This window comes from Photobacterium kagoshimensis (assembly GCF_050337045.1).
In the GTDB taxonomy this organism is placed as follows: domain Bacteria; phylum Pseudomonadota; class Gammaproteobacteria; order Enterobacterales; family Vibrionaceae; genus Photobacterium; species Photobacterium kagoshimensis.
In genome coordinates, this window is sequence record NZ_JAKJSO010000008.1 from 576714 (window position 1) to 622826 (window position 46113).

Here is a 46113-nt window from a genome sequence, read left to right on the forward strand (position 1 = left end):
CAGGCGTGTATGCAGCTTAGTCAACTGGCCGTTAATATGCAGGATGTGATTAGACAGTTTAAGATTGTTTAACCCATAACCTGAACGTAACAATGATGCTGAGGCGATAGTTTTAGCCTCAAGTTCATTAAATGCCCACCTTATACCTGAAGGTGGGCTAACTAGTGACCGTCAACAGCCATTTATCATCTTGTTATCTATAGCTTCAAATTAGCTATGTCGCTTTACCTTTTCTAACTACAAAGCAGAAAAAGCATCTCGATACCATGCCTGTCGAAAGTTTGTTCTTGCCGCTTGATATTGTACCTCTCCTTGCCCAATCACAACGGAAACTTGGCCTAATTCTGCGGTACTCAACCATGGAATATTACGCTGCAGATAACGCGCTTTCACAGAGGGTGCTGGAAGTTGCCAAGGGTTATAGCGTCCGACCGAGACTAATGCTAACTGCGGCGTTATCCGCTCTAACCAAGTTACGCTCGATGACGTCTTGCTGCCGTGGTGAGGGACAAAAAACACATCAGGAGATAGTTGCGGGTATGCTCTGGCGATTAATAACTCAGAGATCGCGTCGATATCACCAGTCAGCAAAACTTCAGTTGCTTGGAAGCCATATTGACGTGCTAGCAATTTATCACTGATTGTAATCACGCAAGAATGTGGATTAGCAGCGCGTTTTACCCGTTTAGGCGGCCAAATCACGGTAAACGTTAACGACTGCCATTGCCATGATTGACCTTTTATACAGGGTAAATACCCCATACGATAATCACTACTCCTTTTCCAGCTAGGCGCATACCGCGCACTTAAATAACTTGCGCCACCTGCATGATCACTATCTGCATGGCTCAGGATCAAACCATCTAATGTATAAATGCCTTGGTCTTTCAACACGGGTTCAACAACTGACGAAGCGATGCTACCTTGCAGCCAAACGTTTCCTGTGTCGTACAATACAGCGCGTCCATTACGTGTCACGATAACTGACAAACCGTGGCCGACATCTAGCATTTCTACCCCCCATGAGTGTGAGACTGCCCCATGTGTGGCTTCTCTCTCCTCTCTCTTTATCTCGCCCTGCTCACTCGGCATTGCGATACTATCTATTGCCAGTGCCGGTTCTAAATAAGCCTTAAAGACAGGAGCATGCTGTTGCCATTGCCAGCTACAGAAAATAACCGTAAGGCTAAGGTATAACGCAGGAAAATGACGAAGTGGTAGTAGCCGCACGCTCAATAACCCAGCAGCGAATACCACAATAAGAGGTAGCCACTGAGCCGAAAACTCAAGCCAAGCACCGACAGAGCGTTTCCCGAGCCAGACCACAGGCTGCAAACTCCAATCGGCTAATTGCCACAAAAAGAAGGCAACATCAGGGACTTTCATCACCAACAGTGCGGCAAAAATCAGAGGGACAGTAATAAAACTAATAAGAGGTAAAGCAACAAAATTAATGGCTGGTGCGAATACAGAAAATCCACCGAAAAAATACCACTGTAATGGCAACATTAAAGCCAATAAATAGAACTGTAAAATCAACAGCTGCTTCGCGCCTTGATAAACGCGCACGGATATCACGCTTGCCGTTGTGAGTAGTGACGATAAAGCAGCAACCCAACCACTATCAGCACCAAGCGCAGCGGGGTGGTTTGAGTCTGGTTCGAATTGACTGTCCGTATCATCTTGACTGCTTGTTATCCGCTGACTTGAGCGTAAAACCAACAATACCAACACCGCTGTGAATGAGAACCAAAAACCCATGGTGTAGCTTGCTAGGGGATCAATCATTAAGCAAAGCACGAACGTTAGCAGCAAAATAAACCATGCCGGCGACACCACCAAAAAACGTACCAACAGCATCACAATACTTGCCATTAATAACGCACGCTGTGTCGGCACACTAAAACCAGCTAACCATGCATAGCAAAGTGCCACTAACAAGCCAATCCACATCGGCAACCACGTAAAGTATGGCGTTTCAGGCAAGACGCCACGTAATCGCAGCCCTCCCCACCAGCCCAAAGCCACGGCGAGACCAATATGTAAACCCGAAATAGCCATTAAGTGCGCCAAGCCACTATCACGCAGCCACACCCAATCGTCTGCGGTGAGTGCGTCTTTTACACCAAAACTTAATGCTAATAATAGGCCATGGTTCGGCAAATCAATTACTTGTTCAACAACAGTGTCAAATAACCTTTGTCGAAGAGAAAGCGTGCCCTGCTGGATAAGATATGGGGGTAGTGTTACTTGTTCAGTGACAGGAGTAAGTGCTGTTGAAATCACATTTCCTCGGCCATGAAAGCCGTGGCCTACATACCACTTTTCAGCATCGTAACCCGCCTGATTGACTCGACCATAAGGCCGTCGCAACACAACCTGAAGCTGATGAGCCTCGCCTTGTTTAAGGGTATTCGCCTTATCCCAATAAAGACGGACTTTCATCTCCCTTATGGATGTTTCAGGCTGCGCTTGCCAACCCTTGATAATGAAATCAAAGTTATCAGACGGAATATTCACATTTTGTATGCTATCAACTATGCCAACTATGGTAATATTCGCTCCCATCGGAGGGATCTGTTTCACTGTATAGATATAATTACTGGTTGAAATATAGACAAACAAACCACCAGCAAGGAGCCATATCAATACATTTGCCAAGGCATAGTGGCATAAATAGTAGCGTAGGAATAAAGCAACACCCCCACCAAGCAGGGTAATAATGGTCATCTCATGATCTGCGAGCACATAGGGCCAGCAGTGAAGAGACAATAATCCGATAGAAAAACCAATAGCTGCTTGGATAACCATTTTAGTTACTTGATTAGTATGAAATAAAGATGCCTAAACAACTTATAAAACGTTTCTTGCCAAGCCATGAGGTCATCAAGCGCCAAAAGGCTTTAAAAATTTTCGGAAACACTCTCTATAACCCGAATTTATGGTGTCTAAACCGCCGTTCTGCTTCGGGTGCATTCGCTGTTGGCCTTTTTATGGCTTTTGTTCCGCTACCCAGTCAGATGATCATGGCGGCGGGTTTGGCTGTTTGTTTCGGTGTTAATTTACCGCTTTCTGTTGCGTTAGTTTGGATAAGTAACCCGATTACCATGCCTGTACTTTTCTACGGCGCGTATAAAATCGGGGCTTGGCTGATGCACACTCCGCATCAAGCTTTCCACTTTGAACTGTCGTGGGATTTCTTGCTGCATCAGATGAGTCAGATTGGCCCTCCATTCTTACTTGGCTGCTTTATTTGCAGCGTAGCTTGTGGCCTTATTGGCTACTTCGGTATTCAAGGCTTGTGGCGATACTCTGTCGTAAGAAGCTGGAATAAGCGTCGATTTAGAAAGCCATTTAGCAAAGGGGTATAGCCCCTCTCGATTGCAAAAATACAAAAACCTCGTTATCCACCAAACAATGGCTAACGAGGTTTTTTAATATCAAAATTATACCAAATAAGCTCTTCATTCTGAGTCCAGCCAACAAAGCTGCGAACGACCACTAAGATAACTTCACTAACAAATCACTACAATTACATCCTATTACTACGAAACACGCGTTTCGATTCGCCATTTATAACCAATAAAAAAGCAGCGATAGATCGCTGCTTTCGAGACACTACAAGCATCACTCGTTACTTAATATTCAAGTTATTTGGCACTTAGCACCTGTGCAGGGTGTAGCGCACTTGCACGGCGAGCAGGATACCAGGTTGCTAGCAAGCTCAGAATAACCGCAGTAACCGTCACTAACGCGACATCTTGCATGGCTAATTCGGTCGGTAAAAAGTCAACAAAATAGATATCGCCAGATAAAAACTGGTGGCCGATTACATGCTCTAACCCTTTAATGATGGAAGTCAGATTTAATGCAACCAAGCAACCTATCGCAGACCCTACTAAGCTACCAAGTACGCCAGACAGCACGCCATGCCAGATAAAGATGGATTTAATTAAGCCATCACTGGCTCCCATAGTACGAAGAATCGCAATGTCAGGTGATCTGTCTTTTACTGACATCATCAGTGTAGAAACGATATTAAAACACGCGACCCCAATCACTAATACCATAACTAAGTACATGATAGTGCGAACCATCTGGATATCTCGGTATAAATAACCGTACTTTTGCGTCCAACTTTTCAAGTACACATAGACAGGTAGGGTGTAACCGACCTCACGTACAATCGACATCGCATCTAACACATTATCAACTTGCAAAGAGACCCCACTCACGCCCTCTCCCATTGATAAATAGTCTTGTGCATCCGCTAACGGCACCAAGGCAAAGTTATGATCTATCTGTCCACCGAGCGCTAATAAGCCAGAAACTTGCAAACGAACCCTATGCGGCGCACGTAGCTTCAGTGCAGGATCGGGGTTTGGAATCATAGCTGTGATCCAATCACCCACTTCAATACCCAGCTTATCCGCGACACCTTGCCCGAGGATCACCTGCTTATTACCTGCTTTAAACTGCTGCCACGCTCCATCTTTGATGAATTGTGGAATTGCGCTGACTTTCTCTTCTTGGCTAGGATCAACCCCACGTACTTCAACCGCTTTGAGGTTAGTGCCTTTTTCGAGCAAGGCCGTGAACATTATATATGGTGCAGCCCCCGTCACATGAGGATGTTTCTCTGCTGTCTCAATCACCGATTGCCAGTCGGTAAACGGCGGTTTTACTGCTTGTAGTTCGCCATGAGGAATAACCGATAACACGCGGTTTTGTAACTCGCGTTCAAAGCCATTCATCGCAGATAAACCAATAATGATCACAGCAACGCCGATAGCGATTCCTAGGGTTGACGACATCGAAATAAACGACACCATCTTGTTACGTTGTTTAGCACGGCTAAAACGGCTACCGATATACAGGGATAAAGGTCGAAACATTAAGCCACCTCAACCTGTACCAATTCGCCGTCTTGCATGTGCATACAGCGATCCAGCTTTGCCGCTAACTCTTTATCATGCGTGACAACCAAAAATGCTGTACCAAAATCTTTATTTAAACGACGCATTAGATCGTAAATATCCAATGCTGTTTTATGATCTAAGTTACCCGTTGGCTCATCAGCCAAAACCAAAGACGGTTTGTTCACTAATGCACGCGCAATTGCCACGCGCTGGCGCTCACCACCACTTAACTCTGATGGACGGTGCTCAACTCGATGGCTTAAACCCACCATTGCCAGCAACTCTTGCGCTCGCAACTTAGCCTCATCAATGGATACGCCACCGATCAACAAAGGCATAGCCACATTTTCTAACGCGCTAAAGTCAGCTAATAAGTGATGAAACTGATACACAAAACCAATCTCTTGGTTACGTAATTTCGCCTGCTTATTGGTACTCATGACACTCAGGTTATTGCCTTTGAAAAAGACTTCACCCGCCGTTGGTTCATCCAGCGCACCAAGTAGATGTAGCAAGGTGCTTTTACCTGAACCCGATGAACCGACAATACCCACGAGTTCACCGTTATCGATACTAAAACCAACGCCTTTTAATACCTCGGTTTCCATCTGAGCTTCGCGGTAAATTTTACGTAGACCATGACAAACTAATAACGAATTACTCATAACGAAGTGCCTCAGCAGGACGAACAGTAGCTGCACGATAAGAAGGAAAAACAGTGGCCAATAGGCTTAACGCTATCGCGCCGACAATCACAAACAAAATTTGAAGCGGTAAGATCACCACAGGTAATGAACCACCCACAGTAATCAGCTGCACACCCAATACTGTCATCACAGAATTAAGGTTAAGAGCCAACAAGACACCAAGCAATCCACCCGCTAAAGCACCAATTACACCGCTACTTGCACCCTGTACAATAAACACCATCAAGACTTGGAAGTTACTCATACCCTGCGTTTTTAAAATAGCAACTTCAGCTTGTTTCTCCATCACCACCATGATCAATGCTGAAATAATATTAAAAGCAGCGACACCGATGATAAGACCCAACATCAATCCCATCATGTTTTTTTCCATCTTCACGGCTTGGAACAGCTCGCCACGTTGCTCACGCCAATCAGACCATTGCCACGGTTCAGGCAGTGATAAATTTGCCAGTTCGGTCACAGCAAAAGGATCATCGAGGAATAAACGCCAACCAGATATCTCATCTCTCTTTAAACGTAGCAGCCTACCTGCATCATGAATATTCACGACAATCAGCTGTTTATCCACGTCAGAACCCGTATCAAACAAACCTGAAACCGTAAAATTACGCTGACTTGGGATGCGCCCTAACGGTGTGTATTGGCTCGCACTCGTCACCATTAAGCGAACTTTATCGCCGACTTGTACACTCAATTGTGCTGCCAATGCCTGGCCCAGTACTACGTGATAACTACCCGCAGTGAGATCAGAAAGGTTACCGAGGGTCATCTGCTGCGCAATAGGCTCTTGGGCTGAGGGGTCTACCCCCATTAACATACCCGCAGACAATGATTGCGCACTCTGTAAAATCGCCTCACCACGCACGATAGGGGTGACTTGTGTGGTATGCGGTAATTCAGCCAACCATGCTGGCGCTTGATCTTCTAGTAAAGTGACGTTTGCAGATTCACTAACTACAGCTTGCGGCATTACCCCTAAAATACGCTGCTTAAGTTGTTGCTCAAAACCGTTCATCACCGACAGCACTGTCACTAAAGAAAGCACACCTATCGTAATGCCAGCGGTCGACATATAAGAGACAAAACGGCTAAACCGATCGCCTGAACGGCCACGTAAGTAACGTAACCCTATAAAAAGTGAGACGGGATGAAACATAAACTCGCTCAAAAACCATCAATAAATAACTGCCTGCAAGCATAACCCTTGCCGTGAATGATTACCAATTAACGGCGTAAAAGTAATGAAAAAACAATGGCTAAAAATAGACAAATAATGAGCAGTTAACCCGCTTAACTTGCTCGATAGCCAAAGGTGCGTGATAATCCTTAAATTGAATTTAAAAACAGAGCACCCAATGATTCAGGATGAATATTTTTCAGTCCATGCAGGGCTGACCATCAATGTCGAGCCGCTAGACGACAGTGCTGCATGCCCTGATGACGAGGCCTTTCGTTTAGAAATTCCCCCACTATTTCGTGTTGCCAGTGAATGTAGCGAACTAGAAGAAAGTACTGAGCGTTTATTGTCTAATTTTGGCAGTGACGACAGTAAAGCGCTTATTGGTTATCTTGGCGCACAAAATACCAAGATAAACCTGCTGCTCTCTTATGTGCTATCACAGCAAGATGATCCTACAGTACGTTTTACTACCCGTACTTTTGGTGCCAGTCGCTTAAGTTTTATATCATCGACACCACTTGCCACTGGCCGCACTGTGCGGATGAAACTGTTCTTAAACGATCCACCAGCTGCGATATATTGCTATGGCGAAGTCATTGATTGTCAGCCATATAACAATCAAAGCGGAGATGATAGCGACAACAGCGGCGATAACAACAGCTACGAAATCCACCTACGTTATACCCAGCTACTTGAAAGTGATCGTGATTTACTGATCCGCGCCGCTTTGCATGTTCAACAAAAACTGCTGCGCGAACGCGCACAACAACGTTCAGATAGATAATTAGAGCCCCATGAAAACAGAATCTATTCTTGCTATACCTCATCCACAAAAAGCGGGTGACAAACGATTCGTAGGCAACCTTTCTGGGGCGGCACTTGCCCTCTCTATCGCTGAGCTTGCTAACGAACATCAAGGCCCACTATTGGTTGTAGTGGCAGACTCCCAATCTGCATTGCGCTTGCAACCCGAAGTCAGCCAATTCACCACACATGACGTCAGTGTTTTCCCCGATTGGGAAACCTTGCCATACGATAATTTCTCGCCACACCAAGATATTATTTCCGATCGTTTGGCATGCTTATATAAGTTACCGACTCAAAACTCAGGCGTGTTACTCATCCCTGTTAGCACACTGCTGCAGCGCTTAACGCCACAATCGTTTTTGCACCAGCATGCGCTATTAGTCAGCAATGGCGATCGCTTATCGCTTGAAAAGCTCCGTATTCAACTTGAAGCATCAGGCTATCGCCATGTCGATCAAGTAATGGAACATGGTGAATACGCTAGCCGAGGATCGCTGGTTGATTTATATCCTATGGGTAGCAACCACCCATACCGCATCGACTTCTTTGATGATGAAGTGGACTCCATTCGCCAGTTTGATCCTGAAAATCAGCGTTCAACCGGCGAAATTAACGAAATCCACCTACTGCCAGCACATGAATTCCCAACCGATGAAATTGCAGTCGAAAACTTTCGTATGCGCTGGCGTGAACGCTTTGAAGCCCGCCGCGAGCCAGAGTCCATCTACCAGCAAGTCAGTAAACGCACTTGGCCTGCAGGCATCGAATACTGGCAACCATTGTTTTTTGAGCAAACAGAAACCCTCTTCGATTACCTGCCAGACAGCAGCCTATTAGTGACAGTGGGCGAACTAGAATCGCCTGTCGACCAATTTTTAGCTGATGCTGAGTACCGTTACGATCAACGCCGAGTCGATCCGCTACGCCCTCTATTACCGCCTGCCGAATTATGGCTAGGCAAAGATGAAATGTTTGCGGGCTTTAAGCCTTTGCCACAAGTGCGCCTTCGCCATGAAGCCGAGCCCGAAAAAGCAGGCCGATACAATCCAGCATTAGAGGCTGTACCTGAACTTACAATCAACCATCAGCTCAAAGAACCGTTCGCTGAATTACGCCGTTTCATTGAGCAGTTCAACGGTAAAGTGATCTTTTCTGTTGCCTCTGAAGGCCGCCGCGAAGCCCTATTAGATTTACTGGCACGCATTAAGCTTCGCCCTATGGTGTGCCAAAACTTAACCGAAGCCCTGCAAGCTCCAAGCGAACACACGCTGATTATCGGTGCCGCTGAAAACGGTTTTATCTTGGCAGATGCCAACATCGCGCTTATTTGTGAAAGCGATCTGTTGGGTGAGCGCGTTATCCAACGTCGTCGCCGTGAAGAAAAGAAAACCATTAATGCTGATACCATCATCCGCAACTTGGCCGAGCTTCAAGTAGACCAACCTGTTGTACACATAGATCACGGTATTGGCCGCTTTAAAGGGCTGCAAACGCTTGAAGCGGGCGGGTTAAAAACAGAATACGTAACGTTAGAATATCAAGGCGGTGCCAAACTTTATGTGCCTGTTGCCTCTTTACACTTAATTGGTCGATATTCTGGTGGCGCTGAAGAAACAGCACCGCTGCATAAGCTAGGTGGTGAAGCTTGGACCAAAGCACGCAAACGTGCAGCAGAAAAAGTCCGAGATGTCGCCGCAGAATTGCTTGATGTCTATGCCAAACGAGAGCTAAAACCGGGTCATAAATTCATCCTAGACCGCGAAGGCTACGCTGATTTCAGTGCCGGTTTCCCGTTTGAAGAAACCCATGACCAAGCCTTAGCGATTAACGCTGTGCTATCTGATATGTGCCAAGCAAAAGCCATGGATCGTCTAGTCTGTGGTGACGTTGGTTTTGGTAAGACAGAAGTGGCCATGCGCGCAGCATTTGTCTCTGTTGATAACAATAAACAAGTGAGTGTCTTAGTTCCAACCACACTGCTTGCTCAACAACACTTTGAAAACTTCCGTGACCGCTTTGCCAATACGCCAATTCGAGTGGAAGTACTCTCTCGCTTTAAAACGGCGAAAGAACAAAAGCAAATCATGGCAGACGTAGAAGAAGGGAAAATCGATATCCTGATCGGTACCCACAAACTACTCAATGCCTCTATCAAATATCACGACCTTGGCTTATTGATCGTCGATGAGGAACACCGTTTTGGGGTGCGTCAGAAAGAGAAGATCAAATCGCTACGGGCCGATGTCGATATCTTAACGCTTACTGCAACTCCTATTCCGCGTACGCTAAATATGGCGATGAGCGGCATGCGTGATTTATCCATTATTGCGACCCCTCCAGCGCGTCGCCTTGCAATCAAAACCTTTGTACGTGAGCGAGATGATGTCGTGGTACGTGAGGCAATCTTGCGTGAGATCATGCGGGGTGGTCAGACATACTTCCTTCACAATGAAGTCGATAGCATCGAAAAAACAGTCGAAGAGCTCACCAAGCTAGTGCCAGAAGCGCGTATTACATTTGCCCATGGTCAGATGCCTGAGCGTGAGCTTGAACGCATCATGAGTGACTTCTATCACCAGCGTTTTAATGTCTTGGTTTGTACCACCATTATTGAAACAGGTATTGATGTACCGACCGCCAATACCATCATTATGAACCGTGCCGATAACCTTGGTTTGGCTCAGTTGCACCAATTGCGTGGTCGTGTGGGGCGTTCGCACCACCAAGCTTATGCTTATTTACTGACCCCACACCCTAAACGCATGACCAAAGATGCGGTGAAACGTTTAGAAGCTATCGCCTCATTAGAAGATCTCGGTGCAGGCTTTACCCTTGCCACTCACGATTTAGAAATTCGAGGTGCAGGAGAGTTACTCGGTGATGACCAAAGTGGTCAAATCCAATCGGTTGGCTTTACCCTCTTTATGGAAATGCTAGAGCAAGCTGTCGAAGCCTTAAAAGAAGGCAAAGAACCATCATTGGATGATTTATTAAAGCAACAAACTGAAGTTGAGCTGCGCGTACCCGCATTGATCCCTGATGATTTCATCCCAGATATCAATACCCGCTTGTCACTATACAAACGTATTGCAAGCACCAGTGATGAAAATGCGATCAATGAAATGAAAGTTGAGCTAATAGATCGCTTCGGCCTACTACCCGAAGCGACAACGAACCTGTTAGCATTGAACAAAATCAAACTGAAAGCGGCAGGTATTGGCATTAAGCGTATTGAAGCAGGTGAAAAAGGTGGGTATCTTGAATTTAATCCTGATGCCAATATTAACCCGACTTTCCTTGTTGGTCTGTTGCAATCACAGCCTCAAAAATACCGTATGGAAGGGCCAACAAAGTTGAAATTAGCTACACCGCTAAGCAATAACAAAGACCGCATCAAGTTTGTTGACGATGTCTTAACACAGTTTGTTGAAAACCGCTTATAATTGAATGCACTAACGTGCGGAGTATTATCTTGAAAAAGTTTATCTATTTACTGCTTTTAGTAGTAAGTTGGCCAAGTTTTGCGGCACGACAATTTGATATCGAAGTCATTTTGTTTAAACGCAACATAAACCCAGAACAAGTCAATGAGTCATGGCCTGATACCCAACAAGCCATCGACTTACGTGGCACGATTGCATTTAGTGATAAAGACCGCCTTTCAGCAAAAGGGGTGCGTGTTTTATCACCAAGTCAGTACCAACTAAACAGTGAATATAACAAGCTAAAAAATCATGCGGGGTTTACGCCTCTCGCGCATATTGCTTGGCGCCAGGGTGATCAAGGTAAAGGGGCTGCACCACGAATCCACCTAACGGCAGGTAAAGATTTCTCTGACCGTTACTTTGCTGACGGAACCTCTCGTGATGCTGTATCGTTATCAGCACCTCAAGATATAAGCACTGATGCTGCACCAAATACTGACAGCGGTATGGTTGTAACAACTGACAATGATGTAACAAGCGCTAGCATCAATAACATCAACCAACCAGCAATCAATAAACCATTGTTTGAACTTGATGGTAAGCTACAAGTCTATGTACAGCATTATCTGTTTGTTGACGCTGATTTAGATTTGCGTGAACCTGGGCGACGTGAAGTGATTGTTGGTACAGAGCCACTTGAGATAGACACCTTAGGGGGAGAAGCTAATGTTCAAGTTGGCCACCTCCAGGAAGTAAAAAAACGTGTTGAAGTTGAAGAGTTCCTTAAAGACTTTCGTTTCAAGCAAACACGAAGAATGAAGAGCAGCGAAACACACTACTTAGATCACCCATTGATGGGCATGATCATTCAAGTTCGCCGTGTTGGTGCTTAAGTTTTAAAACCTCGCTTTAGCGAGGTTTTTTCTATCCAAACCCGCATTAGACAACAATGAATTTAGATTATATCTACCATACTCCTCGTCTTACTCTACGCCCTTACAAAAGTGCGGATCTACTGCCTCATCTTGAGGCGGTGCATGAATCACTGCCTGAACTCACACCTTGGTTGGAATGGTGCGGTGACAGCTATAATCAGCACGATGCCAATGAGTGGATAGCCACCAGCCGAGTAAATTGGCGCTCTGACGTATGTTACGAACTCGCAATTTTTGACCGATGTAGCGACACCTTTGTTGGCAGCATTTCACTCTATGATGTGCTATGTAACTCTAATTCCGCAAATGTAGGCTACTGGATCCGCTCGAGTCAACACCGAAAAGGGATCGCGTCTGAAGCGCTGTATGTCATTTGTCGCTTAGCTTTTATTTCGCTTGGATTAACCCGCCTTGATATTGTCACCCACCCCGATAACATTGCGAGCCAGCGGACAGCGTTATCTTCTGGGGCAAAATTTGAAGGGTTACTACGAAATAAAATAATGATGTATGGGCAACCACTTGATGCCAACCTGTATTCAATCATACCGAGTGATACCAACTTGAATGAGTAAATGATCACAGCATTGCGCAGGAAAAATTGCTTAGCACTAAGCTAAGATTAGTATAACGTTACTCGCGTATTATAATTTTAACTCAAACACTTAAAGGACAGCATGTGTTCAAGATTATCGTAACCATTGCCATTATTGGCTTCGTGATTTTTTTCATGTATCGCTCTCAAAGCAACAAAAAAGCAGCCGCTGTAAATATCCAAGCTGGCGAAGTCTTTCTTAGCGAAAACAAACAAAATGAAGATGTGCATACCACTGCATCTGGTTTGCAATATCAGGTGCTTCAAGCAGGCACTGGTAATGTTCATCCGAAAGCATCAGACAAAGTAACAGTGCACTACCATGGCACTTTATTAGATGGTTCTGTCTTTGATAGCTCAGTCGATCGTGGTCAGCCAATTGATTTTGGGTTAAACCAGGTAATCGCAGGCTGGACGGAAGGTGTTCAACTCATGGTTGAAGGCGAAAAAACCCGCTTCTTTATTCCTGCCAATCTAGCTTATGGTAACCGAGCAATTGGTAGCATTCCTCCAGGCTCAGTGCTTATTTTTGATGTAGAGCTCATCAAAATTAACTAGTCGTATTCATTTGATTAGTGAGCTACCAAACAAAAAAAGACCGCCAAATTTGGCGGTCTTTTTTCATTAACTATCGATGGTGAAAAACAAGGTCGTCACTTATATGTTGAGCATGTTTTTTGATCAGCCCCCTGCTTATCCACTTAGCGTCATTAGTGCAATTTCAGGTTTGGTCGTAATACACGGTTAATTCGACCAACCAGCATCATCAAGCCCGTCTTGAATACACCATGCAAAGCAATCTGATGCATTCGGTAAAGTGAAATATACACGATGCGAGCAATACGACCTTCGACCATCATAGAACCTTTGGTCAGGTTACCCATCAAACTACCTACCGTCGAGAAGCGACTTAAAGAAACAAGTGAACCATGGTCACTGTATACATAAGGCTTTTGCTCTCGATCAGTGATCTTTGCAACAATATTCGAAAAACAACGACTCGCCATCTGGTGTGCAGCTTGTGCACGCGGTGGCACAAAGCTACCATCGGCTTGCACGCAAGAGGCTAAATCACCAATTGCGTAAATGTCATCATCACGCGTTGTTTGCAATGTAGGCTTAACAACCAATTGGTTAATGCGATTAGTTTCAAGCCCTGCAATGTCTTTCATGAAGTCTGGTGCTTTAATACCCGCCGCCCACACCATGATTTGCGCAGGAATGTGTTCACCGTCTTTGGTTGTTAAACCAGACGCATCTGCTTTAGTCACCATAGTTGCAGTACGTACATTCACACCCAGCTTGGTTAATTCGCTGTGCGCAGCAGATGAAATGCGTGGTGGTAAGGCAGGTAAAATACGCTCACCCGCTTCAACCAAATTCACATTCAAACGTGAGCTATCTAGATCGCCAAAACCGTAGTTTTGTAGCTCTTTAACCGCATTGTGTAATTCGGCAGAAAGCTCTACCCCCGTAGCGCCCGCCCCCACAATAGCAATATCAACGGTCTTCTGTTCTTTATTCGCATGAAGCTTTAAGAACTGATCGTTCATTTCGGTACGGAAACGGTGTGCCTGTTCAGGGCTATCAAGGAAAATACAGTTATCACGTACACCTTGAGTATTGAAGTCATTAGATGTTGAGCCAATTGCCATAACAAGGATGTCATACGCAAGCTCACGCTCAGGCATTAACAGTTCACCTTGATCATTGTGCAATTCAGATAAAATAATCGTTTTAGCGTCACGATTAATCTCTTGTAGACTTCCCATTTGGAAGTCGAAGTGATGGTTTTTTGCATGTGCGCGATAGCTGAGTGCATCGACACCTGCGTCCATCGAACCTGTTGCGACTTCATGTAAAAGCGGCTTCCATAAGTGGCTTGCTTTACGATCAACAAGCGTTACTTCTGCACGACCTTTACGGCCTAATGTGCGGCCTAATTTTGTAGCAAGCTCAAGCCCACCGGCACCACCGCCAACAACGATAATTCGTGTCACGATTACTTCCTCTTTGATTTATCGAATTTTTGTCTTGAATAGTTCGCCTTAGCTCTGGCTGACAACAGTAAACACTAAGACAAACTGACCATGAAATCTCACGATTTCAGAGGGCAAATAGATAGAAGGACCGATTTCAGATCAGTCCTTCAAGGGCGTAGGAGGCTTAGATTGTTTCTTTAAACGCTTTTATAGTTTGTAGATGCTGAGACAGTTTTTTAAATTTATGGGTTTGCGTCTCATCCCAGATGATCTTGTAATAATCACCGAGAACATCACTTGTGTGACGATTATCTAACACTTCATCCTGAGTTGAAAGTATGCACAGGCAATTACCTGCATTTTTTTCTCTAAATTCTGCAACACATTTCGTCGCTATGTCTAAATACTCTTCAGGTCGGTCAATTCTGCCTTCCATGTTATTTTCTGGCTGTAAGTTCGGGTTAAAAATAACCTGTCTTATGCCACATAAAAAACCGATTCTCTCAGACCAGAAACCACCGAGACCAACACCACATATGATCGGAGCTTTATCACTCGACTCATCAATCAGCTTATGCACTTCCTTTAGTAGGTGTTGCATATCGTGTTTAGGATGGCGCGTGCTGTAGTTAACAAACCGTACATCGGGATCGATAAACTGTAGTTGTAAAACCTTCTCGTGGTTACCTGGGCTTGTTGAATCAAAGCCATGCAGATAAATGATCATCCTTTTCTCCCTCGGTTTATATATCTTGCAAAATTAATCTAACACGTTTCTTGAGGTTTAAAAGTCAATTGTCGGAATTTGTATGCAAAACCGAGGAATACTCCACAGTTCTTTTCATGCATCATTTTTGTCTCCTATCATCAATACTCAATGACTTGGCGACAATACAGCCTAACGCCACCTCAATTAGAGCGAATTTCCCTCTTATAAATCACTTTTCGTTCGAAATCGAAGCGCGAAATAAAGTTCCTATCTAAAACAAACTGCTATGAAAAATAATTCGCACTATAACCTCATCATGTAATCATATAAAAATATAATGCTTTGCTAACAATAGTGCTTACTCCAAGCTACAGGGTAGTAAAGACTGCAGTTTATTGCTATTGTCCTTCCGAATTTAAAACAGTGCTCAATTGGCATTTCCAAGTATAGAGCCGCGAGTGCCTAGCTTAACTTACAACAGGAATTAAACCGCCGACACGTAATAGGTAGTAGCCCGTACTCAGTTACAAAAGGCTCAGGTGGAAAAGCCAAGAACGCAAAATGAAGGCAATACAATGAAAGTAAAACTTTTAGCAATTTCAGTTACAACAGCACTTCTTACGGCATGTGGTGGTGGCGATCAAGCACCTCCTCCATCCCAACCGAAAGTTGCTGTACCTCAACTAACTGTCTCTGCAATTAAAGGAAGCGTGGCAAACCCAGCAACGTCAACGACTGCAAAATACTCAGCAAGTCATGCAACGCGCAGTGCGACGACGTCATTTGATAAAATTAATACTGTCGACTGCACTGGAGCAATGAACCTTGCCAATATTTATAGTGTGGGCTGGGATGAGATGTTCAAAAAAGGGCTAACCTCAGATCAAATCCAAACGCTAACTGGCTTTTACGGTATCCATCTTGCTGAGGGACGGGTGGAATTCTCGCCTCATAGCGCCAAGCCTGTCGCAGCTAAAGACTGGATTAGCTACTTCTATTACACCGCAAACTTTCAAGAGTGTATAGCACGCGAACGTGGCCACGACAGTATCACCAAAGGTAATAACGGCATTACAGAATTGCGCCTTAAATACACGGTTGAAGCAAGTCAAAACACGCCATTGCAAACTCACGATAACTATACCGCGTGGCAAGAAGACACAGTTTCTAAGGATGTAACAGGCTTAGTGACTACCTTCACCACCGGCGACATTCAATCTAAAGATCGCCTTAAGAGCTACCGCTGGGATACTGGCCGCGCCGTTGATTTCGTCTCTGCCAACGATATGTTTAAACACAGCTACTTCTTCGAAGAATATGATAATAACGAAGTAACAGCACAAATTGTAGGCGGCAAACTTATCGATCATTACGGAAAAGCAAATGCGAGTGATCCTACAAAATTTTATGCTATTAACTTAATCTCTGCTCACTTCCCTGGTGTCGGCACCCAAGTCAGTTGGTGTATTCGAGGCAGTGAATATGCAGACAATAAAGAAACAGCTATTAGTGAAGCAAAATTCAAGCAAATCGTTAGCAGTGGTAACTTAGATACAGCCTACTGTGACCCATTTGACCCTAAGATTGGTAAAACGCGTTTCTACGATACGCACGGAGATGTGGTCGCTAAAGACTCAGCTATTGCTAACGAACTAAGCAATAAGCTCGCATCAGGTACTGTTGAAAAAGATAAGCTCGATAAATTGGTTAACAATAAAGCACTATACAGTGGCAAGAGCCAACAGGAATATTTCCAACAGACCTCCCTTGCCAATCAAGTTGATCAAATAAAGGCAGATCTTCAACCCTAATAATTAACACCAAGCTGACCAAAGGGCTCACCGATGTGAGCCCTATCGCTATCCAAGTTAGTATTAACTATTACTGATAAATCAATTTAGCAATATCTTTACGTAACCCAGTCAATAAGCCTTGTAAGTGATCCCGCTGATCATCCGTTAAACTATGATTCAAGCGACGCATCACATCAAAGCGTCTATTAAGGTAAAAAAGCAGCTCTTTCTCTGCGGCGGGGTTTTCAAAGGCTAACAGCTGATGCACTGTCACTGTCAATTGCTGCTGAAAAGCACCTGATTGTGGTTCTGCCATGAGCGTTTTCCAATCGGATAAAAAGTTCTCACGTACCGAGAAGAACGTTGGTTCCATTTCTACTTGATAACCTGCGAGCTCCGTTAACAGCGCGCGCTGTTTGTTCGTTAGCGTGCCTAACCATTGTTTTGCCGTTTTTTGTAGTCCTGTACTGCGCTTTTTGATCTTCTGCTTGGTCGTCAATACAGCCCGCTCTTGGCGTAACTTTTCAATATCACCTGCAATTTTTTTATTAAACTGCTGACGTTGCTGATCATTCAAAGACCGAAGCATGGAGGAAAATGTCGGCACGAAAATAGTTGCCGATTCTTGCCCTATCGCAGTAAATTTATCGTGATATTGGCTAATTTGATGAAAACTAAGAGGCTGTTCAAGATCGACTTGCAGTGATGAAATTAAGCGGTGGATTTTGGGGAGTTCTTTTTGACGATGCTCTTCAAGTGCCTTATCTAAATTAGCTTCAAAAGCGCGCTCTTGTGCCGAATCAAGACTGACATAATCCGACACATAATAAGGGATCCAAAAATTAAGCGTATTATAACCAAGACGAAGTACGCACCCAGTTAACAAAATGGCAGCGATACTCACACTTATACATCGTAGACACACACTTAATAAGGCGGTTTGCTTTGCTTTCTCTGCTGATTCAACAGCACTCGAGAATAAGGTCGATAAAATAGGCTTCAATACTAACCTCGCTAATCCTTGGCGTCAGTTTTTTACTCAATATTGAAGGTACGTATGTCGCACCTTTAATGATCAATATAGACCGCTAGCATCAATAGAAATTACATTCCTTGTAACTTCATTCATCTATGGTGCTTCTACCTTAATAAAAGCAATTGATTTAATAGCTTTTTACCTTGGCTACGGTAACTCTCATCTTGCCATACCTGCGCGCCTGCAAAGTACCACAGCATTGTCAGATAATCACACCAAGGCTGCCACGCAATAACGGCATTTTGCCATTGCTCGATATTTTCATCGCCACGCGCAAGACAATATGCCCTAACCGCTTCCTCACACTCATAGCCATTCGCTTGGATGGTCATCGCCAAATCTAACGACGGATCACCTGCTGCGGCATACTCCCAATCAATAACGGCATCCATCTGATCGTCACAACGAATAATGTTGTAATAGCCCAAATCAAAATGGCAGCAAGTGAGAGCAAAAGAATAAGGCAATGGCGTTTGTTGAAAACCATCAAATAGCATCGTTAAGTCAGCTTGCTTATCAACAGGGGCTATGGCGTTCCAGTACTGCAGTGCTTTGTCATGGATGTCCAAAGTATGCAAGGGCGCTGCACATTGGTGGATCTTCGCTTGTAATGCCATGATGGCATGAAGTTCAGCTGGTGTCTGGTGCACCTCACCCGCCAACCACTCAACAAGTAGCCCCTCATCAGAGAGTAACAGCACATTAGGTGCAAACGCTTGTTGCCTTAATTGTCTTAACACTTGCGACTCGTGTAGCCGAGAAACCGCAAATGCCTCTGATGCTTTTGCAACAGGGCGCCAAACTGCAGAAAAAGTCACAAACTCTAGCAACATACAACGGTTACTTAATCCACCTTGCAACGGCATTACACGGACTATTTTTTCACCTAGATGGTGCTCTATCATCTCTTGCGTTGTACTTGCTATTAGCGTGTCATATTTATTCATTATGTCGACTCATAACGACACTTCAGCCGTAATCAGAAACGTCATATTCAAGATGAACATAAATGACATCCCCCCTCTCGAGCGCAGTCTCGTCGTATATTTTTCAAAAAAAACGCCAATGAAAGTTCATTGGCGTTATTTATTGGATCAAAAATTAGCCGAGCTAATTACATGCCAAAGAGTGTTTTTGCTTCTTGCTTACGAATTTCAGTTTCATCCGCCCACTCAATCAGGCCGGTTTTAAGGTCCATCAAACGCATCGTCATTTTGTAGTAAACGTCTTTGTCACTACCGTTTTGCTTAACGATGCTTGCTAGGTTGCCATAAAGCATGTATTGCGCACCAACCATTTGGCCGAATTGAATTGCAGTGCTTTGATTTACAAGCTCGTCGTTATTTTGGAAGTTAAGTTGCTTACGCACCGCTTCAACACGTGTCATGTCAACAAAACGGAACTTACCAGAATTAAGTAGACGCGTGCTGATTGAATCCGTTACAGACTCAGTATCAATGTGCTCACTGGTTTTATTTTTAACGCTATCAACCACAATGATAGGACGCTTACCATTCGCAGTAATGTAAGCAACAGAGCCAGACGCTAACATGCTATCTGTCATTTCTACCGCAATTTTCTGTAGATCCGTAGAACCAAATTCAATCGTGGTTGTTTCCGCTTCTTGAGCGTCACCGTAACTAACTTTTTGAGCACAGCCGCCAAGCAACACAGCTAAACTTAGTACAGCGATTAGGCCTTTTTTCATCTTCTTACCTTTTAAATAATCAATTAATAATTAGCGCGGCGAATATAAATTCGGTACTGCTTCGCGTTAGCATTAGTTGCTACCGCTTGGAGTGTCATCGAGTCTTTACCATGAATCACAAATTGGCGCCAAGGTGCATCACTGCCCTCCAGCTCAAGGCCTTGTGCATCATACCAATAGATACGATATTGAAGTTGGAGATCATTTTCTGACTGACTGGTCACAGGTACTGCTGCTTTCATCAGCCCATTAACATTAGTGATCATCGCTTTTTCAATCGTTAGTTTGCTGGCTAACGATGAATTACCAATCACCACATTTTGATTACTACTTTCTATACTAATCCCAGATGTTCGTGGCGCACACGCCGACAGCATCAAGGCAAATAACAATACGGATAGTGCTCTCATTAATTCGCTCCTAGTAATACCGACCACCAGCTGACTTGATTGCCTTGGCGTGACACCCAAACCATGGTTGTGCGTCCTGCTTTCACTTCAACATCCAACTGTTGCCCATTCCAACTTAACGTCTGCGTTCCCGCTTTGACGTCATCTTGATAAATATTGATGGCAGCAGGCAAGGTCTGCCAACTGCGCGTATCGGGTTGCTCTGTGAGTGTATTAAAAATATTAGCCAGTACGTTGCCGACATCATCACCATTTTTTGCCGCTGTACGTCTTACTTCATCTTTTGCTACTACGCGCAATGCTTGACGAACCACAATCGCAGGTAAACTTTCCGATAAACTCTGTTGCGCCATACTATTAACATTAGCAACTTGTTCACTATTCAAAGGCTTATTAGCCAATTTAAGTGGTGATAACCTTGGTATAGTCACATTGCGATAGTATGGCAGTGCTAGGTTATAGATAGCCCCTTGACCACGACTATCATAAAGGTAAAGCGGTAAGCGCCAGTTATCCCGCGCAGCAACAACACCTTGTTCGTCAAAAATAATGACGCGTCCTTCGCTAGCAGCGGGTCGTTGATATTTACCATAGCGCGCTTCGAGTGTTTGAAGATCATCACGCATCTGTAAGCGTGTCGCCAAACGGAGTACCGTTTGTGCAACGTAAATATTATCTGGCGCAACCGCTAATGCACGTTTGAAGTCGATATATGCGCCATTTAAATCGCCATCTGCTTCGTACAGCACACCCGATAAGAAAAATAAGTAACCATTTTGTACCGCACTTAACGTTGTGCCCGCATCAGGATAGCGCGCTAATACTGCGCCAATATTGTCACTGATGCCTTTCTGTTTAACCGCTTTTTCAGCACTCGCAAGCTCTTTCTCTCGTATTTTACGCGCTGTCTCTTGCACCATATTGGCACGACGAACTTCAACCAAAGCGCCTTCTAACTTACGCTGTTGAACATAGTTAAGCGCAAGGTAAAGATGCAAAAATCCCAACTCATAATCAGTCGGCTGGTAGGTGATCATATTATCGTTTGTTAATATTGCCCCTGCTTGGTTAAAGCCTTCAGAAACTTGAATAATAGCCTTACTTTGTTGTTCTTTTACGGCAGCATCTGTGCTCTGAAAAGCAGAAAAACTAGCAGGGAATTGTTGAGCAACAAAGCGGGTACGCCCTTGCTCCATGCCATCAAGAATTGGGCCTGCTGGCGCGGTTGGCAATGATTCAATCGCAGCTTCGTATTGCCCCTGCTCTAAAGCCGTATGGCTTGGGTTCATAGCAGCGCTGTAATGGCTAAACAATCCCTGAGCAGATAAGTTAGCGCAGGCCGCTAATGTCAAAGATAACAATACCGTTGCGACTTTTTTCAGCATGAAATTTATAAACCTTCATCCATTAAGCTGGCAAACTACCAACAACATAGTAATAGCGAGGAGCGACCCGTGCTTGCACATCGTCACTCCTCTGGTTTCAATTAGCCAACAAGCATAGGACCAAGTGGACGACCACCGACCAAATGCATGTGGATATGGTAAACCTCTTGGCCGCCATGTGGGTTACAGTTAACAATCAAACGGTAACCGTTCTCGGCGATGCCTTCATCTTCCGCTAATTTACGTGCAACGGTAAATAAACGCCCCATCATTGCTTCATCATCAGCTTCTACATCATTCACTGTTGGTAGCAGCTTATTCGGAATAATCAGAATATGACTTGGCGCGCGCGGGTTAATGTCACGAAAAGCTGTCACCATCTCGTCTTGATAAAGGACATCTGCAGGGATTTCCTTGCGAATAATTTTACTGAAGATCGTTTCTTCGGCCATGTCATGCTCCATTTCAAAAGATTACATCACAGGGAGTATGCTCGACTCCAGCGTCCAGAGCAATATTGAACACCGTTTTAAACATCATTTCCAGTGAATATTGCATTCTGTGACTCTTTTTTTGCAGCGCAGTTCAAAGTATGTGTATTAAGAACTCAATTAGTATCAAGCTTAACATTAAGACTCCGATACAGGTGTTACAGTCAAACATAGTACATAACAAACACTTAGCTATTTCGATTGTCGATACACCAGTTAAAAAAGAAGTCAGACTCAGCAGTCAAACGCATTTCTTATATTGCATACAATTTCACCAAAGTATGCTTTGAGTGACTATTTTAGGGATATTATGAAGAATAAAAGACAAACCTCTGTCATACGCCGAATGTATGCGGGATTTGCTGTAATGGTGGTGCTATTTATTGTAACTGTGACATTGATGCTACAAGGGACTAACCGCATCCATGCCCAACTAGAAGCTGTAACTTCAGAATCTTTACCGCTTGTTTCCACCGCTAGCCAAGCGAGCGTTCGCTTACTCGCTGCAGACAAAATTTTCAAAGACTATCTCACCAGTCAAAACCTTGATCGCATGGCAACCTATCAAGCAAGCTTCACCGAAGCACACAATACCTATTTGGCAACGCAAACATCACTGATTAATGAAGTGCAAAAGCACCCAAGGCTCCGTGAGCAAACTGACCAACTACTGAATTTAGAGCAACGCTACTTCACCGAAGCGAATAAAGCGATGGCGAACTATCGCGCTCAACTTGTTGCTCAAGCAGAGCGTCAGCGCATGGCACGTCGATTCCAGCAACTTTACCCGCAACTCAGCGTAAAGATGAAGGAGTACATTGACGATCAAGATAGCTTTACTATTAAGATGATGGCCAAGAGCTATTTCATCAAATTAGAACAAACAGAGACCATCACCTCTGACGCACTTGCGGTAGAAGATATTGACGCCATCAGTAAAGCAATGAAACAAAATAGACGTCACATCAGCCATTTAAACGATGCATACCGTGGCCTATCAACACAATTACCCGCACTAAAACAAAATTTTGACGAAGCCATCGCGCAATATACCCGCGATATTGGTCAAAGTGGCGGTATCCTCGCTACTCACCATGACTATGTAGATGCAAAAAAACGTCTCTACGACAACATTTTAGTGCTAGCAACTGAAATAGATGACGCCGTCAACTTGCTCAATACCTTCCAAACACAAGCCGATAGCATGATGGATGGTGCGATCGCTAAAGCGGAAACAGCCTATAACCAAGGCCTACGTAACGCAGTGCTTATCGGTTTATGTGCCACCGCATTTGCTATCTTTATCGGCTGGGTATTAGCACAAAGTGTGCGGAAACCGCTGCGTTCAACCCTAAAAACATTGGAAGCATTAACCGATGGCGATATGACTCAACGCATTGAAGATAATCACTTTATTGAGTTCCAAAAGCTCAGCAGCCATATCAATACCCTCGCGGGTAACTTACAGGAAATTCTCGGTGAGATAGGTACAGCATCAGAAGATCTCACTAACGTTGCAACAGAAAATCAAACAACAACCGCCTCAGCGAAAAACCGTCTTAATGAGCAACGCCAGCAAACAGGCTCTGTTGCAACTGCAATGACAGAAATGGAGCAGTCCGTGGCGGATGTATCACGCAGTGCGCAAAGTTCGATGGAACGGGTAATTGAAGTCAGTAAAGCGGCCGATACTGGCCGTGAAGTGATGAGCCGTAACATCAACACGGCTCACCAACTTTCATCGCGCTTAGATGAATCGGTAAGTGCAGTTGGAAAACTGCAAGAAATGAGCAGCAATATAGGCTCGATTTTGGATGTTATTCGCAACATCGCCGATCAAACTAACCTACTCGCCTTGAATGCTGCAATTGAAGCTGCACGTGCAGGCGATCAAGGTCGTGGGTTTGCCGTGGTTGCCGATGAAGTACGCGTTCTAGCAAAACGTACTACAGACTCTACCGCGGAAATTGAATCTATGATTCAGAGCCTACAAAGCAGTTCAGGCCAAGCCGTTACCATGATGCAGAGCTGTGTGACTGAGATGGACAACAGTATCAGCCAAGCTTCAGACGCCAATGGTGCAATGGAAGAAATCCAAGCCATTATTTTAGATATCAGCGAAATGAGTGAACACATTGCCCACGCCGCACAAGAGCAACGTAGCACCACAGGCAGTATCGCCCGCAGCCTTGAAGATATCAGTCATATTGCTGATGCTAACTTCGCGTCAATGGAAGAAGTCGCAGAAGCAAGCAGTAAGCTCGATCAGTTGGCCCACCAGCAAAATAGTTTGGTGCATCGCTTTAAGGTGTAATGCGGATTAGGTAAATAGATTAAGGCGTTATCTTTAGGCCAGTGAATACACTGGCCTTTTTCAGCCCTTGACAGCAAACGATTGCGCTTTAATTCAGCAGTTGCCCAATTTGACGAAGAATTCACCTTTACATCATTAAGTTATACTTTTAGAATCGGGCAAATTTTTTGGGAGGTAAGCGACTATGACGACTTTGACTATCACACGCCCCGATGATTGGCATGTGCATTTACGCGATGGCGACGTACTAAAAGATACTGTTCGCGACATCAGCCGTTATATGGGACGCGCGATCATAATGCCAAATTTGATCCCACCAGTAACGGACACCGATGCAGCATTATCTTACCGTGAACGTATTCTTGCTGAAGGTCCTCAAGGCAATTTCTCCCCTCTTATGGTTATCTACCTAACCGACAACACCACTCCTGAAGAAATCCGCAAAGCAAAAGCCACTGGCCATGTTTACGCTGCTAAACTTTACCCTGCTGGTGCAACAACCAATTCAGATTCAGGTGTGACTTCAGTAGAAAAACTGCTGCCAACATTCAAAGCAATGCAAGAAGTGGGCATGCCATTGTTGATCCACGGCGAAGTAACAACGCACGATGTCGACATTTTTGACCGTGAGAAAGCCTTCCTAGATAACGTATTAGGCCCAATCGTTGAGATGCTACCAGAACTGAAAATTGTTCTTGAGCACATCACTACAGCTGACGCAGTAGAATTTGTAAAAAATGCAGGCCCGAACGTTGCGGCTACCATTACTGCTCACCACCTGATGTTTAACCGTAACCACATGTTGGTTGGCGGTATTCGCCCTCACTTCTTTTGCTTGCCAATTCTAAAACGCAACACCCATCAGCAAGCCTTGATTGAAGCGGCAACCAGTGGCAGCAAGAAGTTCTTCTTAGGTACGGACTCAGCACCGCACGCTAAAGGCCGTAAAGAATCAGCTTGTGGCTGTGCGGGTTCGTACACAGCGCACGCTGCTATCGAGCTTTACGCAAGTGTATTTGAAGAAGCCGATGCACTGGATAAACTCGAAGGATTTGCCAGCTTCAATGGCCCTGACTTCTATAACCTGCCGCGTAACACCGATACCATTACACTACAAAAAGAAGCATGGGCAGTGCCTGAGACCATGACCTTTGGTGACGATGTAGTTGTGCCAATTCTGGCTGGTGAAGAAATGCAATGGAAAGTGTGCTAAGCGTTTTTAGTTCAAACTGACACTAAAAAATTAAAAGGCTCCGCTTGAATATAAGCGGAGCCTTTTTCATTGCCGTCTTTTATCTTCAGATCATTAATTCTGCGTTACTAACTTGGCTTCAGAACGATCAGGAACAGGTACTTTGTGGAACAAACGATAAAGCACAGGCACCACAATCAAAGTCAGCACAGTCGCAAAGCTCAAACCAAACATAATAGTTACTGCCATTGGCTTAAAGAATACATCGGGTAATAAAGGTAACATCCCGAGCACGGTTGTTATCGCCGCCATACACACAGGTCGTACCCGACTTACCGCCGCATCCACTACGGCGCTATACATATCTTTTCCGCTGGCCACCTCAATCTCTATCTGATCGATCAAGACAATACCATTTTTGACCAGCATGCCCGATAGACTTAAAAAGCCAAGTAACGCCATAAAACCAAATGGCGTATTCAGCGCTAATAAGCCTGTAGTCACACCGATGACCGCCAGTGGTACTGTCGCCCACACAATCAAGGCTTCTTTAACCTTCTTGAATAAGAAAATGGTGATCAAGAACATCACAAGGTAACCCATAGGCATGGTTGAGAATAGCGAGGCTTGTGCATCAGCCGACGATTCATACTCTCCCCCCCACTCCAGTGAATAACCTGGCGGGTATTCTAAACCTTCAATAATAGGTTGAATCCGTGCTTGTACTGTCGCTGCGGTTTCATCACCAAGTGGATTAGGATCAGCCATCACTGTGAGCATACGTTTACGGTCTTTCCGTACAATAAGGGGATCTTCCCACCGTATATTCACGCCGAGCATTACTTGCTGAAGGGGGACATAACCTTGGTTAACTGGGCTCCATATTTTCATGCCTTCGATGGTAGAGACATCAACCCGCTCTTTTTCAGGCAAACGCGCCACAATAGGCATTAAGTTAGTCCCATCACGGTAAATACCGATGGTTAAGCCTGAAAACGCCATTTGCAGTAAGTCATCAACTTCTTCTTTGGTAATACCGTAGCGACGTGCTTGGCTTTCATTGAAAATAGGTTCAATAACTTTAGTGCGCTCACGCCAATCATGACGAATATTAAACGCACCAGGATCGGCATGCATAATATCCACCACCTGTTTACCTAAATTACGCAAAACCGTTGGATCGGGGCCGACAAGACGCGCCTCAATTTTAGCCCCTGAGGATGGACCAAGCATAATTTGTTTAAGCTTGTACTCGACTTGTGGAAACTCTTTATCAAGCAATTCACTAAATTGCGCCATGTTTGGCAGCACAGCATCAAACGAGTCTAATCGAACAATGAGCTCACCGTATGAGGCATAACTTTTTTCAGGCGTGTAAGTCAGCATAAACCGCTGAGAGCCTTTCCCCGCACTAGAGCTAACATACTCGACCCCTTCTTGCTGCTGTAACGCCCCTTCCAGCTCTTTCAACGCCGCATTGGTCGCTCGTATATCGGTACCTTCTGGCAGCCACACATCAACCATGAACATAGGCGTGGTGGAAGACGGAAAGAAGGACTGCTTGAGTAAGGTGAACCCATATAAGCTGACACCTAGCATGATGACAAGTGAAATGACCGTAAGCCATGCACGGCGCATACACCATTCAAGTGACGCTTTGTACACCACAAAAAATTTACCCGCGTAAGGATCATTATCCTCGGCGTTTTCATCGATTTTGACACTCTTAAAGAACATGTCACAGAAAAAGGGCGTGAGTGAAATTGCGGTAAACCAACTAAGCATCAAGGAAACAAGCAATACAGTAAATAGAGTTCGACAATACTCACCGGTCGAGTCTTGCGACAGACCTATCGGGGCAAAGGCCATTACCGCGATCACCGTAGCACCTAATAACGGCCATTTAGTTTGCGTGACAATATCAGAAGCGGCCTGCGATCGAGTCCGCCCTTTTTGCATGCCTATCAGCACCCCTTCGACCACCACGATGGCATTATCCACCAGCATCCCAAGTGCGATAACCAAAGCCCCCAATGAGATGCGCTGCAGATCAATCGCCATCCATTTCATGAACACAAAGGTGCCCAGAACCGTCAATAACAAGATTAAACCGATCAAAATACCGGAGCGTAGCCCCATAAAAAACAACAGAACAATAATAACAATCGCAACCGCTTGGCCTAAACTGACCACAAAGCCACTGACTGATTTATCAACCTCTGTAGGTTGACTGTAGACCGCACTGATATTAATACCTATGGGTTGCTGCTCTTTGAGTTCGGCAAGACGGCGCTTCACTTTATCACCGATCTTCACCACATTAACCCCAGAAACAAACGAGATCCCCACGTTCAATGCTTGCTTGCCATTAAAGCTAATCAGGTTAGAAGGGATTTCTTTAAAACCACGCTGAATAGTGGCGACATCACGTAAATAAATCAGCCCTTCAGCACCACTCTCGGTGATGATTAAATCCCCTAGCTCATCAACGTTTTTGAACTCCCCCGTCGGATGTACCCGAATATATTCATCGCCGACTCGCACTGCACCCGCACTACTGACTAAGTTTTGCGCAGCTAGGGTGCCGTAAATCGTCTGAGGCGAAATACCAAGGCTATTCAAGCGCTGAAGTGATATTTCAATAAAGACCTGTTCTTGTTGCGTTCCCGTCACTGACACCTTACCAACGCCGTCGACGAGCTCAATTTCTCGTCGGAGATAGTCGACGTAGTCATTCAGTTCTTTGTAGCTATAGCCATTACCTGTTATTGCTAACAAAATCCCAAACACATCACCAAAGTCATCAATTACCGATGGGTCAGCAACACCAGGCGGCAAGCTGGGCTTGAGATCATTTACCTTACGACGTAACTCATCCCAGATTTGGGGTAAGTCATCTGGGCCATAGTTGTTTTTCATCGTGACGGTGATCTGCGATAAACCACGGCTTGAGATAGAGTTGACCTCATCCACATAGGTCAACTGCTGGATCGCTTTTTCAATCGGGTACGTTACTTCCTCTTCAACTTGAAGCGGGGTTGCACCGGGGTAAGCTGTCACCACCATGGCATCTTTGATGGTAAAAGCAGGATCTTCTAAACGACCAAGACCAAAGAAAGCCATGGTGCCGCCGATCAAAAAGATCAATGTCAGCATCCAGCTGATCACTTTATTCTCGATGAAATAGGATGCGATATCTTGTTTCATGGCTGGTTATCCTCTTCATCAACAACAATCACACTTTGCCCATCACGTAAGCGGTTACCACCCGCAATGACAATCCGCTCACCTTCTGCCACACCTGAAAAAATTCGCACCCCTTCTGGCACTATCTTGTCAGTCGATATTTGTCGTTTAGTAACGGTATTGTCAGCATTGACGACCCACACGAATTTATTTGCCTGCTCAATACCATCACCATCTTCATTAAAGATTGCTTCAACAGGCACGACAGGTTCACCCGCTTGGTAGATCTTCAACTTTTGTGCATCCGCCTTCACTTCAACCGCCATCCCATCAAGAATGAAGCGGTCGCTAGGCATTGGCATGGTTAGGGTCACCAAGAATGTGCCTGAATCAGGATCAAGCTCGGTAGTAAACTCTTTTAGCTTGGCGCGATACTCCATCCCATCGGGCATAATGACACGCGCATTCGGGCGGTCCCGTTCAATTTCGACCGCTGACCGTTGCGAAAAGATCATGTCAGGCGCTTGAATATGAATGTCCACCCGCTTAGTACTATGGATATTCATGACTTGCTGACCGACTTGAACGTTCTCAAATTCTTCTATCGGCACTCTCGAAATCACCCCTGAAAATGGCGCTCGTAGTTTAGTGAACGTTAATCGCAACCGCGCCAAATCTAATCGTGCTCTGGCAATACTGCGCTGTGCACGTAATTCATCGAATTGTGATTGGGCTAAATAGCCTTTATCGACCAATTTTGCCGAGCGGCGGTACTGGCTGTCTGCCACATTGTATTTTGCAAGCGCATCATCCACTTCCAGTTGGTAATCCGTTGGCTCTAGTTCGGCAAGTAGCTGGCCTTTTTTAACAAGATCACCAGGGCGAACCAATACCTTGGTCACCTCCCCTTGAATACGAAACGACAAACTAGACTTATCCGCGGCAGCTGCCACTGCAGGAAACGTCAATAAAGGCGCAGCGTCGGCTAATGAAACGGTGGTAATTTTGATCGGTTGATCGATAACGCGAGATTCTAGCGCGGACTTTTCACACCCCACCAACAGAAAAACACAGAGGCAAAATACGAGTAATAACGTCTGCATGTTATAACCCCCTCTCTTTTATCCAAGCCCGCACTTTCTGCCCATCTTCCAACTCATCGACTCCCGAAGTAGCAATCAAATCATCGTCTTGAAGACCTTGCGTTATATGATTATTTTCATCCAACTCGACCGCCGTTTTTTTTATTAATCCATCGCCATTAACATGCCAGACATAAGTCGTGTTGCCTTCTGTGATAATGGCCCGTTGGGGAATTGCACCGGCGTTACCTTTAGGAATTTTGATACGCACCTGCCCAGACATACCTGGGAGGATATTTTTTCCTTTAGGACGATCCATATACAAGGTCACTTTATAGCTCGAGGTTTTAGGGTCAGCTTCTGTATCCACTTCTTTAAATTGCGCGGGGTAGCTTTTCTCTAAATCGGTATCAAAAGTAACAGCTGGGTTAATAGCTTTGGTGTAGCCTTTAAAGCGGGCGAAAAGATGGTCTGGCAGTTGAAACGTTACATTGATCAGCCCTGCACTTTGAATGTGCAAAACAGGCTGTTTAGCCTTCACAAATTCATAGTTTTCAATCAAAGATAACGAAATATTACCGTCGTACGGTGCGAGTAATGTGGCATATTTGAGGTTAACTTTTGCTTTATCGAGAGAGGCTTTAGCTTGTTTAAGCGCGGCTTTAGACGTGTCGTAATCGAGTTCGGAGATCACCTTGGTCTTTCGCAGTTCCACATCTCGGTTAAACTGCACTAACGCCAATTGATAGTTTGCCTGGGCCTGCTTCATCAACTGAGTCAGCTCATCGACATTGAGCATGGCAAGCTGTTTGCCTTTTTTAACAACATCCCCTGCATTCACAGAAATGCTGGCTAACTCACCTGAAACTCGAAACGCAAGAATGGCTTTGTCGCCGGCTTCTACCGTGGCTGGAAACGTTCGAAACGTATCCTTGTTGCCTACCGAAACTGACATTAATTTCACTGGCCGTGAATCAGGTTCTGCCACTACTTGTTCTTTCTCACCACAAGCTGCTAATGATAAACATGTTGTCACTGCAGTGAAAAATCGGGTTATGTTTTGTTTCGTTTTTACCAATACATACTGATTTGTAAAACTACCTACTGTGAAGCTCTGCTTAGCGAGATTCTGCGACTGAGTACTTACGCACTTATCCATCATCATCGGCATCTACACCCCTGTCAGTCATCTATCTAGCGCTTGAAAACATCCCTTTTTTGGCTTATTGAATGTGACTAATTACACATTAATACCGAGAAAATTTTGTGGATGCATTTAAACAGTGTAGACACAGAGTTCAACAGAAAGGATATTTATGCTTATAACAAGCTAAGTTATGGCATGAAAGGCGACAGGGAAAAGAGAGTCAAACCAAGTGATTTTTATGAAATGAGCCCGTAGCTGCAAGATAAAATAACAACAGAAAAGCAAAAAGGAGCCGAAGCTCCTTTTTATTTATTTAACCGATATCAGAATTAAACATCCATTTCAGCAATTTTCACTTTCCAGATATCAGGGCCGGTCTGGTGAGCATTATTACCGGTTGAGTCAACTGCCACGGTGACAGGCATATCCTCAACTTCAAACTCGTAAATTGCTTCCATACCCAGATCTTCAAAAGCAACCACTCGTGCTTTCTTGATTGCTTTCGCTACAAGGTAAGCTGCACCACCGACTGCCATCAAGTAAACGGCTTTGTTTTCCTTGATAGATTCAATAGCCATTGGCCCGCGTTCAGCTTTACCTATCATGCCTGTTAAGCCAGCTTGCTCTAACATCATATCGGTAAACTTATCCATACGCGTTGAGGTTGTCGGGCCAGCAGGGCCTACAACTTCATCACCCACTGCATCTACTGGGCCTACGTAGTAAATAAAGCGGTTGTTAAAATCAACAGGGAAATCTTCACCACGTGCTAGCATATCTTGAATACGCTTATGTGCAGCATCGCGACCCGTTAAGATCTTACCAGACAAAAGTACCGTCTCGCCTGACTTCCACTCTTGAACATCGGCTTTGGTAATCTCATCGACATTGACGCGACGAACATTATCACCGACTTCCCAAGTCACTTCAGGCCAATCTTCTAGTTTCGGCGGCGTAAGCTCTGCAGGACCTTGGCCGTCTAAGGTAAAGTGAACGTGGCGTGTAGCCGCACAATTCGGGATCATGCAGACAGGTTTAGAGGCTGCATGGGTTGGCGCAGTTTTGATTTTCACATCAATCACTGTTGTCATACCGCCAAGACCTTGTGCACCAATGCCGAGCTTATTTACGCGCTCATAAATGTCTAAACGCAGTTCTTCTTCTGCATTTTGTGCACCACGCGCTTGTAGATCATGGATATCAATTGATTCCATTAAGGATTCTTTTGCCAGTACCGCTGCTTTTTCTGCTGTACCACCAATACCTATACCCAACATACCCGGTGGACACCAGCCCGCCCCCATTAGAGGTACGGTTTTCTCAACCCACTCTGCAATATCATCAGACGGGTTCAGCATCACCATTTTTGTTTTATTTTCTGAACCGCCGCCTTTGGCTGCGATTTGAATATCCACTTTATTGCCTGGCACCATATCAATGTGCACTACAGCTGGTGCATTATCTTTGGTGTTTTTACGACTACCGGCAGGATCAGAAACAACCGATGCACGTAGTGGGTTATCTGGATTAGTGTAAGCTTGACGCACACCTTCATCGATCATCTCTTGTACCGTCAGATCGCTGTCCCATTGAACATTCATGCCGATCTTAACGAAACAAGTAACAATACCTGTATCCTGACAAATTGGGCGGTGACCTTCCGCAGACATGCGCGAGTTTATTAAAATTTGCGCGATGGCATCTTTCGCTGCCTGACTTTGTTCTTTGTTATAGGCTTTTTCCAATGCTTGAACAAAATCCAGTGGGTGATAGTAAGAAATATATTGCAAAGCATCTGCAACACTACTAATCACGTCTTCTTTACGGATGACAGTCATATTTGCCCTCGTTGATTATTATCATTCCATGGCGCCCGATTTGCGTCCTTTCAATGATTGCAACCTTGAGATACCAATAGGTGTCAGTAGGGAAAGTTACAATCACTTTGCCAATATCCTGCGGCATAGCCCTCTTGTTATATTTACTGACATAAATCACCGTAAATATGGCAAAAGGTTCTTCCTTGGGCGTCGTATTCAAAACTCACTTTATGATACTCTTGCGGACAACTTCGCGCTATGCGCTAATCGAACACCTGTCACAAAAAAGAAAATGATTTGTAAATCACAATCCTCGCTAAAGATCGAACAGCTCAAGTATCATCCAACTGCGTCACTGGAATGGTTTTCACCACTCTCAGAGATGCCGTGGGCTATGATATTACGCTCTGCTGCCAACAACCATCCAGATAATCGCTTTGATATTTTAGTTGCTGATCCTTTAGCCACTTTAGAGACACAAGGTGAAACAACCCGTATTAAATTGTCAGATGGTGATGAAAAAACAAGCACCGACGATCCCTTTGCACTTGTTGCTTCGCTCCAAGCGTCTTTATTACCGTCAGTTAACACCATGACGGATATCCCTTTTCTTGGTGGGGCGTTAGGCTTTTTTGGTTACGATTTAGGTCGGCGTGTTGAAAGTTTACCCACTCTGGCTGAGCATGATTTAATGACACCCGACATGGCTGTGGGGATCTATGACTGGGCTTTAATTGCCGATCATCAACGTAAAGAGCTGTTCTTAATCTCACCAGAAAATAGTGATCGGTTAGCTTGGCTAATTAATCTTAAAAACAGTGCGCAATTGAACCACGAAAAACATGGCTCACAACATCCTGATGAATTTGCATTAACATCTGACTGGTCAGCCAATATGACTTTTGACAGTTATTGCAAAAAGTTTAATCAAGTGCAGGAATATTTAACATCTGGCGATTGTTACCAGATAAACCTCGCTCAACGCTTTTCGGCCGGCTACAAAGGAAATGAGTGGGCGGCATATTGTAAGCTAGATGCAACCAATGGTGCGCCATTTTCAGGCTTTATCCGAACTGCACAGAGCGCCATTTTATCGGTATCTCCAGAGCGCTTCTTGCAGCATCAGCAAAGCCATATCCAAACTAAACCGATCAAAGGCACACGTCCTCGCTTTAGTAACAAACAGCAAGATCAAGCCAGTGCTGAGGCATTACGCTGCGCGGAAAAAGATCGGTCAGAAAACCTGATGATCGTCGATTTGTTGCGAAATGATATTGGTAGAGTCGCAAAAGCGGGCTCAGTAAAAGTTCCTAGCCTATTTGCTATCGAAAGTTTTCCTGCGGTTCACCACCTTGTTAGTACTGTGACAGGTGAATTAGCTAGCCAGTATTCACCGTCTGATTTACTTCGCGCATGCTTTCCTGGTGGATCTATCACAGGGGCGCCTAAAGTACGCGCTATGGAAATCATTGAAGAACTTGAGCCAAACCGTCGAAATATGTACTGCGGAAGTATTGGTTACATTAGCCAGTGCGGCAAGATGGATACCAGTATCACTATTCGTACGTTAGTGGCAGAACAAAATAAAATGTACGCCTGGGCAGGCGGTGGGATTGTTGCAGACAGTGAAGTAAACAGCGAATATCAAGAGACGCTGGACAAACTCAGTAAGATCTTGCCCATCTTATAACTACAAACTGATAACTTAATCAGTGACCAATTTAACAATAAAACAGTATTGGGATTGAATCTAAGTTGAAAACACGGTTAATCTACGCTGTGTTTCAAACCGTGTTTAGCTATGGATAGCTAAATTCTGAGACATTTAGTGGTTAGAGCAACTAAACGACTAAACTAAAAAGAGCACGCAAAAAACGAACTCTCTTTTCCATGGAAGGTTTATGAATCAACAGCAGCAGTTACTAAGCCGATTTATGCTGGCGCCAACCGCAAGCTATGACGAAAGTCATCAGCTACGTGTGCGCCAACATTTTGCTGCGCATGCTTTTTCTGCTCCACAATACCGCTCCCCCTTAAAACCAGCAGCAGTCTTAATTTCACTGGTTCCTCGTAACAACACCTTCAATGTGGTGCTAACGCAACGTGCCTATCACTTAAAACACCATCCGGGACAAGTTGCCTTTCCTGGCGGGAAAAAAGAACATTCTGACACCGATCTTATTGATACCGCGTTAAGAGAAACCTACGAAGAAACCGGCATTATTTGTCATCGTGATAACATTTTAGGACAACTTCCTCCGTTACCGACAATTAGCGGATATGTCGTCACACCATATTTATCAACCATTTCCCCAAACTACACACCTACATTAGATCGCAATGAAGTTGACAGTTTATTCGAAGTTCCAATCAACCACCTAATCAACCCATTGAATATAAAAAGCCATAAATTCCCGATAAATGGCCATTTACATGATATTTATTCCATATCATTCAGCAAATATTCAATTTGGGGTGCGACCGCACAAATGATTAAAATTTTATCACTTCAACTTTGGCATGAGATATAGTATCGCGACAGATTACTTTTACTTATGCAAATAGAATATAAAACGTGACACCGATCACTTTTAATTGTATTGCAAAATGTATACATTCAATAACGAGATCTTAATCAAAGTTTTACTTCTATAAATCCTCAAAATGCGCCTCGTTCCTAACGTTCCCGTTCCGTAAATTGGATTTATACTATGCAAACTACAACAAGTTCAGCATCAGCAACTGCTCCAAAAGCTAAGTGGACCTACAAAGATTTCACTTGGGCATTATCACTATTTGGTACCGCTGTTGGTGCCGGTGTACTTTTCCTTCCAATCAAAGCTGGTGCAGGTGGCTTCTGGCCTCTTGTTATTTTGGCTCTTATCGCTGCACCAATGACTTGGTTCGCTCATAAAGGCCTAGCACGTTTCGTTCTTTCTTCGAAGAACCCTGATGCAGATATCACTGATACTGTTGAAGAGCATTTCGGTAAATCTGGCGCAAAAATTATTACGTTCGCATACTTCTTTGCCATTTACCCAATTGTACTTATCTACGGTGTAGGTATTACTAATACCGTTGATTCTTTCCTTGTAAACCAAATGGGTATGGAATCCATTCCACGTCCATTACTATCTGGCGTACTTATCGCTCTGATGACTGCAGGTGTTGTGTTCGGTAAAGAACTGATGCTTAAAGCAACATCAGCAATGGTTTACCCACTAGTATTCATCCTACTAGCACTTTCTGTTTACCTGATTCCTGGCTGGAACACTTCGATGATGGAAGTAGCACCAGACTGGAGTGCAATGCCTACTGTTATTTGGTTAGCAATTCCAATTATTGTTTTCTCTTTTAACCACAGCCCAATCATTAGCCAGTTCACAAAAGAACAACGTCGTGTATATGGTGACAATGCAGTTGCAAAAACTGACATGATCACTGGTGGTGCAGCGATGATGCTGATGGGCTTCGTAATGTTCTTCGTATTCTCTGTAGTACTGTCAATGTCTCCAGAGCAACTAGCAATGGCACAAGCAGAGAACATCAGTGTTCTTTCTTACCTAGCTAACGTTCACGAATCACCATTGATTTCTCTACTAGGTCCACTGGTTGCTTTCGCTGCAATCACATCAAGCTACTTTGGCCACTTCCTTGGTGCTCACGAAGGTCTTGTTGGTCTAGTTAAATCAGAGAAAACACCGGCTAAGAAAGCTGAGAAAATCTCTCTTGGTTTCATCGTAATCACTACTTGGATTGTAGCGATTGTTAACCCAAGCATCTTGGGTATGATTGAGACTATGGGTGCACCAATGATTGCAGGTATCCTGTTCCTAATGCCTGTATTCGCAATGTACAAAGTACCAGCAATGGCTAAGTACAAAACTTCAGCACCTGTACGTATTTTCACAGCACTATGTGGTGTTGCTGCGATTACTTCTGTAATCTACGGCGCACTATAAGGTTAAATAACACTCTTAGAGTATTATTTACTACCAACGCCGATTTCTGATAAGAAAATGTGCTACAACGCATGGTCTTCACAGAGAAATAGCGTAAAATAGACAACCTAAAGAGCAGGGATGATTCATCTACTGCTCTTTTGTTTTTCTACATCTCGCCAAGGAAGGGGCGAGACAAATAAAACGATACAGTCAAATTTAAAGCAGAGTGCTTTAAAACAGGCTGAGGTAATGAACATGATCAGTGTTTTTGATATCTACAAAATCGGTGTGGGTCCTTCCAGTTCACACACTGTCGGCCCAATGAAAGCAGGTAAAGAATTCATCGACGACCTGCGTGCAATGGGCAAATTACGTGATGTAACCAAAATTACCGTTGACGTTTATGGTTCTCTTTCTCTTACCGGTAAAGGTCACCACACAGATATCGCTATCATCATGGGTCTAGCGGGCAACAGCCCTGAACATGTTGATATTGATAGCATCCCAGGTTTTATTGCTCGTGTTGAAGAAACAGAGCGTCTACCTGTTGGCATGCACTGCCACACTGTCGACTTCCCTCGTGACGGTGGCATGAACTTCCATACGACTAACCTTCCTCTTCACGAAAACGGCATGACAATCACAGCCCTAATCGGTGAAGAAGTTGCGTACACTAAGACATACTACTCTATCGGTGGTGGCTTCATCGTTGACGAAGAAAACTTCGGCAAAGAATCGGAGTCTACAGTTAAAGTACCTTACATGTTCACCAAAGCTGAAGAGCTAGTTGATCAATGTAAAGAACACGGTTTATCTGTTAGCTCGCTTGTTATGGCGAACGAGCGCGCAATGAACGCAGAAGACGAAATCAGCACTTACTTCGCTAATATCTGGAAAACCATGCGTGAATGTATGGAACGCGGTATGAACGAAGAAGGTATTCTGCCTGGTCCACTACGTGTACCTCGTCGTGCAGCAGCGCTTCGCCAACAACTGATGACAAATGAAAAGCTAAGCAATGACCCAATGACAGTTGTTGATTGGGTTAACATGTACGCTTTCGCTGTTAACGAAGAAAACGCAGCTGGTGGCCGTGTAGTTACAGCACCAACCAATGGCGCATGTGGCATCATCCCTGCTGTATTGGCTTACTACGATAAGTTCATCCAATCTGTTGGCCCTAAAGATTACACGCGTTACTTCGCGGCATCTGGTGCTATCGGTGGTCTATACAAGCGTAACGCTTCTATCTCTGGTGCTGAAGTTGGTTGCCAGGGTGAAGTAGGTGTTGCTTGTTCTATGGCGGCAGCTGGTCTTGCAGAGCTTATGGGTGGTAGCCCTGAGCAAGTATGTATGGCTGCTGAAATCGCAATGGAGCACAACCTAGGTCTAACGTGCGACCCTGTTGCTGGTCAGGTACAAGTTCCTTGTATCGAGCGTAACGGTATTGCTGCAGTTAAAGCGATTAACGCAACCCGCATGGCTCTACGTCGCGCATCTGCACCACGCGTATCACTTGATAAAGTTATCGAGACTATGCTGGAAACAGGTAAAGACATGAATGCTAAGTACCGTGAGACTTCTCAAGGTGGTCTAGCAATCAAGGTTATCTGTTAATCGTCAGGTTATAACCAGATGATTAGATAAATGAAAGGCTACAGAATCTTGCGATTCAGTAGCCTTTTTTGTCTGTGGTTGTAACCTATAAAAGCGAGCAATCACTTAGTTTCCAGAAGCCGCCAATAAGGCTTCTATATCTTCCGCAATCGCTTCACCATTTTGTAAGGTCGTCAGCCATGAGATAGGAATACCATTCTCATCGCCAAAGCCGTAACATGCACCAGCAATCGCCCCAACTATTATGGCTCGGCCACAGCTATCGCCTGATGCTTTTATATTGTTCAGTACCGCTTCAGTATAGCTATTACTGTTTTTAAGCACCCACGCGGTAAGCGGTAAACTATCCGCTAAACGGCAGGCTTGGTTCACTATGGTAAGTACGTGGCTCAGATCATTAACATCATCATTAAGTACCCTCACCTGCTCTATCTTTTCTCGTATTTCTTCAGGCGCTTTGATTTTTAATATATTAAGAACTGGGTCTATACGACGAGAACGCAGCGCTTCATTTAACGCACAGGCAAATGCTTTTGCGCATTGCAGTGCCGTCTCGTTTTGGTGAGTAATACCGACAATCCGCTCAATTTCTTGCTCAAGCTTTTCTGAGGGGTACTTTAAGGCAACTAATGCAGGAATGGCACACAAAGCAGGATTTTGGTCATCATCACTGCCTGAATCTTCAGGCCAGTCATCAGGATCTAGTGAAGATAATGATAAAACTAACGCTTTCGTTGGGCTATCGACATAGCCAATGAATTCTCCACCTGGGCCGAAGTGTTCTAAGACATGCTGCTGGATATGGTGAGTGCTAATCGTAGGATCACTCAGTAAACGAATGTAGAGCGCAAGCCACTCCCCATAGATCGTCGATTCACCTGCAACCAACTTATCATGCGCATAGTAACCATCAACACCTTTATAATGGTCGGGGCTAGGTTCAATAAAAGGGAAATTAGGAAGAGATAAAAGTGATTTCACTCGCTCGGGAGAATAGATCCAATGAGAGCCCATACTCGCAGCGTCTGCTATGAGTGCCCCCATAATCGCTGCATATCGCTGTGCCATACTGATTCCTTATCGTCTAGAAGATGATGCTGAGACACTTCTATTCTAGACGATCAAAAAAACCTCGCCTAAGCGAGGTTTTTTCATCAATCAGGCGCGATTAAGCTGCAGCTTTAAGCGGTGCTGCTTGCGCTACTTTTTTCTCACCAACAGGCAGAATTGTACGACCAAATTCGTTGTTCAGTACTTGTGCCATAGCGAAGTAGATTGCACTTGCACCACAGATGATACCTTCAAAACCAGCGATTGTGCCGATTAGCGCGCTACCAGTGAAGTCACGAGCAGCAAGCAGGAAGAATAGTACTGTTAGTGAAGCAAATACGAATTGCTTAGCACGTGGGTAGCAAAGTGAACCGATGAACATGAAGCCAGTGAAGATGCCCCACAGTAGTAGGTACCAACCCATGAAAGGTGCAGGGCTTGCTGCTAGACCCATTTTTGGCATAACCATCAAACCAACAAGTGTTAGCCAGAATAGACCGTAAGAAGTAAATGCTGTTGTACCAAACGTATCACCACGTTTGAAACACATCATGCCTACTAGCACTTGACCAAGACCGCCGTAGAAGATACCCATTGCTAGGATCATTGAATCAACAGGGAAGAAACCCGCATTGTGGATGTTTAAAAGGATGGTAGTCATACCAAAGCCCATCAAACCTAAAGGCGCTGGGTTAGCTAGTTTTGTAGACATTGAGTTCCCCTACAGGAGTAGTTCAAAAAAAGTAATAAATATTAAAAAATGTGTGCATCTGTAATGCGCGGCGAATTCTAATGGATGATCACGGCAAGATCAATCCACCAAACGTTGAAAAAGGCAGCAAAAAGAGAAAAACATTCAACTTTTTTGATTTAAGTAAATATAAAGTGCAATTAACCCCTTCCAGCAAATGTAAGTAAGTGTAAAAAACGTAATTTTATAGATAAATATGCACCTTGATACATTCACAGTGAAAATATCCAGAAAGTTTAACACTTAGGTCTTCGTTCGAACCCCACTCCCGCTATCACTCTTTCAAACACTAAATAGCAGCCATAAAAAAACCACCCGAAGGTGGCTTTAGACGTGTAGAAGCCAAAGCTTCATTTTGGAAATATTATTCAGCAAGCATACGACGGGCAGCATCAACCACAACTTTGATTGAACGTGTTTCTGTCGCTTTCAATGTTGCGTGATCTGGGATCTCTTTTTGAGTACGGTTGATAATAACGCCCGCAACACAACCAGCACGTAGGCCTGAGCTTGCACACATAGTTAATAGCGTTGCAGATTCCATTTCAAAGTTAAGCACGCCCATTTGCTGCCACTCATCCATAGAGCCTTGGAAACGACGAACAACACGACCTGTGAATGTATCGTAACGCTCTTGACCAGGATAGAAAGTATCGCTTGATGCAGTCACACCTGTATGCACTGTTGCGTTATCAGCGTCACATGCTGCTTTCATTGCAGTTGCAACCTCAAAGTCTGCAACTGCTGGGAATTCCATTGGGGCAAAGTGAAGGCTAGCACCATCTAGACGAACAGAACCTGTGGTCACAATCATGTCGCCAGGGTTAATATGCGGCTGAATAGCACCTGTTGTACCAACACGTAAGAAAGTGCGTACGCCAAGTTGTGCTAGCTCTTCTACAGCAATCGACGTAGATGGACCACCAATACCTGTCGAACAAACTACTACTGATTTACCATCAAGTTTCGCGCGAAATACGGTGTACTCACGAGAGCTTGCTAGAAACTCAGGGTTATCCATTAGGTTGGCAATCTTTTCAACGCGAGCTGGATCACCAGGGATGATCGCTAGTTCAGCACCGTTAAGATCCGCTTTGTTAACACCTAAGTGGAAAACATTATTGTCAGACATATTGATATCCTTTTTATCGTTATTGCATTCTGTGTAGGGTTGCCAGAACACTTTACTCATAGGGTACGTTAAGAGCCATACTCAGCAAGTTTCACTCTCAAAAGCATGTTCTTACGATAGCCCAACAAATCGCACTTTTTAGTGATTGTTGTCACGTTAAGCAAAATCGCCTTGTTTTCATTTCTCAGCAAACAGTGATCACCATCACTTAAAATCGTTTGCGGTTGGCAAGGATCACAAAAAAACCGCAGCTACATTTCCGTAAGCTGCGGTTTATTTTAGTCAATGAACGACCAATAACGCTGATAATTTAACCAAAAAATACCTTGGTTATGCACTTCACTATTTATCAGGATTGAAACGAAGCAGCCTTAATGCATTTAATGTCACCAAAGCAGTCGCACCACTATCAGCTAAAACGGCGACCCATAACCCTGTCATTCCGAGTAAAGTCGTGACCAAGAAAACGCCTTTTAAACCCAATGCAAGTACGATGTTTTGACGAATGTTCGCAAGCGTTGCACGCGACAATACAATCATATTCGGCAATTCAGATACACGGTTATGTGTTAAAGCTGCATCTGCAGTTTCTAGCGCAACATCGGTACCGCCTCCCATCGCAATACCAATCGAAGCCGTTTTCATCGCTGGTGCATCATTGATACCATCACCCACCATGGCAACATTGTGAATTTCATTCATGTCACGCACAGCAGATACTTTATCGGCTGGAAGTAAGCCTGCACGGTAATCAATCCCAATATCCGCCGCAATGGCACTGGCGGCGCGATGGTTATCTCCCGTTAGCATAACGGCACCCACTCCGATTTCTTTCAGTGCGATGATTGCTTTGGCTGCATCATCTCGCAGATTATCACGCCAAGCGATAACACCGACAGGCACGCTATCACGCATCGCAACCACCAGCGTTTTACCCTGAGCTTCAAGCTCATCAACTGTTTGTTGCTGTTCAGGGCTGAGTAACACACTCTCTGGCAAACGATCAGCGGCACATAACAAGATCATGACGCCATCCACTTCACCTTGAATCCCTTTACCCACCAATGCTTCACGGTGCTTAGCTTCTGGGATTACAATACCCTTTTGCTCTGCCGCTTTAATTACCGCCATGGCAAGTGGATGTAGCGATCCCGCTTCAATTGCGGCGGCTTGACGCAATAGCCTTGATTCATCACCTTCCCAGCTCACCAGATCTGTCATCACTGGCTTACCTTCGGTCAAAGTACCGGTTTTATCAAACGCGACCGTTTTAATATGGCCAAGCTGTTCAAGCGCTGCACCACCTTTAATTAATGCGCCTCGTTTAGCCGCAGCCGCTAAGCCAGAGGTAATAGCTGCAGGCGTTGAAATAACCAATGCACAAGGACAAGCAATCAGCAGCAAGGTTAAGCCTTTATACAACCACACATCCCAAGACTGACCAAAGAACATAGGTGGAATAACTATCACTAAGGCCGCAAGCACTATCATTGCTGGTGTATACCAACGGCTAAACTTATCCAGGAAACGCTCTAATGGTGCTTTACGTGACTCTGCATCTTCGATCAAATGAAGAATACGGTCGATAGCATTATCACCTTGTTCTGATTCAATCGTTAGCTGCACCACTTTATCTGCAACCAATGAACCAGCCATCACTTTATCACCAGGAGCGCGTTCGACAGGAACCGACTCTCCTGTTAATGCACTTTCATCAAAACTTGCTGCAATATCTAATACAATACCATCGGCAGGTAAGCGAGCACCTGGTGCAACTTCAATCACATCACCTTTCTTTAGGTTATCCACAGCGACTTTAGATCGTTCACCGTTTGGCTTTACAAGTGTTGCTTCTTCAGGCACAAGATCCATCAGCGCTTTCACACCACTTCGAGCACGAGAAGCTGCGTAACCTTCGAGCTGCTCGCCAAGCAAGAAGAGTAACAGGACCATTGCCGCTTCTGCGGTTTCGCCCAAGTAAAGCGCACCTAATGCCGCAATTGACATTAAGGTTTCAATTGAAAATGGTGAGCCTGATTTCGCTAAACTGATCGATTTTTTCAGAATAGGTATCAGCCCTAAGACCGTCGTAACCGAGAAAGCAATTAGGCCGTAAAACTCAGACTGACTATCGATCGCAAATGAAGCAAGCATCATTAATGCAATCGCAATCACAGGGAAATGTTGTTGAATAAAGCTCGGCTGTTCTTCTATCGCGGCTGATTTTGATCCAATTAAACGAAAGCCTGCTTCTTTTGCTTTTGCTTCGATTTTATCAGCCATCGGAGATGCACTGCTTACCACCAACTTTTCAGTGGCGAACATCACTTTAGCGTGCTCAACACCAGCAATACTCATCACCGCTTTTTCAAGTTTGGCGGCGCAGCTTGGGCAGTCCATGCCTAAAATATTCCAACGCTGGCTATGCTCCGCGTCTTTGGCGATTGCAGCTTCATCCCCTTCATCATTCAATACATCCGCATTCACCGAGCATTGCCCAGCACTACAGCAACCAGAGGCGTCACTGCTTTGTTGCGTTACTTTCTGATGAGAGTGTGACAATTCAGCAGCATGACTATGCTGTTCGGTCACACTTGAATGCGCATCCAATACGGAGGAGGAGTCCGCTTTTTCAGCTACGGTGAATGCTTTAAATTTCGCCATCGATTTACCTGCTAAAGGTTGGTTGATTATGGAGCCTGAGGAGGCTACATCACCACCATCATCGCCTTCACTTGAATCAGAAGAATTGCAGCAACTTGTAGAATGATCCGCTGCAGTTGCACAACAATCTGTTACAACCGCACTTTCAACGCTAACTGTGGTTGCATTGCCTGTAGTTGCTTTCGTGGTATGGATATGAGTTTTCTTACTGTTACATTGAGCACACATGGCGCATCTCCTTAATGCTTTCATACCGAAATAAACATTACTGACGGTATGAATGGTTGTTCTGGCAATGAATATAAACCTTGGAGTTAAGTCTAAGGTCAAGCAGCAACGCAATAAAAAAGCCAAAACTTTTCAGTTTTGGCTTTCGTTATTAACTAAGACTCAATTTTACAATCGGCGTAATGTATTTGCTAACAACTCAATGCGCGGTGCAATGGAGTCAATCAGTAGATATTCTTTATCACTATGGAAGCCTGCCCCCATAGGACCAAAGCCATCAAGCGTTGGTGTACCAATAGCTGCAGTAAAGTTGCCGTCAGAGCCGCCACCAGCATCTTCCCAACCATACACGATATTCAGCTTGTCAGCTTCTTCACTCACAAGCTTAATCAAGGCTTCAGTGTCACTTGATGGCTGCATTGAAGGCTTAAAAGTAACTCGATTGATCGTCACACTCGCACCAGCTTCAAACGGCGTTTCAGCCATTGTTAATAGCTTCTCGTGGATCGTCTCTGCTTCATCAGTGTTCCAGAAACGCAGGTCAACCGTCGCTTTTGCGTAATCTGGCACTACATTGACAGCCATGCCACCTTCAATGACACCCACATTCATCGTGGTGCCCGTTTCAAGGTTAACCATGTCTTTAATCGCTAATGACCAGTGGCTCAGTTCATAAATTGCATTCACGCCTTCAGCCAATGCAGAGCCCGCATGGGAAGCGACACCGTGGAATTCAATTTCGTACTTAGCATTGCCCTTACGCGAACGGATCAAGTTACCTGTTGGGCGCGATGCTTCACAAACAAGCACTTGGCGGCTCTTACGTGCAAAACCTTCAAGCCACTCACGCGAGTAAATAGAACCAATTTCTTCATCGCAGTTTAAGACAACTACAATCGCAAGGCGGGAACGTTCATCGTCAGTTAGCGCTTGTAATGCATAAAGTGCGCTCAGAATGCCTGACTTCATATCTGTCGCGCCGGGACCATAGACTTTTTCTTGATCAAAAGTCATCGGGCGATCAGCGACAGTACCAACGGGAAATACCGTGTCCATGTGGCCACTTAGCATCACATCATAATGCTCTGCGTCGGGTTTATTAGTAATAGCCAAACATGGTCCAGAGTCTGGGTGGGGTTGATGGCGAGTAACGGTAAAACCAATAGCTTCAAACATAGGGGTAAGCACATCTGCTACTTTCGCAATCCCCTCAGGGGTGTGGCTACCACAATCAATATTGACCAATTGTGCTAATTGCTCAAGGTACGTATTCAGCGAAAAACTCTGAGTCATCGCGTTCTCCTTTAACGACATAGAGACTGTCTTTACAACAATATGAGCAGGCATAGTGGCAGAGCACGACAGGATAAACCCTGATTTACATCATTTTTTGAATGACAGAAAATAAAACAGCTTTAAATTCAATTTAAAATCATGAAGTTAAATATAAAACAATAAAAATACGTAATTTCTTTGAACTAAGCCGATAAACGCCAGTCATATATAGTGACATTAAGATTGACGATATATGAACTGTTAGCAGGCCGCCAACACGCATTCTTCTCTTCAATCCACAATGCCACTGCTGCTTAACTCCTAATTGTGTAAATAGAGCTTCGCCCACTCAATGTTAGTGGGCTTTTTTTTGGTTCATCGCGGCTTTCCGGGGAAAGCCGCTTTTATCTTTAGGAAGAAATATTCCGTATCTCGATATCCGTATCCCATACGCTTGATGAGTTTTATCTTGTTATTGATCCCCTCCAGCGTACAAGTATTCAGATGATATGAAGCGGATGCCACGATACCGTGAAGATAAGGTTTGAGCTTTCTAGCGAAGTTGATGAGAGGCTGTATGCCACTCTCATTCACCTGCTGCCACCATACCTTCCATAACCCAATAG

36 protein-coding genes (1 of these 36 cut by a window edge) are annotated in these 46113 nt (G+C 44.5%); 14 read left to right on the forward strand and 22 right to left on the reverse strand.

All coding sequences use genetic code 11. The features are described from left to right. On the forward strand, positions 1-72 hold the 3' end of the coding sequence (locus tag L4C35_RS03160; RefSeq protein WP_428461507.1) for a methyl-accepting chemotaxis protein. The gene continues 1560 nt to the left of window position 1, outside the view; the window shows 72 of its 1632 coding nt (coding positions 1561-1632); the start codon falls outside the window, past its left edge; it ends in the stop codon at positions 70-72. 165 nt (positions 73-237) lie between these two features. Here the strand turns inward: L4C35_RS03160 and L4C35_RS03165 are convergent, their stop codons facing one another. Beyond that, complete coding sequence (locus L4C35_RS03165) at positions 238-2811, reverse strand: DNA internalization-related competence protein ComEC/Rec2 (protein WP_428461508.1); 2574 nt, start codon at positions 2809-2811, stop codon at positions 238-240. A 29-nt stretch (positions 2812-2840) separates the two neighbouring features. Here L4C35_RS03165 and L4C35_RS03170 point away from each other — a divergent pair, with 29 nt between their 5' ends. Beyond that, positions 2841-3371 carry a DUF2062 domain-containing protein gene (locus L4C35_RS03170; protein WP_428461509.1) on the forward strand — a complete coding sequence of 177 codons (531 nt, stop codon included), beginning with the start codon at positions 2841-2843 and terminating at the stop codon, positions 3369-3371. Between the two features lie 279 nt (positions 3372-3650). Here L4C35_RS03170 and lolE read toward each other — a convergent pair whose 3' ends face one another. From lolE to lolC, 3 genes are read right to left on the reverse strand one after another with little or no spacing between them, the layout of a single operon-like run. Beyond that, positions 3651-4895 carry a lipoprotein-releasing ABC transporter permease subunit LolE gene (gene lolE / locus L4C35_RS03175; RefSeq protein ID WP_428461510.1) on the reverse strand — a complete coding sequence of 415 codons (1245 nt, stop codon included), beginning with the start codon at positions 4893-4895 and terminating at the stop codon, positions 3651-3653. Continuing rightward, positions 4895-5584 carry a lipoprotein-releasing ABC transporter ATP-binding protein LolD gene (lolD, locus tag L4C35_RS03180; protein WP_428461511.1) on the reverse strand — a complete coding sequence of 230 codons (690 nt, stop codon included), beginning with the start codon at positions 5582-5584 and terminating at the stop codon, positions 4895-4897. Before lolD ends, lolE begins: the two co-directional genes overlap by 1 nt. Next, the gene (gene lolC, locus L4C35_RS03185; RefSeq protein ID WP_428461512.1) at positions 5577-6785 is read right to left on the reverse strand and encodes a lipoprotein-releasing ABC transporter permease subunit LolC; all 1209 of its coding nucleotides are present in this window, start codon (positions 6783-6785) and stop codon (positions 5577-5579) included. Before lolC ends, lolD begins: the two co-directional genes overlap by 8 nt. A 199-nt stretch (positions 6786-6984) precedes the next feature. Here lolC and L4C35_RS03190 point away from each other — a divergent pair, with 199 nt between their 5' ends. The 5 genes from L4C35_RS03190 (at position 6985) to bamJ (ending at position 13129) form a co-directional block, all read left to right on the forward strand. Next, positions 6985-7593 (forward strand): PilZ domain-containing protein, encoded by a 609-nt coding sequence (locus L4C35_RS03190; protein WP_428461513.1) that lies wholly within the window; start codon positions 6985-6987, stop codon positions 7591-7593. 10 nt (positions 7594-7603) lie between these two features. Then, entirely contained in the window at positions 7604-11059 is a 3456-nt protein-coding gene (gene mfd / locus L4C35_RS03195) for a transcription-repair coupling factor (protein ID WP_428461514.1), read from the forward strand. A gap of 29 nt (positions 11060-11088) precedes the next feature. After that, positions 11089-11934, forward strand: coding sequence for a peptidoglycan binding protein CsiV (locus L4C35_RS03200; RefSeq protein WP_428461515.1), 846 nt, complete (start codon positions 11089-11091; stop codon positions 11932-11934). 56 nt (positions 11935-11990) lie between these two features. Continuing rightward, a complete protein-coding gene (locus L4C35_RS03205) occupies positions 11991-12551 on the forward strand; it encodes a GNAT family N-acetyltransferase (RefSeq protein ID WP_428461516.1) in 561 nt (186 codons plus the stop codon). Positions 12552-12655: 104 nt separating this feature from the next. After that, on the forward strand, positions 12656-13129 hold the full coding sequence (bamJ, locus tag L4C35_RS03210) for a BamJ family beta-barrel-assembly machinery protein (protein WP_428461517.1): 474 nt from the start codon (positions 12656-12658) through the stop codon (positions 13127-13129). A 152-nt stretch (positions 13130-13281) separates the two neighbouring features. On the opposite strand, the gene L4C35_RS03215 is transcribed toward bamJ, so the two are convergent. Together L4C35_RS03215 and ycfP are read right to left on the reverse strand one after the other, a co-directional pair. Next, positions 13282-14571 carry an NAD(P)/FAD-dependent oxidoreductase gene (locus L4C35_RS03215; protein ID WP_428461518.1) on the reverse strand — a complete coding sequence of 430 codons (1290 nt, stop codon included), beginning with the start codon at positions 14569-14571 and terminating at the stop codon, positions 13282-13284. A 166-nt stretch (positions 14572-14737) separates the two neighbouring features. Beyond that, complete coding sequence (ycfP, locus tag L4C35_RS03220) at positions 14738-15280, reverse strand: alpha/beta hydrolase YcfP (RefSeq protein ID WP_428461519.1); 543 nt, start codon at positions 15278-15280, stop codon at positions 14738-14740. Between the two features lie 557 nt (positions 15281-15837). On the opposite strand from ycfP, the gene L4C35_RS03225 reads away from it, so the two are divergent. Beyond that, positions 15838-17073, forward strand: a complete 1236-nt coding sequence (locus L4C35_RS03225) for a hypothetical protein (RefSeq protein WP_428461520.1) — start codon at positions 15838-15840, stop codon at positions 17071-17073. A gap of 70 nt (positions 17074-17143) precedes the next feature. On the opposite strand, the gene L4C35_RS03230 is transcribed toward L4C35_RS03225, so the two are convergent. From L4C35_RS03230 to hinT, 6 genes are all read right to left on the reverse strand, one after another. Next, complete coding sequence (locus L4C35_RS03230) at positions 17144-18058, reverse strand: DUF6279 family lipoprotein (protein ID WP_428461521.1); 915 nt, start codon at positions 18056-18058, stop codon at positions 17144-17146. Positions 18059-18195: 137 nt separating this feature from the next. Continuing rightward, positions 18196-19038: a phosphotransferase gene (locus tag L4C35_RS03235; RefSeq protein ID WP_428461522.1), complete on the reverse strand. Its 843-nt coding sequence runs from the start codon at positions 19036-19038 to the stop codon at positions 18196-18198. Between the two features lie 167 nt (positions 19039-19205). After that, positions 19206-19799 (reverse strand): penicillin-binding protein activator LpoB, encoded by a 594-nt coding sequence (gene lpoB, locus L4C35_RS03240; protein WP_428461523.1) that lies wholly within the window; start codon positions 19797-19799, stop codon positions 19206-19208. 23 nt (positions 19800-19822) lie between these two features. Further along, a complete protein-coding gene (locus L4C35_RS03245; RefSeq protein ID WP_428461524.1) occupies positions 19823-20209 on the reverse strand; it encodes a YcfL family putative periplasmic lipoprotein in 387 nt (128 codons plus the stop codon). Then, entirely contained in the window at positions 20209-21594 is a 1386-nt protein-coding gene (locus L4C35_RS03250) for a COG3014 family protein (protein ID WP_428461525.1), read from the reverse strand. Before L4C35_RS03250 ends, L4C35_RS03245 begins: the two co-directional genes overlap by 1 nt. Before the next feature lie 101 nt (positions 21595-21695). After that, the gene (gene hinT, locus L4C35_RS03255; RefSeq protein WP_048897086.1) at positions 21696-22046 is read right to left on the reverse strand and encodes a purine nucleoside phosphoramidase; all 351 of its coding nucleotides are present in this window, start codon (positions 22044-22046) and stop codon (positions 21696-21698) included. 349 nt (positions 22047-22395) lie between these two features. Between hinT and L4C35_RS03260 the strand changes: the two genes are divergently transcribed. Both L4C35_RS03260 and pyrC read left to right on the forward strand, forming a co-directional pair. Further along, complete coding sequence (locus tag L4C35_RS03260; RefSeq protein WP_428461526.1) at positions 22396-24399, forward strand: methyl-accepting chemotaxis protein; 2004 nt, start codon at positions 22396-22398, stop codon at positions 24397-24399. A gap of 184 nt (positions 24400-24583) precedes the next feature. Beyond that, positions 24584-25612 (forward strand): dihydroorotase, encoded by a 1029-nt coding sequence (gene pyrC / locus L4C35_RS03265; RefSeq protein ID WP_428461527.1) that lies wholly within the window; start codon positions 24584-24586, stop codon positions 25610-25612. A 93-nt stretch (positions 25613-25705) separates the two neighbouring features. Here the strand turns inward: pyrC and L4C35_RS03270 are convergent, their stop codons facing one another. The 4 genes from L4C35_RS03270 to L4C35_RS03285 form a co-directional block, all read right to left on the reverse strand. After that, positions 25706-28798, reverse strand: coding sequence for an efflux RND transporter permease subunit (locus L4C35_RS03270; RefSeq protein ID WP_428461528.1), 3093 nt, complete (start codon positions 28796-28798; stop codon positions 25706-25708). Beyond that, complete coding sequence (locus L4C35_RS03275) at positions 28795-29880, reverse strand: efflux RND transporter periplasmic adaptor subunit (protein WP_428461529.1); 1086 nt, start codon at positions 29878-29880, stop codon at positions 28795-28797. The genes L4C35_RS03270 and L4C35_RS03275 overlap by 4 nt, the downstream gene beginning before the upstream one ends. Position 29881: 1 nt before the next feature. Beyond that, on the reverse strand, positions 29882-30916 hold the full coding sequence (locus tag L4C35_RS03280; RefSeq protein WP_428461560.1) for an efflux RND transporter periplasmic adaptor subunit: 1035 nt from the start codon (positions 30914-30916) through the stop codon (positions 29882-29884). Positions 30917-31335: 419 nt separating this feature from the next. Further along, entirely contained in the window at positions 31336-32844 is a 1509-nt protein-coding gene (locus tag L4C35_RS03285) for a fumarate hydratase (protein WP_428461530.1), read from the reverse strand. Positions 32845-33118: 274 nt separating this feature from the next. Here L4C35_RS03285 and pabB point away from each other — a divergent pair, with 274 nt between their 5' ends. From pabB to L4C35_RS03305, 4 genes are all read left to right on the forward strand, one after another. Further along, complete coding sequence (gene pabB, locus L4C35_RS03290; RefSeq protein WP_428461531.1) at positions 33119-34516, forward strand: aminodeoxychorismate synthase component 1; 1398 nt, start codon at positions 33119-33121, stop codon at positions 34514-34516. A 211-nt stretch (positions 34517-34727) separates the two neighbouring features. Next, positions 34728-35357, forward strand: a complete 630-nt coding sequence (locus L4C35_RS03295; protein ID WP_428461532.1) for a CoA pyrophosphatase — start codon at positions 34728-34730, stop codon at positions 35355-35357. Between the two features lie 180 nt (positions 35358-35537). Then, positions 35538-36788, forward strand: a complete 1251-nt coding sequence (locus tag L4C35_RS03300) for an aromatic amino acid transport family protein (RefSeq protein ID WP_428461533.1) — start codon at positions 35538-35540, stop codon at positions 36786-36788. A gap of 237 nt (positions 36789-37025) precedes the next feature. Continuing rightward, positions 37026-38387, forward strand: coding sequence for an L-serine ammonia-lyase (locus L4C35_RS03305; RefSeq protein WP_428461534.1), 1362 nt, complete (start codon positions 37026-37028; stop codon positions 38385-38387). A gap of 105 nt (positions 38388-38492) precedes the next feature. On the opposite strand, the gene L4C35_RS03310 is transcribed toward L4C35_RS03305, so the two are convergent. The 6 genes from L4C35_RS03310 to L4C35_RS03335 all read right to left on the reverse strand — a co-directional run. After that, positions 38493-39455, reverse strand: a complete 963-nt coding sequence (locus tag L4C35_RS03310) for an ADP-ribosylglycohydrolase family protein (RefSeq protein WP_428461535.1) — start codon at positions 39453-39455, stop codon at positions 38493-38495. 100 nt (positions 39456-39555) lie between these two features. Continuing rightward, on the reverse strand, positions 39556-40149 hold the full coding sequence (locus L4C35_RS03315; protein WP_428461536.1) for an acetate uptake transporter: 594 nt from the start codon (positions 40147-40149) through the stop codon (positions 39556-39558). A 403-nt stretch (positions 40150-40552) separates the two neighbouring features. Next, positions 40553-41320 (reverse strand): uridine phosphorylase, encoded by a 768-nt coding sequence (udp, locus tag L4C35_RS03320; protein ID WP_428461537.1) that lies wholly within the window; start codon positions 41318-41320, stop codon positions 40553-40555. Between the two features lie 342 nt (positions 41321-41662). Next, positions 41663-44212: a zinc/cadmium/mercury/lead-transporting ATPase gene (locus L4C35_RS03325; protein ID WP_428461538.1), complete on the reverse strand. Its 2550-nt coding sequence runs from the start codon at positions 44210-44212 to the stop codon at positions 41663-41665. 168 nt (positions 44213-44380) lie between these two features. Then, entirely contained in the window at positions 44381-45505 is a 1125-nt protein-coding gene (locus L4C35_RS03330; protein WP_428461539.1) for a M20 family metallopeptidase, read from the reverse strand. A 357-nt stretch (positions 45506-45862) separates the two neighbouring features. After that, the coding region (locus L4C35_RS03335; protein WP_428461540.1) for a transposase at positions 45863-46113 on the reverse strand (251 nt) is incomplete at its 5' end.

Bases quoted from the DNA above. Each gene is read 5' to 3' on its own strand.
- L4C35_RS03190 (WP_428461513.1), top strand. From the start codon at position 6,985: ATGATTCAGGATGAATATTTTTCAGTCCATGCAGGGCTGACCATCAAT.
- pabB (WP_428461531.1), top strand. From the start codon at position 33,119: ATGATTTGTAAATCACAATCCTCGCTAAAGATCGAACAGCTCAAGTAT.
- L4C35_RS03285 (WP_428461530.1), bottom strand. From the start codon at position 32,844: ATGACTGTCATCCGTAAAGAAGACGTGATTAGTAGTGTTGCAGATGCT.
- L4C35_RS03270 (WP_428461528.1), bottom strand. From the start codon at position 28,798: ATGAAACAAGATATCGCATCCTATTTCATCGAGAATAAAGTGATCAGC.
- L4C35_RS03245 (WP_428461524.1), bottom strand. From the start codon at position 20,209: ATGAGAGCACTATCCGTATTGTTATTTGCCTTGATGCTGTCGGCGTGT.
- L4C35_RS03330 (WP_428461539.1), bottom strand. From the start codon at position 45,505: ATGACTCAGAGTTTTTCGCTGAATACGTACCTTGAGCAATTAGCACAA.
- mfd (WP_428461514.1), top strand. From the start codon at position 7,604: ATGAAAACAGAATCTATTCTTGCTATACCTCATCCACAAAAAGCGGGT.
- L4C35_RS03235 (WP_428461522.1), bottom strand. From the start codon at position 19,038: ATGAATAAATATGACACGCTAATAGCAAGTACAACGCAAGAGATGATA.
- L4C35_RS03205 (WP_428461516.1), top strand. From the start codon at position 11,991: ATGAATTTAGATTATATCTACCATACTCCTCGTCTTACTCTACGCCCT.
- L4C35_RS03170 (WP_428461509.1), top strand. From the start codon at position 2,841: ATGCCTAAACAACTTATAAAACGTTTCTTGCCAAGCCATGAGGTCATC.
- L4C35_RS03315 (WP_428461536.1), bottom strand. From the start codon at position 40,149: ATGTCTACAAAACTAGCTAACCCAGCGCCTTTAGGTTTGATGGGCTTT.
- L4C35_RS03295 (WP_428461532.1), top strand. From the start codon at position 34,728: ATGAATCAACAGCAGCAGTTACTAAGCCGATTTATGCTGGCGCCAACC.
- L4C35_RS03310 (WP_428461535.1), bottom strand. From the start codon at position 39,455: ATGGCACAGCGATATGCAGCGATTATGGGGGCACTCATAGCAGACGCT.
- L4C35_RS03225 (WP_428461520.1), top strand. From the start codon at position 15,838: ATGAAAGTAAAACTTTTAGCAATTTCAGTTACAACAGCACTTCTTACG.
- udp (WP_428461537.1), bottom strand. From the start codon at position 41,320: ATGTCTGACAATAATGTTTTCCACTTAGGTGTTAACAAAGCGGATCTT.
- L4C35_RS03165 (WP_428461508.1), bottom strand. From the start codon at position 2,811: ATGGTTATCCAAGCAGCTATTGGTTTTTCTATCGGATTATTGTCTCTT.
- lolE (WP_428461510.1), bottom strand. From the start codon at position 4,895: ATGTTTCGACCTTTATCCCTGTATATCGGTAGCCGTTTTAGCCGTGCT.
- L4C35_RS03275 (WP_428461529.1), bottom strand. From the start codon at position 29,880: ATGCAGACGTTATTACTCGTATTTTGCCTCTGTGTTTTTCTGTTGGTG.
- lpoB (WP_428461523.1), bottom strand. From the start codon at position 19,799: ATGAAAAAAGGCCTAATCGCTGTACTAAGTTTAGCTGTGTTGCTTGGC.
- L4C35_RS03305 (WP_428461534.1), top strand. From the start codon at position 37,026: ATGATCAGTGTTTTTGATATCTACAAAATCGGTGTGGGTCCTTCCAGT.
- L4C35_RS03250 (WP_428461525.1), bottom strand. From the start codon at position 21,594: ATGCTGAAAAAAGTCGCAACGGTATTGTTATCTTTGACATTAGCGGCC.
- lolD (WP_428461511.1), bottom strand. From the start codon at position 5,584: ATGAGTAATTCGTTATTAGTTTGTCATGGTCTACGTAAAATTTACCGC.
- ycfP (WP_428461519.1), bottom strand. From the start codon at position 15,280: ATGATCATTTATCTGCATGGCTTTGATTCAACAAGCCCAGGTAACCAC.
- pyrC (WP_428461527.1), top strand. From the start codon at position 24,584: ATGACGACTTTGACTATCACACGCCCCGATGATTGGCATGTGCATTTA.
- L4C35_RS03300 (WP_428461533.1), top strand. From the start codon at position 35,538: ATGCAAACTACAACAAGTTCAGCATCAGCAACTGCTCCAAAAGCTAAG.
- L4C35_RS03260 (WP_428461526.1), top strand. From the start codon at position 22,396: ATGAAGAATAAAAGACAAACCTCTGTCATACGCCGAATGTATGCGGGA.
- hinT (WP_048897086.1), bottom strand. From the start codon at position 22,046: ATGGCCGAAGAAACGATCTTCAGTAAAATTATTCGCAAGGAAATCCCT.
- lolC (WP_428461512.1), bottom strand. From the start codon at position 6,785: ATGTTTCATCCCGTCTCACTTTTTATAGGGTTACGTTACTTACGTGGC.
- L4C35_RS03325 (WP_428461538.1), bottom strand. From the start codon at position 44,212: ATGTGTGCTCAATGTAACAGTAAGAAAACTCATATCCATACCACGAAA.